This window comes from Desulfovibrio sp. (genome assembly GCF_041907885.1).
In the GTDB taxonomy this organism is placed as follows: domain Bacteria; phylum Desulfobacterota; class Desulfovibrionia; order Desulfovibrionales; family Desulfovibrionaceae; genus Desulfovibrio.
Map to the genome: position 1 here is coordinate 1 of NZ_JAYRGM010000017.1, position 56,802 is coordinate 56,802.

The 56,802-nt window shown below is 58.3% G+C and carries 51 protein-coding genes and 1 rRNA gene (1 of these 52 only partly in view); 37 read left to right on the plus strand and 15 right to left on the minus strand.

The annotated features are described in order from the left end of the window. A 16S ribosomal RNA gene (locus ACE3NW_RS09305) occupies nt 1-113 on the minus strand; the annotation flags it as partial. Nucleotides 114-352: 239 nt separating this feature from the next. Between ACE3NW_RS09305 and ACE3NW_RS09310 the strand changes: the two genes are divergently transcribed. The 3 genes from ACE3NW_RS09310 (at nt 353) to ACE3NW_RS09320 (ending at nt 3,315) form a co-directional block, all read left to right on the plus strand. Next, nucleotides 353-532, plus strand: a complete 180-nt coding sequence (locus tag ACE3NW_RS09310; protein ID WP_374282688.1) for a hypothetical protein — start codon at nt 353-355, stop codon at nt 530-532. Between the two features lie 300 nt (nt 533-832). Then, nucleotides 833-1,261, plus strand: a complete 429-nt coding sequence (locus ACE3NW_RS09315; RefSeq protein WP_374282690.1) for an ArsR/SmtB family transcription factor — start codon at nt 833-835, stop codon at nt 1,259-1,261. 14 nt (nt 1,262-1,275) lie between these two features. Next, entirely contained in the window at nt 1,276-3,315 is a 2,040-nt protein-coding gene (locus tag ACE3NW_RS09320) for a heavy metal translocating P-type ATPase (RefSeq protein WP_374282692.1), read from the plus strand. A gap of 85 nt (nt 3,316-3,400) precedes the next feature. On the opposite strand, the gene ACE3NW_RS09325 is transcribed toward ACE3NW_RS09320, so the two are convergent. The 4 genes from ACE3NW_RS09325 to moaA all read right to left on the minus strand — a co-directional run bounded on the left by ACE3NW_RS09325 (nt 3,401) and on the right by moaA (nt 6,728). Beyond that, a complete protein-coding gene (locus ACE3NW_RS09325; RefSeq protein WP_374282693.1) occupies nt 3,401-3,778 on the minus strand; it encodes an ACT domain-containing protein in 378 nt (125 codons plus the stop codon). 67 nt (nt 3,779-3,845) lie between these two features. Then, nucleotides 3,846-4,847 carry a Holliday junction branch migration DNA helicase RuvB gene (gene ruvB, locus ACE3NW_RS09330; RefSeq protein ID WP_374282695.1) on the minus strand — a complete coding sequence of 334 codons (1,002 nt, stop codon included), beginning with the start codon at nt 4,845-4,847 and terminating at the stop codon, nt 3,846-3,848. Beyond that, nucleotides 4,847-5,458, minus strand: a complete 612-nt coding sequence (ruvA, locus tag ACE3NW_RS09335) for a Holliday junction branch migration protein RuvA (protein ID WP_374282698.1) — start codon at nt 5,456-5,458, stop codon at nt 4,847-4,849. The genes ruvB and ruvA overlap by 1 nt, the downstream gene beginning before the upstream one ends. Before the next feature lie 190 nt (nt 5,459-5,648). After that, the gene (gene moaA / locus ACE3NW_RS09340; protein ID WP_374282700.1) at nt 5,649-6,728 is read right to left on the minus strand and encodes a GTP 3',8-cyclase MoaA; all 1,080 of its coding nucleotides are present in this window, start codon (nt 6,726-6,728) and stop codon (nt 5,649-5,651) included. Here moaA and ACE3NW_RS09345 point away from each other — a divergent pair. Then, nucleotides 6,727-7,005: a DUF5334 family protein gene (locus ACE3NW_RS09345; protein ID WP_374282702.1), complete on the plus strand. Its 279-nt coding sequence runs from the start codon at nt 6,727-6,729 to the stop codon at nt 7,003-7,005. The two genes, moaA and ACE3NW_RS09345, sit on opposite strands and share 2 nt — an antisense overlap. 105 nt (nt 7,006-7,110) lie before the next feature. On the opposite strand, the gene ACE3NW_RS09350 is transcribed toward ACE3NW_RS09345, so the two are convergent. Continuing rightward, nucleotides 7,111-7,647: a hypothetical protein gene (locus ACE3NW_RS09350; protein ID WP_374282784.1), complete on the minus strand. Its 537-nt coding sequence runs from the start codon at nt 7,645-7,647 to the stop codon at nt 7,111-7,113. 424 nt (nt 7,648-8,071) lie between these two features. On the opposite strand from ACE3NW_RS09350, the gene ACE3NW_RS09355 reads away from it, so the two are divergent. From ACE3NW_RS09355 to ACE3NW_RS09375, 5 genes are all read left to right on the plus strand, one after another. After that, nucleotides 8,072-8,446, plus strand: a complete 375-nt coding sequence (locus ACE3NW_RS09355) for a hypothetical protein (protein ID WP_374282704.1) — start codon at nt 8,072-8,074, stop codon at nt 8,444-8,446. Between the two features lie 8 nt (nt 8,447-8,454). Next, the gene (gene miaB, locus ACE3NW_RS09360; RefSeq protein ID WP_374282706.1) at nt 8,455-9,810 is read left to right on the plus strand and encodes a tRNA (N6-isopentenyl adenosine(37)-C2)-methylthiotransferase MiaB; all 1,356 of its coding nucleotides are present in this window, start codon (nt 8,455-8,457) and stop codon (nt 9,808-9,810) included. After that, nucleotides 9,804-10,418 (plus strand): bifunctional nuclease family protein, encoded by a 615-nt coding sequence (locus ACE3NW_RS09365; protein ID WP_374282708.1) that lies wholly within the window; start codon nt 9,804-9,806, stop codon nt 10,416-10,418. The genes miaB and ACE3NW_RS09365 overlap by 7 nt, the downstream gene beginning before the upstream one ends. Before the next feature lie 305 nt (nt 10,419-10,723). Then, on the plus strand, nt 10,724-11,137 hold the full coding sequence (locus tag ACE3NW_RS09370; protein WP_374282709.1) for a hypothetical protein: 414 nt from the start codon (nt 10,724-10,726) through the stop codon (nt 11,135-11,137). Nucleotides 11,138-11,366: 229 nt separating this feature from the next. After that, nucleotides 11,367-13,019 (plus strand): histidine kinase, encoded by a 1,653-nt coding sequence (locus tag ACE3NW_RS09375; RefSeq protein ID WP_374282711.1) that lies wholly within the window; start codon nt 11,367-11,369, stop codon nt 13,017-13,019. A 184-nt stretch (nt 13,020-13,203) separates the two neighbouring features. Here the strand turns inward: ACE3NW_RS09375 and ACE3NW_RS09380 are convergent, their stop codons facing one another. Next, nucleotides 13,204-14,682, minus strand: coding sequence for an MATE family efflux transporter (locus tag ACE3NW_RS09380; RefSeq protein WP_374282713.1), 1,479 nt, complete (start codon nt 14,680-14,682; stop codon nt 13,204-13,206). Nucleotides 14,683-14,759: 77 nt separating this feature from the next. After that, a complete protein-coding gene (locus tag ACE3NW_RS09385; RefSeq protein WP_374282715.1) occupies nt 14,760-15,605 on the minus strand; it encodes a 1,4-dihydroxy-6-naphthoate synthase in 846 nt (281 codons plus the stop codon). An 84-nt stretch (nt 15,606-15,689) separates the two neighbouring features. Between ACE3NW_RS09385 and mqnE the strand changes: the two genes are divergently transcribed. The 7 genes from mqnE to ACE3NW_RS09420 all read left to right on the plus strand — a co-directional run bounded on the left by mqnE (nt 15,690) and on the right by ACE3NW_RS09420 (nt 23,715). After that, nucleotides 15,690-16,829 carry an aminofutalosine synthase MqnE gene (gene mqnE, locus ACE3NW_RS09390; RefSeq protein ID WP_374282717.1) on the plus strand — a complete coding sequence of 380 codons (1,140 nt, stop codon included), beginning with the start codon at nt 15,690-15,692 and terminating at the stop codon, nt 16,827-16,829. Between the two features lie 74 nt (nt 16,830-16,903). Beyond that, the gene (gene mqnC, locus ACE3NW_RS09395) at nt 16,904-17,956 is read left to right on the plus strand and encodes a cyclic dehypoxanthinyl futalosine synthase (RefSeq protein WP_374282786.1); all 1,053 of its coding nucleotides are present in this window, start codon (nt 16,904-16,906) and stop codon (nt 17,954-17,956) included. 151 nt (nt 17,957-18,107) lie between these two features. Beyond that, nucleotides 18,108-18,923: a menaquinone biosynthetic enzyme MqnA/MqnD family protein gene (locus ACE3NW_RS09400; protein ID WP_374282788.1), complete on the plus strand. Its 816-nt coding sequence runs from the start codon at nt 18,108-18,110 to the stop codon at nt 18,921-18,923. A gap of 313 nt (nt 18,924-19,236) precedes the next feature. After that, nucleotides 19,237-20,784, plus strand: a complete 1,548-nt coding sequence (locus ACE3NW_RS09405) for an SLC13 family permease (protein WP_374282720.1) — start codon at nt 19,237-19,239, stop codon at nt 20,782-20,784. Nucleotides 20,785-20,814: 30 nt separating this feature from the next. Beyond that, nucleotides 20,815-22,587 carry an adenylyl-sulfate reductase subunit alpha gene (locus ACE3NW_RS09410; protein WP_374282722.1) on the plus strand — a complete coding sequence of 591 codons (1,773 nt, stop codon included), beginning with the start codon at nt 20,815-20,817 and terminating at the stop codon, nt 22,585-22,587. 15 nt (nt 22,588-22,602) lie between these two features. Further along, nucleotides 22,603-22,932, plus strand: a complete 330-nt coding sequence (locus tag ACE3NW_RS09415; protein ID WP_374282724.1) for a ferredoxin family protein — start codon at nt 22,603-22,605, stop codon at nt 22,930-22,932. A gap of 87 nt (nt 22,933-23,019) precedes the next feature. Further along, complete coding sequence (locus ACE3NW_RS09420) at nt 23,020-23,715, plus strand: Crp/Fnr family transcriptional regulator (protein ID WP_374282726.1); 696 nt, start codon at nt 23,020-23,022, stop codon at nt 23,713-23,715. Between the two features lie 375 nt (nt 23,716-24,090). Here the strand turns inward: ACE3NW_RS09420 and ACE3NW_RS09425 are convergent, their stop codons facing one another. Then, nucleotides 24,091-24,930 (minus strand): hypothetical protein, encoded by an 840-nt coding sequence (locus ACE3NW_RS09425; RefSeq protein ID WP_374282728.1) that lies wholly within the window; start codon nt 24,928-24,930, stop codon nt 24,091-24,093. Between the two features lie 3 nt (nt 24,931-24,933). Continuing rightward, on the minus strand, nt 24,934-25,725 hold the full coding sequence (locus ACE3NW_RS09430) for a sirohydrochlorin cobaltochelatase (protein WP_374282730.1): 792 nt from the start codon (nt 25,723-25,725) through the stop codon (nt 24,934-24,936). A gap of 195 nt (nt 25,726-25,920) precedes the next feature. On the opposite strand from ACE3NW_RS09430, the gene rfbD reads away from it, so the two are divergent. The 6 genes from rfbD to ACE3NW_RS09460 all read left to right on the plus strand — a co-directional run bounded on the left by rfbD (nt 25,921) and on the right by ACE3NW_RS09460 (nt 34,194). Continuing rightward, complete coding sequence (gene rfbD, locus ACE3NW_RS09435) at nt 25,921-26,808, plus strand: dTDP-4-dehydrorhamnose reductase (RefSeq protein WP_374282732.1); 888 nt, start codon at nt 25,921-25,923, stop codon at nt 26,806-26,808. Beyond that, a complete protein-coding gene (locus ACE3NW_RS09440) occupies nt 26,805-27,974 on the plus strand; it encodes a DUF3179 domain-containing protein (RefSeq protein WP_374282734.1) in 1,170 nt (389 codons plus the stop codon). The genes rfbD and ACE3NW_RS09440 overlap by 4 nt, the downstream gene beginning before the upstream one ends. A gap of 48 nt (nt 27,975-28,022) precedes the next feature. Beyond that, nucleotides 28,023-28,835 (plus strand): HD domain-containing protein, encoded by an 813-nt coding sequence (locus ACE3NW_RS09445; protein WP_374282736.1) that lies wholly within the window; start codon nt 28,023-28,025, stop codon nt 28,833-28,835. 3 nt (nt 28,836-28,838) lie between these two features. Continuing rightward, nucleotides 28,839-29,333: a hypothetical protein gene (locus ACE3NW_RS09450; RefSeq protein WP_374282738.1), complete on the plus strand. Its 495-nt coding sequence runs from the start codon at nt 28,839-28,841 to the stop codon at nt 29,331-29,333. Nucleotides 29,334-29,508: 175 nt separating this feature from the next. Then, complete coding sequence (gene dnaE, locus ACE3NW_RS09455) at nt 29,509-32,997, plus strand: DNA polymerase III subunit alpha (protein ID WP_374282740.1); 3,489 nt, start codon at nt 29,509-29,511, stop codon at nt 32,995-32,997. A 6-nt stretch (nt 32,998-33,003) separates the two neighbouring features. Further along, a complete protein-coding gene (locus ACE3NW_RS09460) occupies nt 33,004-34,194 on the plus strand; it encodes a metallophosphoesterase (protein WP_374282742.1) in 1,191 nt (396 codons plus the stop codon). Between the two features lie 151 nt (nt 34,195-34,345). Here ACE3NW_RS09460 and ACE3NW_RS09465 read toward each other — a convergent pair whose 3' ends face one another. Continuing rightward, nucleotides 34,346-35,410: a DUF1848 domain-containing protein gene (locus ACE3NW_RS09465; RefSeq protein ID WP_374282744.1), complete on the minus strand. Its 1,065-nt coding sequence runs from the start codon at nt 35,408-35,410 to the stop codon at nt 34,346-34,348. A 157-nt stretch (nt 35,411-35,567) separates the two neighbouring features. Here ACE3NW_RS09465 and ACE3NW_RS09470 point away from each other — a divergent pair, with 157 nt between their 5' ends. From ACE3NW_RS09470 to ACE3NW_RS09525, 12 genes are all read left to right on the plus strand, one after another. Next, nucleotides 35,568-35,735 carry a hypothetical protein gene (locus tag ACE3NW_RS09470; RefSeq protein ID WP_374282746.1) on the plus strand — a complete coding sequence of 56 codons (168 nt, stop codon included), beginning with the start codon at nt 35,568-35,570 and terminating at the stop codon, nt 35,733-35,735. Further along, nucleotides 35,732-36,145: a 6-carboxytetrahydropterin synthase QueD gene (gene queD, locus ACE3NW_RS09475; protein WP_374282748.1), complete on the plus strand. Its 414-nt coding sequence runs from the start codon at nt 35,732-35,734 to the stop codon at nt 36,143-36,145. Before ACE3NW_RS09470 ends, queD begins: the two co-directional genes overlap by 4 nt. A gap of 107 nt (nt 36,146-36,252) precedes the next feature. Next, on the plus strand, nt 36,253-37,122 hold the full coding sequence (locus tag ACE3NW_RS09480; protein ID WP_374282750.1) for a WcbI family polysaccharide biosynthesis putative acetyltransferase: 870 nt from the start codon (nt 36,253-36,255) through the stop codon (nt 37,120-37,122). Nucleotides 37,123-37,257: 135 nt separating this feature from the next. After that, nucleotides 37,258-37,881, plus strand: coding sequence for a flavodoxin family protein (locus tag ACE3NW_RS09485; RefSeq protein ID WP_374282752.1), 624 nt, complete (start codon nt 37,258-37,260; stop codon nt 37,879-37,881). Between the two features lie 711 nt (nt 37,882-38,592). Continuing rightward, nucleotides 38,593-39,948, plus strand: a complete 1,356-nt coding sequence (locus ACE3NW_RS09490) for an SLC13 family permease (protein WP_374282754.1) — start codon at nt 38,593-38,595, stop codon at nt 39,946-39,948. A gap of 31 nt (nt 39,949-39,979) precedes the next feature. Then, nucleotides 39,980-40,825 carry a fumarate hydratase gene (locus ACE3NW_RS09495; protein ID WP_374282756.1) on the plus strand — a complete coding sequence of 282 codons (846 nt, stop codon included), beginning with the start codon at nt 39,980-39,982 and terminating at the stop codon, nt 40,823-40,825. A gap of 9 nt (nt 40,826-40,834) precedes the next feature. Continuing rightward, on the plus strand, nt 40,835-41,398 hold the full coding sequence (locus ACE3NW_RS09500; RefSeq protein WP_374282758.1) for a Fe-S-containing hydro-lyase: 564 nt from the start codon (nt 40,835-40,837) through the stop codon (nt 41,396-41,398). Between the two features lie 95 nt (nt 41,399-41,493). Next, nucleotides 41,494-42,123: a succinate dehydrogenase/fumarate reductase transmembrane subunit gene (locus tag ACE3NW_RS09505; protein ID WP_374282760.1), complete on the plus strand. Its 630-nt coding sequence runs from the start codon at nt 41,494-41,496 to the stop codon at nt 42,121-42,123. Nucleotides 42,124-42,132: 9 nt separating this feature from the next. Further along, nucleotides 42,133-43,989, plus strand: a complete 1,857-nt coding sequence (locus ACE3NW_RS09510) for a fumarate reductase flavoprotein subunit (protein WP_374282763.1) — start codon at nt 42,133-42,135, stop codon at nt 43,987-43,989. A 10-nt stretch (nt 43,990-43,999) separates the two neighbouring features. Then, a complete protein-coding gene (locus ACE3NW_RS09515) occupies nt 44,000-44,782 on the plus strand; it encodes a fumarate reductase iron-sulfur subunit (RefSeq protein WP_291332790.1) in 783 nt (260 codons plus the stop codon). Nucleotides 44,783-44,878: 96 nt separating this feature from the next. Continuing rightward, entirely contained in the window at nt 44,879-45,565 is a 687-nt protein-coding gene (locus tag ACE3NW_RS09520) for a CBS and ACT domain-containing protein (RefSeq protein WP_374282766.1), read from the plus strand. Nucleotides 45,566-45,876: 311 nt separating this feature from the next. Beyond that, nucleotides 45,877-47,808: a diguanylate cyclase gene (locus tag ACE3NW_RS09525; protein WP_374282768.1), complete on the plus strand. Its 1,932-nt coding sequence runs from the start codon at nt 45,877-45,879 to the stop codon at nt 47,806-47,808. A gap of 44 nt (nt 47,809-47,852) precedes the next feature. Here ACE3NW_RS09525 and ACE3NW_RS09530 read toward each other — a convergent pair whose 3' ends face one another. Continuing rightward, nucleotides 47,853-48,740 (minus strand): LysR family transcriptional regulator, encoded by an 888-nt coding sequence (locus ACE3NW_RS09530; RefSeq protein ID WP_374282770.1) that lies wholly within the window; start codon nt 48,738-48,740, stop codon nt 47,853-47,855. A 167-nt stretch (nt 48,741-48,907) separates the two neighbouring features. Between ACE3NW_RS09530 and ACE3NW_RS09535 the strand changes: the two genes are divergently transcribed. Together ACE3NW_RS09535 and ACE3NW_RS09540 are read left to right on the plus strand one after the other, a co-directional pair. Then, entirely contained in the window at nt 48,908-49,309 is a 402-nt protein-coding gene (locus tag ACE3NW_RS09535; protein ID WP_374282772.1) for a CidA/LrgA family protein, read from the plus strand. Continuing rightward, the gene (locus tag ACE3NW_RS09540; protein WP_374282774.1) at nt 49,297-50,001 is read left to right on the plus strand and encodes an LrgB family protein; all 705 of its coding nucleotides are present in this window, start codon (nt 49,297-49,299) and stop codon (nt 49,999-50,001) included. The genes ACE3NW_RS09535 and ACE3NW_RS09540 overlap by 13 nt, the downstream gene beginning before the upstream one ends. A gap of 67 nt (nt 50,002-50,068) precedes the next feature. Here ACE3NW_RS09540 and ACE3NW_RS09545 read toward each other — a convergent pair whose 3' ends face one another. Beyond that, nucleotides 50,069-54,112: a response regulator gene (locus ACE3NW_RS09545; RefSeq protein WP_374282776.1), complete on the minus strand. Its 4,044-nt coding sequence runs from the start codon at nt 54,110-54,112 to the stop codon at nt 50,069-50,071. 254 nt (nt 54,113-54,366) lie between these two features. Between ACE3NW_RS09545 and rfaD the strand changes: the two genes are divergently transcribed. Next, nucleotides 54,367-55,350, plus strand: a complete 984-nt coding sequence (rfaD, locus tag ACE3NW_RS09550) for an ADP-glyceromanno-heptose 6-epimerase (RefSeq protein ID WP_374282778.1) — start codon at nt 54,367-54,369, stop codon at nt 55,348-55,350. 84 nt (nt 55,351-55,434) lie between these two features. On the opposite strand, the gene rfbC is transcribed toward rfaD, so the two are convergent. Beyond that, nucleotides 55,435-55,983, minus strand: coding sequence for a dTDP-4-dehydrorhamnose 3,5-epimerase (rfbC, locus tag ACE3NW_RS09555; RefSeq protein ID WP_374282780.1), 549 nt, complete (start codon nt 55,981-55,983; stop codon nt 55,435-55,437). Next, a protein-coding gene (gene rfbA, locus ACE3NW_RS09560; RefSeq protein WP_374282782.1) for a glucose-1-phosphate thymidylyltransferase RfbA crosses the window boundary here: on the minus strand, nt 55,974-56,802 show its 3' portion. 65 nt of this gene lie beyond the right edge of the window; 829 of the gene's 894 nt are visible here — the last part of the coding sequence; its start codon lies beyond the right edge, outside the window — the gene reads right to left on this strand; its stop codon occupies nt 55,974-55,976. The genes rfbC and rfbA overlap by 10 nt, the downstream gene beginning before the upstream one ends.

The following is a 56,802-nucleotide window of genomic DNA, read 5'->3' on the forward strand; positions in this document are numbered from 1 at the left end:
TTACTCACCCGTGCGCCACTTTACTCAGGACCGAAGTCCCTTTCGCGTTCGACTTGCATGTGTTAAGCACGCCGCCAGCGTTCAATCTGAGCCAGAATCAAACTCTCCAGTTCAAATCTGTACAAGACTCCTGCTTTCGCAGAAATCGGAATCTCAAAGACTTTCTTCCCACTCGCTATTCACTTGTCAATGAACCACTTTGGCCTCTTGGGCCCGCCGATGCGGCTCGTTGCCGCTCAGCGCGAGGAACGTTTATGTTCCCTTTCGTTTCTCAAGTCAACAACTTTTTTCGTTTCGCGAAAGTTTTTCGCGGCGACCGTCAGTCGTTTTTCTCAAGGCGCGAGGAGCGTTTATGCTCCAGCTTGCTTTCGAAGTCAACAACTTTTTTCCGTTTCGTGAAACTCTTTGTTTCACCGTGGAGCCAGCTGCTTTTCTTCAATCGCGAGGAGCGGTTATGCTCCCCTTCGCTTCAAGTGTCAATCACTTTTTTGCAATCGGCCAAATCGCCGTGCGCAATGTGACAATCCCGTGACGCGAGAAAAGCACTCTAAGCAAACCCACTCGCCGTGTCAACAGAAAAACCAAATTTCGCCAAATCATCTCCCCAATGCCCGCCAGACGCCGTTTTTCCCCCTTCTGCACCCCCCCCCTCCCTCCCTGGTGAAAGGCCACCTATAAATGCAAACTCGCGCCTTCGCCTACGCACCGAACATGAGCACTCCATATATTTCGTTATATGGCGAAATATGCTTGACAGCTGCCCTTTTCACTTCCTATATTTCGCCATACAGCGAATTGGAAAAGACATCCACCTCCAGCGCAGGACAAACGCATGCTAACATATGTTTCAATAATTCGGTCACTTGGCGATGAAAATCGCCTCAGAATCCTCATGGCCCTACGCCATCGCCCCCTGTGTGTGTGCGAGATAACCACTCTTTTGGGCCTTGCAGCGTCCACCACATCCAAGCATCTGTTCATTTTGCGGCAGGCCCGCTTGATTGAAAGCATCAAAAATGGCCGTTGGGTTTATTACCGCCTGCCCGCAGACCCTGCGGCCTGCGTGCGCGACGCGCTTGCACTCACCATGCGTGAGCTGGCCGATTGCCCGCAGATTGTGCAAGACGATGCAACCCTGCCGGGCATTTCGCACAACGCCAATATTCACGATTTTTTCAAGCAAAAGCACATTCCTGTCCCCGCTGACCAGCCAGATGGCAGCGACGAAGACACGGCAGAACTGCCCGGCAACACGCAGTAAAAACAGGAGTTTTTATGGATACCACGAAACCGGTTCTTGCGCAGGGCACAGCGTGTTGTGATTCATGCCAGCCCGCTGCATCCCAAATTGACGATTGCGATCACAACCATGCCTGTGCCTGCTGCTGCGACCACAGCCACGAGCATGGACACGAGCACGAGCCAGCCGAGATGCGCCGCGAAGTGATAAAGATGGGGATTTCTGCCCTGCTTTTTGCCATCGGCATGATCGCCGATGACCGCCTAGCCGCCTACATGCCCGCATGGCTGGTCATAGCCATATTCTACGCACTGCCATATATATTGTGTGGTTACGAAGTATTGAGTGTCGGCTTCAAAAGCATCTTGAAAGGTGATTTTTTCAACGAATTCACCTTAATGGGCGGCGCAACCATAGCGGCCATTGCTCTTGGTCAGTTGCCAGAGGCTGTGGGCGTCATGCTCTTTTATTGTGTGGGCGAATTTGTACAGGAGCGCGCCGCTGGCCGCTCGCGCCGTTCCATCAAGGCACTGCTTGCTGCCCGCCCCAGTATTGCCCACGAGATGCTGCCAGACGGAAGTACCCGCGATGTGGAGCCGGATGTTCTTGGCCCCGGCAGTCATATTCTCGTGCGCCCCGGTGAAAAGATCCCGCTGGACGGATTGGTGCTTGAAGGCGATTCGCAGGTGGACACCTCGCCCCTCACGGGCGAATCAGTGCCGCAACGCATTGCCCCCGGCAGCCGGGTGCTGGCCGGGACAATCAACCTCAACGCCGCCCTGCGAGTAGAAGTTACCGCAGCCTTTGCCGAATCTTCCATTGCGCGCATTCTGGAGATGGTGGAAAACGCCGTGGCCCGCAAGGCCCCCACAGAGCGCTTTATCACCCGCATGGCCCGGTGGTATACACCGGCTGTTACCGGCATTGCCCTGATGGTGGCTGTGCTGCCGCCATTGTTCGGCCTTGGCCCTTTCTCGCAATGGATATACCGCGCTCTGGTGCTGCTGGTCATTTCCTGCCCTTGCGCCCTGCTCATATCCATTCCACTCGGCTATTTTGGCGGTATCGGCGCGGCTTCGCGCCGGGGCATACTCATCAAGGGCGGGGCGGTGCTCGACAATCTGCGCGACATCCGCGTTGCGGCTCTGGATAAAACAGGAACCCTCACCGAGGGGGTTTTTGAAGTAAACGCCGTGTTGCCTGCCCCCGGAATTTCTGAAACACAGCTGCTGGCCGACGCCGCGCTGGCAGAGAGCCGCTCAAACCACCCCATTGCACGGTCTGTGCTGCGCGCTGCGCAAAATCGGGGCATTGCCGCAGAAGGAGCTTCCCTTACCAGCATGGAAGAAGTGCCGGGCATGGGTGTGGTTGCCACCGCCGCCACGGCTGGCCTCGCCAATTCTGCCCCAGCCGAGTTGCTGGCTGGCAATGCCACCCTGCTGCAAAGCCGTGGGCTCACCCCCCTGGCAGTAGATCTGCCCGGCAGCGTGGTACACGTTGCCAGAGGCGGCAAGGTTCTTGGCGCACTGGTGGTGGCCGACCGCCTCAAGCCGCAGTCGCCGCAGGCCATCGAAGCTCTGCGCCACCTTGGCGTGCAGCATATTGCCATGCTTACGGGCGACAGAGAGGAGCAGGCACGGCCCGTGGCCCAGCAGCTCAAGCTTGATTCGCTGCGTGCGGGCCTGCTGCCCGAAGACAAAGCCGGGGCGCTCGAAGCTCTTGGCCCGGTCAAAAACACCATTTTTGTGGGCGATGGCATCAATGATGCCCCTGTGCTGGCCACAGCCGGGGTTGGCGTGGCCATGGGCGGCCTGGGGGCCGAGGCTGCCATTGAAACAGCCGATGTGGTTATTTTGGACGACAACCCGGCACGCCTGCCAGAGCTTTTGCGCATAGCGCGGCGCACCCGAGCCATTGTGTGGCAAAATATTGTTATGGCGCTGGGCATCAAGGGGCTGTTCATGGCCCTTGGCATCGTGGGCCTCTCCGGCCTGTGGGAAGCTGTTTTTGCAGATGTGGGCGTGGCGCTTATGGCCGTGCTTAATGCGGCCCGCGCTGGCAAGGTGGATAACTAGCCAAATCAAACGGGGGAAGAAGCCAGCACTTCTTCCCCCGCAGTATATAATAGATAGGCTGCTGGCAGATACCTGCCAGCCCGGCTCAGCGAAACGGGGTTTCGATACTGTAGCCGCCCGCCTCCAGCGCGGTTTGCGCCAGACCAAGATTTTCGGCCTTTACCAATATATAGTCCGTATCAAAGGTGGACACCGCAAATATGCTGATGCCCGCCCTGGCCAGCACGGTCGATATGCCCGCCATCACGCCGGTAAGGCCAAAGTCCATGCTTTCGGCCACGCGCAGGGCGCGCCAGCCATCCTCGCGGGCAAGGGTTGCGTGGGGCACATCCACAGTCAGACAAACCACCGAAATTTCGGCATCGGTCTTGCCCACAAACAGCCACGGCACGTTAAAATTGACGGCACGCAGGTTTTCGACCTTGCAAACGCTGAACTTACCTTCAATTACCTGTAACCGCATGCTTTCTCCGCCTGTTTATTCTGTCTGTTAACCCCGTGCGGGCAAATGGGCCGTGCAGAACATACACCTAAGAAAGCAGCATTTTCAAGTGCCGATACGCCAAAGCCGTTGCCATGCGCCCCCTGGGCGTGCGCTTTAAAAAACCGCACTGGATGAGGTAGGGCTCATAAATATCTTCGATGGTGCGCACTTCTTCCGAGCAGGCGACCGCCAGGGTTTTGATGCCCACCGGCCCGCCGTCATAATGTTTTATAAGCACTTCCAGCAGCTTGCGGTCCATCTGATCAAGCCCCAGCTCGTCCACGTCCATGCGCTTCAACGCTGCCGAAGCCTGCTCGCCGGTAACCATGCCATCGCCGTGTACCAGCGCAAAATCACGCACACGGCGCAGCAGCCGGTTGGCAATGCGGGGCGTGCCGCGAGAACGGCGGCCGATTTCGGTAGCACCGTCAGATGTCACCTCCACCCCCAGAATGCGCGCCGTGCGCTGCACCACGCGGGCCAGATCGTCGGGGGTGTAGTATTCAAGCCGCGCCACAATGCCAAATCGGTCGCGCAAGGGCGAAGATATCAGCCCCATGCGCGTGGTTGCCCCCACGAGGGTAAAGGGCTCAAGGTCGATCTTTACCGTGCGCGCCGCCGGCCCCTGCCCGATCACAAGATCAAGCTTGAAATCTTCCATGGCCGGGTACAGCACTTCTTCAACGGCAATGGGCATGCGGTGGATTTCATCCACAAAAAGGATGTCGTGCCGGTTGAGATTGGTGAGGATGGCGGCAAGATCACCGCTGCGTTCAAGCACTGGCCCCGATGTACAAACAAGGTTGACGCCCAGCTCGGAGGCCATGATCTGCGCCAGCGTGGTTTTGCCAAGACCAGGGTTGCCGTAAAAAAGCGTGTGGTCCAGGGCCTTTCCACGCTCGCGCGCCGCCCCCAGATACACGCGCAGATTGGCGCGCAGTTCGTCCTGCCCGATAAAATCGTCAAGGCTGCGCGGGCGGACACTTTCGTCAACGCCCGTGCCGCAGTCTGTGGCGCAGGCAAAGTCCTGATTGGTAGGGTCAGACATCAGGCCTTACCCCTGGCAAGCGCCTTGAGGGCGGCCCGCAGTGCGCCGGTAACGTCAAGATCGGGCTCTTCATGCAGCAGTTTTTTGACCAGCGGCGCGCATTCGTCCGGCTCGTAGCCAAGATTGCCAAGACCGTCCAGCACATCGCGGAACACAGAACCGGGCCGCGCGCCAGAGCTCAGCACCGCCGCCTGCGGCACATCCTCGACCTTGAGCTTGTACTTGAGTTCCAGAAAAACATGCTCGGCGGTTTTTTTGCCAATGCCCGAAACACGGGTAAGGGCCAGCACGTCATCCTCCAGCACCACGCGGCGCAGGTCGTCGGGGCGAAATATGGAAAGGATGCCCAGGGCCGTGCGTGCGCCCACCTTGGAGATGGAAACCAGCACCTCAAAGGTCTGGCGTTCTTCAAACGTGGCAAAACCAAAAAGCTCCAGCGCGTCTTCGCGCACGGCTAGGCTTGTGTACAGGGCCAGAGGCTCGCCCCTGCCGGGCAGGGCGGCCAGCGTGTGCGCGGGCAGGGCCACTTCGTACCCCACGCCTCCCTGGGTGACCACAAGACAGGCATTGCCCCATATTTCGGCCAGTCGGCCCTCAAGATAGGCGATCATGGAATCCTTGCAAAAAGTAAAGGTTGCTACCTCAAAAGCACAGACTGCTCAGGAGCATAATCTGAAAGGCGGCGGGTTTCAAATGGCGTTTGCCGGGCGCGGCACAGCGGAATCTCAGCCCACAGAGCACCAGCGCACCGGGGCACGGCGAGAGGCAGCATCCCCACTGCCAACGCCCACAGCGGCGTGGCTAACCGCCAATGCCCACCATGTGTTTGTCTGCCACGGCAGCGCCCTTTTTGCGGGCCTTGAGCAGATCAGCGCCAATGGGCTTGCCCACGCAGGCCAGGCGTACCACGTGGGCAAGCTGGGCATCGTCAAAGCGGGGGCTGCGCAAAATGCCGCGCAGATGATATTCCCTGTCATCAAAAAGACAGGTGCGCAGATTGCCGTCGCTGGTGAGGCGCAGCCGGTTGCACGTACCACAAAAATGACACGAAACAGCGGTGATGAACCCCAGCCGCCCCTTGCCGCCGCGCACGGCAAACATTTTTGCGGGGCCAGCCTCTGCGCTGCTGTCCTGCACAGGGTCTAGCTGCACGCGGCGCTCGGCCTCTGCGCGAATATCGGCCGATGCCCAGAAGGTTTCGGGCCCCCAAAGCGTGCCGCTGCCCATGGGCATAAATTCGATAAAACGCAGATCAACAGGCATGGTGCGCACCGCATGCACAAAATCGTCCATCTGGCCATCGTTGACCCCGCGCATGGCCACGGCGTTGATCTTGACACGGATGCCCGCCCGCAGCAGGCCATCCAGCGAGGCAAGCACCGCTGGCAGCATGTCGCGCCCTGTCACCCTGGCAAAGGTATCGCGGTCAAAACTGTCGAGAGAAAGATTTACAGCGCTGACACCCACCGAACGCAGCAGGGGAATATGCGGCTCAAGCAGGGTTCCGTTGGTAGTGAGGCGCAGATCAAGTGCGGGATAGCGCGAGTGCAGCTGGTGCAAAAGGTCGTCGCAGCCCTTGCGGGCAAAGGGTTCGCCGCCGGTAAGCCGCACCTTTGAAACGCCCAGCGAGGCCATCATGCCCACAAGGCGCACCATTTCTTCATACCGCAGCACCTTGGGGTGGGGTATGAACTTTTGGTTTATTTCGCTGCGGCAGTATGCGCAACGCAGATTGCAACGGTCTGTGACCGAAAGCCGCAAATAGCGCACCACGCGGCCATGCGCATCACACAAGGGGCCAGAGCTTTCAACTGCCCGCAATTCATTGCCCGAAGCCGCACAGTTGCCAAGAGGAGCAAATGGATTTACACATGTTTGCATGAAACACCTGCTATTCGGAGCCGCCCTGCTGGGCAGCCTTTGCATGACCATACCCGCTCTGGCCTGGGACGGTTTTGACGCCGATTCCGCCGACCTTGTAGAAGTCATCCCCGACCGTGTTCCCTCAAAGGGAGATACCGTGGATGTACGCATCTACGACAAGGATGCCACAGAAACCTGCCTGGTGGAATCGGTGGCCCGCAATGCCCGCACTGTGGAGCTTGTGGTGCGCACGCCTGCCGGGGTTACACGCACCCTTGTGATGGAAGGCCGCTAGCGTCTGCCGACCAAGATTTTTATGCGGTCTTTGCCTGCGCCCGCAACCGGCAGCCCGCAAACAAAGACCGCTAGGGCATTCAAAAACAGCCGCCCGCGCAAACTTCTAGTTTTCGCCCGCCTCTGGTTCGTGGCCCGGCAAAAGAATGCTGGGGCTTTCTGTCTGGCCCTGCCCCTTGGGGCACTGTGACTGCAAGTGGCATATTTCGCATCCGCCCTTGAAGGGATAGTGCGTTACCACGGCATAGCGGCGTGTGAGCGTGCCAAAGGCTTCGCGGTATTCAATATCCAGCGAGGCCAGCGCCTCGCGCAGGGTTTGGGTGGGGCGCGGAGAAGGCGCACAGCCCGCGTCTTCCACCTGCGGCAAGGCTTCCTGCACGGCGGCCATGCACATGAACTGGGCAAGGTTGTTGATCATAAAACCGTCAGAGGCCGATTTGCCCCAGGCTTCATCCACCTGGTTTTCCACTTGTTCCGGCAGCCACACGACCAGATACGAAATTTTGCCAGCCACAATCTCTTGCACCTTCAACTGCGGCAGCCATTCGCCCCACAGACCCACAAGGCGTTCAAGAACAGCACCGCCGAGGCGTGTTTCCTTGCTCATGGACATGAAGGCTTCGAGATCAAAATAGGGCTGCATTTCATGCTGCCGGATTTCATACGCTTTGCTGCTTGCCTCGCTCACTTGCTCTCCTTGGGTGCTCATTGCCTGATTTGCCCGTGCGCTGGCGCGCCTGGCCGTGCTTATGAGCCGCAGCAGATATTCTATCCATGCAATGGGCATCGTCAAGAGCATGTTTGCCGCAGCAAGGCTGTTGCATGGCCGCCAGAGCGGGGCGGGCAGTGACTTTTACACCCTGCGGCCCATTTTTTCAGCTTTTTTTGCTGCTGTGCCCACGGGCAAACCAGGCACCGCGCCCGGCCCCTTTGTGCGGTTGCTCACATTGCCTTTACTTGGCAGGGGCTCTTTTTTATCATATGCAATTGCCGCACAACTGATGTCGCTGCAACCGGGGCCTCAGCCTGCGGCCAGGCCCCGATACCACACACCACAAGGATGCCGCATGAACAAGCCCAGTGACCACCCCGCAAAGATCCGCTATAAATATCAGATGGATGCAAGCGCAAGACTGCAAACAGCCCACGGTGTTTGGGGCGGTATAAACCCGCAGGGCGAAATTGAGATGAACTTTTATCACGAAAGTGACGCCCTGCCCGCCTTTTCCGAGCAGCTGGTGGCTCCCGACGGCTCCATCGGCCACGAAATGACACCCGGCGAACTGGACACGCGCGAGGTAAACCGCTGCATCCACAGCCGCATACTGCTCAACTACCACACGGCCCGCGCCGTGCTTGACTGGCTTGAAGACCGCGTGGCCGCCCTTGAAGAAGAAGGCGCGCCCGGCATGTACGATGCAGACCTGGACATAGAGCAATAACAACGATCATGATTGAAAAAACGTACCATATCATCACTTTTGGCTGTCAGATGAACGTGCACGACTCCCACTGGCTGGGGCGTGCCCTTGGCGCGCGCGGTTTTTTGGAAGCGCCGCTTGAAGAAGCGCAGGTGGTGGTGGTCAATACCTGTTCTGTACGCGAAAAGCCCGAACAAAAGGTTATGAGCACACTTGGGCGCATCCGTCAGGTTACGGGCGGCAACGCCGCAGTACTGGTGTGCGTGGCTGGCTGCGTGGCCCAGCAGCTTGGCGAGAGCATTTTTGAAAAAGAAAGCCAGGTACGCCTTGTGGCGGGCAGCGATGGCATCGGCAATGCCCCGCAGGCCATCGAACGCCTGCTCGAAAACCCGGCGCAGCGCCTCTCGCTGCTCGATTTTACCAGCCAGTATGTGGAGCGCGAGGCCACAACCGAACCCGGTGTGGTCAACGGAGCCGTGGCCTACGCCAACATCATGCAGGGATGCGACAATTTTTGCGCGTACTGCATTGTGCCCTTTACCCGTGGCCGCCAAAAATCACGCAGCAGCACGGCCATTATTGACGAATGCAAGGCCCTGCTCGACAACGGCGCGCGCGAAATCACCCTGCTGGGGCAAAACGTCAATGCCTTTGGGCAGGACAAAAGCGGCGACGGCACAAGCTTTGCCGCGCTGCTGCACAAGGTGGCGGCCCTGCCGGGGCTGGAACGCCTGCGCTACGTAACCCCGCATCCCAAGGATATGGGGCCAGAAGACATTGCCGCATTTGCGGAATTGCCCCAGCTGTGCCCCCGGCTGCATCTGCCCATGCAGGCCGGGTCAGATGCTGTGCTTGCCCGCATGAAGCGCCGTTACGACAGTGCGGCCTTTCTTGACCTGGTGGAACGCCTGCGTGCGGCACGGCCAGATCTGGCCCTTTCCACCGATCTTATCGTGGGCTTTCCCGGCGAGACAGAGCAGGATTTTCAGGATACCCTGCACATGATGCGCGCCAGCAACTTCATGTCCAGCTTTTCGTTCTGCTATTCCGACAGGCCGGGAACACGGGCCTCGCTGTTCCCCGACAAAATTCCCGCCGAGGTTGCGCAGGACAGGCTGTTGCGCCTTCAGGCGCTACAGGATGAACTGGGCGCGCGCTGGTTGCAGCAGCGGGTTGGCGACGAAACAACCCTGCTCATTGAAAACCGCAGCCCCAAGGAAGGCCAGGGGCCGGAACCCAGCTGGCAGGGACGCGACCCTCACGGTGCGCCTGTGCATGTTGAGCTGCCCCATCAGGCAGAGCACACGGGCCGTCTGGTGCGGGTGCGCATTACCCAGGCCAAGAAACACAGCCTCATGGCCCAACGACTGGGGGAACCATGGTAGAAATGCGCGTTTTCGGCCTCACCATAGACCCGCAAAGCAAAACCCCCATTGTGGTGCTGCGCGAGGCCAGCGGCGATGCCGTGCTGCCCCTGTGGGTAGGCGCCATGGAGGCCATGGCCATATCGCTGGTGCTCAACAACGAGAGCCTGCCCCGCCCGCTCACGCACGATCTTTTTCTCATGACGCTCAAGGCCTTCAAGGCCGAGCTGCGGCGTGTGGAAATCAACGATCTGCGCGAGGGTACGTACTATGCCGTGCTGGTGCTCTCTGGCCCGGAGGGCAGAACCCGCATAGACTGCCGCCCCTCGGACGCCATAGCCCTTGCCATGCGCGCCGCCGCCCCCATTCTGGTGGAAGAGGAAGTGCTGCGCCTCTCGGCTGAGGAACAAAAAAGAACAGAACAGGGCGCAGAGCTTGAAGTAAGCACCCCAGTACCAGACGCGGCCACTGATATGGTACGCCGCGTTGGCGCCCGCAAGGAGGCCGACATGCTGAGCGGTGCGCTGCTGCGTAACGGCGAATTGCCCACGTCGCTTTCTGCGGATGAAGAAACCCGATATCGTGATCTGCTCCGCTCTCTTGACCCAATTTCGCGGCGCAAAATGTAGCCCCCTGCAACACACTGTTTTTATTGAAGACGGCAATTATTTACCTTTGTCGATTCATTTTTGACTCCACCCGTTTCCCGTGCTTCTGCATTATTGCGGCAGGCCGTTTATCCCCCCCTTTTTTGGCTCAAAAGCCTTGCGCGGCCCCGCTGCGGGCAGAGTCTACAGATAATCTAAAAATTTTTGCCCGCCGCAACAATCCGAAAGCACAGATAATTTTTTCAAAACTGCGCCAGCAGCGGCTTTTCGTCCCCTAAAGATATACTGTCGGGCTCCGATATAGAGCATCAATGGGGAAGTGAACCATGCTGCACTATCGTCTTTTTAAAGAAATCAACGATCTTTTCGCCTCTGGCCGAGACGAACAGGCCCGCCGTCTGCTCATGGAAGTGCAGTCGCGCAGCATAGCCCTGCACGACGAGGTAAACCTGTTGCAGACCCGCCTGAAGACTCTTGAGGAAGCCATGCGGCTTTCGTGCAATCTGTTTCGGCGCAACGGGCTATACTGGCTCAAGGCGCAGGACATAAATCTTGGGCCTTTTTGCCCGCACTGCTACGACCACGAGGGCGGTCTTATCCGTCTTGAACGCAGCAAGGGCTCGCTGCACTGTCCATACTGCCACACGGTTATTGCCCGTCCTTCACACTTTGACGATGCAGACTTTGAGAATACGGGCGAGGCCACGCCGCGCGCCCGCATCATTCCCTTTGCCAACTAGCGTTCGCCCGCACCAGGGAGCGTGCCAGCCCGGCAACCAACTATGAAAATACGCAACATTGTCATGAAAGTATTGTGGGTTACGCCCATCTTGTAACGACGATTTCAAAAATTTGCAGCGCAGTTTTCTTGCGCATGCCACCGCCAGGGGATATAGTCATTTTTACGGAAGGCCCTGCCCGCCCCATTGCACCAGCGGGTTTCAACTGGCCTGCCTGGCAAGGACACGCATGACCCGCCCACGTCAGATACATGTTCTGCTTCTTAGCGAGAGCGAATCTATGGCTGCTCTCGACAGGCGCGCCCTGCGCGAAGTGGGAGCAGACCGCATAGAAGGTCTTACCTCTGGCGTGGCGGCAGCCCGTATTCTGGCCGGTCTCGACGAACCCCCAGCCGCATTTCAGCCCGATGTCGTAGTGTGTTCGCAACGCCTTTCAGACATGGAAGGCGAGCAGTTTTGCGCCATTTTGCGCCTGCATCCCATGCTTCTGGACATGCCGGTTCTGCTCATCTTGCCGCACGACAGCGAGGTGGAGCAGCTCCGCACGCTTGGCTGCGGGGCCAGTGCCCTTTTGGCGCGCCCCTACTCCATAGACCAGCTCAAAGCCCACCTTGATTTTCTGGTTTCCACGCGCCCCACCCTTGACGATCTGGACAAGGCGGGCCAGCTTAACAGCACCAGAGCCTTTGACGACGCCCTTGCTACCTACGGTATTCTGCTCAAGCCCATACGCCAGCCCGAAGATTATTTTCGCGTGGGCATGCAGTGCCTTGAGCAGCGCAAATGGAACAGCGCCATCAATGCCTTTCAGCGGGCCATGCGCGGCGCGCTTATTCAGGGCAAGGCAGAGCTTGGCATGGCCGCCGCCTGGAAGGGCAAGGGCGACATGGTGCGCTACCGGTATTATCTTTCGCAGGCTGCCGCCACCTTTGTGCGCGCACGGCAATGGAACCGCGCGCGGGCAGTCTATGGCCGCATGTTGCAGGAAGACCCCAACGCGCGCAGCCCCTTTTTGTCCGAAGCCTTGCAGCAGATGCGTCAGGGCAACTACGATCATGCCGCTGGCATTCTTGCGCAGGGGTACGAAATTACCCCAAGGCAGCAAATTACCGAACGCATGGCCCAGATTTGCCTGGCAGCCGACACCTCTGCCGAAATGCTTGCGAATATGGAAGCCTGCCTGGAACAGGCCATGGGTGCAGACGCCCAGGCCCTGAGCGCCGAAATACGCACCACGCTGGAGAATCTGGCCCAGGAGGCCGAGGCGAAAAAGATTGAGGACGCGGCAGAACGCCAGTGGCGCACCGGCAGGCAAAACGCCCGCGCGCGTGAAGATTCTGAAACTGGTGTTGCGGATAATGCCGACGATTCATTGGCCCAGATGGGGTCTGCCACCGCAGGCCAGCCCACCGCAGCGGCTGTGGGCCGTGCGCCGAGAGTGGGAATGCGCCAGCGTGGGCAGGTGGGCATTGCCCTGGCCGACGACGAATACGACGACCAGCCCTCACAGCAGGGGGCGGCAGCCCGGTCGGGCACATTGCGTGCCGGTCAGGGGGCCACTGCACCTGTCATATCCCTTTGGGGTGAACAGGAAGGCCCGACCTCTGCACCGCAATCGGGCCAGCTTTCGGGCCAGGCGTCTGGGCAATCATCGGGCCTGGCATCTGGCCAACCATCTGGCCAGGCAGGGCAAACCGCCAAGTCCGGGCGCACTGGCGAAGGCGGTTCGCAAAAAATCACCCCGGTGGGCACGTCCATTCCGCCGCTGCTCGACCCCCTCGCGCGGGGCAAGAGCGCAGGCGGCCCCTTTGGGGGCAAGAGCAGCCTCGGCGACATTTTGTCCATAGTCAAATTCACGTGGAAGCAGGCCTTCCGCAAATAAGACAGAAGGCCAGCCACGCCGCGTTTTTCACATCGCGTCCTGGCTTTGATTTTCGGTCGCAACAGCCGCCCAACGGCAAAATCTGTGAGCCAGGGCCTTTTTTACGCAGCACATGTGCCGTTCAGGTATCAGGCAGCGTAAAAAAGGCCCTTTATCATGCCCTTTGGGCAACAGATTGATATGGCTAGCGCTTCACGCGCAAAAGCATGTCGTCTGGAGCCAACGCGTGCAGTTGCCGCACCCGCAGCAGATAACACCCCGCCCCAAATCCCAGCGCCACAATGTAGGCCACCCAAAAACCCGCCGCCCCCATGGAAGGAACAAGAAGATTCGTGCGCGCCAGCGCAAAGCCCAGGGGCAGGCCAATAATCCAGTAGGCTACAAAGCAGATGACAGAAATAACGCGCGTGTCATTATGCCCACGCAACACGCCGATGCCCGTCACCTGCAAGCCGTCCACAATCTGGTAGGCAGCCTGATACAGCAAAAGCTGCGTAGCCAGCGCAGCAACCGCCACATCTTCCGTATAAATGGCCACAATGCCCTTGCGGCACACCACGGTGAGCAGGGCAATAAACAGGGCAAATACCACGCTCAGGCTCAGGGCGGTGCGGGCCACAATCTTGGCACGCTCGGCCTGCCCTGCGCCCAGGCAGCGGCCCACGCGTATGGTGGCTGTCATGCTGATGGAGAGCGGAATCATGAATACCAGAGCGCCAAAATTGAGGGCGATCTGGTGCCCGGCCACCATCACCGTGCCCAGCGGGGCCAGCAGAATGGCGCTGAGGGCAAAAAGTGACACCTCAAAAAACAGGGCCAGCGCCCCCGGCAGGCCGATACGCAGCACTCGCAGTACCAGAGCGCCGTCAAACCGTGGCCCGCACGGGCAGCCGCCACGGAACAGAGGGGCAAACAGCGGGCCAAGGGCTTTGTACTGCGGGTCGCGGCGCAGATAGTACAGCATGCACAGGCCCATGAACCAGAAGCTGATGGCCGAGGCCACACCGCAACCCACGCCGCCCATCTCCGGCATGCCCAGCTTGCCGTAAATAAATATGTAGTTGCAGGGCACATTTACCAGCAGCCCCAGCAGGCCGATGATCATGGCGGGGCGAGTGCGGGCAAAGCCCTCAAGAAAGCTGCGCTGGTTTACAAAGAACAGAAATCCCGGCAGCCCCCACAACATGGCCCGCAAAAAGCCGCCAGAAATACGCGCCAGCTCCGGCTCAAGGCCAAAGGCATCCATGTGCAGCGAAACCACGTAAAAAAAGGTCATGAGCACGATGCTCATGCCCAGGGTAAGCCACAGGCCCTGACGCAGCAGATGGGCCGCGCGATCTGCCCGGCCAGAACCCACAAGCTGCGCGCTCAGGGGCGAAAGCGCCAGCAGGCAGCCTATGCCCAGCAGGGCCACGGGCATCCACACGCTGCCGCCCACAGCCACGGCGGCCATGTGCTCGGCGCTGTACTGACCGGCAAAGGCCGTATCGGCAAAGGTCATGCCCGTCTGCGACAGCTGGGCAATAAAGATGGGCAGACCCATCGAATAAAAACGGCGGGCCTCGGAAAGGGAAAAGTATTTTTCAAACATAATTCTCTCAAGGTGGTCCATGGTGCGGGCAGGGCCAGCGCCAGAGCAGCCCGAAAATTCGGGGTAAGACATGTTTCGTCCGCGCCGCAACGCGCGAAACCGGGAGGCAAAAGGTTTAAAAAGGTTTGCGGGGGCGCTTGACCTCGCTGTTAGCGCAGAAACAGGCCTTCGGAAGGCAGGGTTTTGCCCATAAGCGCCGCAGCCCGGCCCACAAGGGTTTCAATGGCCGCACGGCCAGCGGGCCCAAGATCAAGGCTGAAGTCGGTCACAAAGGTCTTGATGTGGGCGCTGGTGACGCTTTCGTCCATTTCCTGCGCGTGTGCGCGGATAAATTCACGCGAATCATCGGGGTGTGCATTGGCATAGGCCAGGCTGGCCGTAATGGTGTTCTGCACACGCCGGGCGAGTGCCAGCGGCAGATCGCGCCGCACGGCAATGGCCCCCAGCGGCAGGGGCAGCGAAAATTCGGCCTCCCACCACTGGCCAAGATCGAGCAGTTTTACAAGGCCCTGTCGGGCGTAGGTAAAACGTCCCTCATGGATAATCAGCCCAAGATCGGCCTCGCCGCCGGTTACGGCAGCCATCACATCGCTGAACAGCATCTCCTTGCGCGGGCCCTGAAAGCCCCCGTGCAGGGTCAACAACAGATTGGCCGTGGTCATCAGGCCGGGCACTGCCACAGTGGCGTTGCGCCAGTCTTCGGGCTTGAGGTTTTTGCGGGCCACCACAAGGGGGCCGCAGCCCCAGCCCAGCGCCGCACCAGAGGACATCAGGGCATAATCCTGCATTATCTCGGTGGTTGCGCCAAGCGACATCTTGGTTACGTCGAGCGCCTTTTGCCGCGCAAGGTTGTTCAGTTCTTCCACATCGGCCATGTGCGGCGTAAAGGGCGCGGGAATCGGCACAAGACCGTGCAGCATGGCGTGGAAGATATAGGTATCGTTGGGACAGGGCGAAAGGCCAAAAGACAGGTTTTGCGGCGGCAGGGCAGACATTTTTTCCTCACATTGACAGCGTGCGGCGGCGGGGCTTACTCTGCGAGCGGCATTTTGCCCCCAATCCATGCACAGGATTCAAATATGCTCGACGCAACATACTACGCCGCACTGGGCCTTTCGTCTATCCGCGAAAAGGTGCTCGCCGGGGAGCGGCTTTCGCCCGAAGACGGGCTTACCCTGTTCAATTGCCCCGATATTACCGCAGTGGGCGCGCTGGCCCTGCATGTGCGCTGCCGCCTGCACGGGCACAAGGCCTTTTATGTGGTCAACCGGCAGATCAACTATACCAACGTGTGCGTCAACGGCTGCACCTTTTGCGCTTTTCGCCGCGATACAGAGGACGAGCCCGGCGCGTTTGCCCTGAGCCTCGAAGACGTGCTCTCGCGTCTGCGCGCGGCAGATGCAACCCCCCTGCACCTCGACGAACTGCACATTGTGGGCGGCTGCCACCCCACGCGTCCCCTTGCCTGGTTTGAAGACATGATCCGCGCGGTGCGGGCCTTTAACCCCAATCTGCCGGTCAAGGCCTTTACTGCTGTGGAGATTGAACACTTTGCCCGGCTTGAGGGCATCAGCACCCTTGAGGTGCTCAAGCGCCTGCAAAACGCTGGCCTTGTGATGATGCCCGGCGGCGGCGCAGAAATCTTTGATGAAACCCTGCGCCCGCAAATCTGCCCGCACAAGGCCGACGCTGCTGCCTGGCTGCGCATTCAGGGCGAGGCCCACAGCCTTGGCATTGTCACCAACTGCACCATGCTGTTTGGACATATAGAATCATACGAGCACCGCATAGACCACCTCTGCCGCCTGCGCGAGCAGCAGGACAAAAGCGGCGGCTTTACCTGTTTTATTCCCCTGCCCTTCCTTACGGATCACAGCCGCCTCAAACTGCCGGACGACAAGGTCGGCCCCCAGCGCGGGCTAGACCAGCTGCGCACGGTGGCTGTTTCGCGCCTGATGCTCGACAACATTCCCCACCTCAAGGCCTACTGGATCATGATGGCCCCCAAGCTGGCCCCCGTTGCCCTGTGGTACGGCGCGGACGACCTGGACGGAACCATCATCGAGGAACGCATCGGCCATATGGCGGGCGCGCAGTCTGCCCAGGGCATGACCATTGAGGAGCTGGAGCACCTTATCCGCGAATCGGGCTTTAGCCCGGTGCGGCGCAACGCCACATTCAATACCCTGAACGACGAATCCCCGGAGGCGCGCCAGTGAGTACGTTTTTTCCCGCGCACAGCCCCTTTGACGAGCAGGGCGCTGATTTTGACGACGTGCGCAAGGCCGCAGCCATGGCCGCCAGCGGCCAGCGCCTCGACCGTGCCGCCGCCGAGGCCCTGTACTACAAGGCCAGCCTGCACACCCTGGCCCAGCTGGCCCACGCCATGCGCCTGCGCCTGCACCCCGAGCCCATTGTCACCTACGTGGGCGACCGCAATATCAACTATTCCAACGTATGCGTGTGCGCCTGCCGCTTCTGCGCCTTTTTCCGCGCGCCCGACCAGGAAGGCGGCTATGTGATCAGCCGTGAAGAGATGGCTGAAAAAATCGAGGAAACCCTGGCCCTCGGCGGCACGCAGGTGCTGCTGCAAGGCGGGCATCACCCCGATCTGCCGCTGGAATGGTACGAAGACCTGCTGCGCTGGATGCACGCCACCTGGCCCCAGCTGCATATCCACGCCTTTTCACCGCCCGAAGTATTCTTCTGGTCAGAGAAATTTGGCCTGTCCGTGCCGGAAGTGCTGCGCCGTCTGAAAGAGGCGGGCCTGCAATCGCTGCCCGGCGGCGGGGCAGAAATTCTGCACACGGGTGTACGCGCCCAGGTTTCGCCCAACAAATGCACCGCCGAGCAGTGGCTTGGCGTTATGGAAGAAGCCCACAAACTGGGCCTGCGCACCACCGCCACCATGATGTTTGGGCACGAGGAAACCCCCGCGCACCGGCTTGACCACCTCTTTGCCGTGCGCGAGGTGCAAGACCGCACCCACGGCTTTACGGCCTTTATTCCCTGGACATTCCAGCCCGCGCACACACGTATCGATGTTGACCCGCTGCCCGCGCCCGCCTATCTGCGCATGCTGGCCGTTTCGCGCCTCGTGCTCGACAACATCGCCAACATCCAGGCTTCGTGGGTAACAATGGGGCCGCAGGTGGCCCAGCTGGCCCTGTTCTATGGTGCCAACGACTTTGGCTCACTGATGATCGAAGAAAACGTGGTGGCCGCCGCCGGGGTTTCCTTCCGCATGAACCGCAGCGACATACACAAGGTCATCCGCACGGCGGGCTTTACCCCGGTGCAGCGCACCATGAACTACACCCCCGTGGTTCCCCAGCCCGAAGTGTAACACTTTCGCCCTGCTGTTTATTCCATGTTTCCGGGGGTTCGCCCCCGGAAACACATTTTTGCCGCACATTCAGCCCTGTCCATCGGCTTTGCCCCTGACAAAAGGTGACTGCCCCGTGACCACGCAAGAAAAAAATCCCCCCGTACTGCGTATGGGCCGCATTGGCTACCTCAACGTACTGCCCATCTATCACCCGCTTGAGGCAGGCATTCTGCCGCACGATTACGAGCTGGTTTCCGGCCCGCCCGCACTGCTCAACACCATGATGGCGCGCGGCGAGCTGCACGTTTCTTCGTGCTCGTGCTTTGAGTACGCCACCCGGCCAGAGCGCTACCAGCTGGTAGAAGATCTCTCCATCGGCTCGCGCGGGCCGGTCATGAGCGTGCTGCTGCTCTCGCGCGTGCCCTTTGACCAGCTTGAAGGGCAGGAAATTCTCATCAGTGGCGAAACTCACACCTCGGTTGCCCTGCTGCGGCTTATCATGCGCGACAGGTTCAAGCTCAACGTCAGCTTCTCCACGGGCCAGGTTACCCCCGCCCTGCGCGGCAAAAACCCGCCGGTGGCCTTTCTGGCCATTGGCGATGAAGCCCTGCGCCTGCGCAACCACCCGGACTATCCCTACCGCCTCGACCTGGCCGAGGCCTGGCGCGACTGGACGGGCCTGCCCTTTATTTTTGGCCTGTGGGTGGTCAGCCGCGCCGCCGCAGAGGCAAAGCTGTTTACCACCGACCCCGGCGCACTGCTGCGGCAGGGGCGTGACTGGGGCCTCAAGCACATGGACGTGATTCTCGACCTCACGGCCCACGGCTGCCCGCTTTCGCGCGATGAACTGGCCTTCTACTACAGCAAAGGCCTTGTTTACACTCTGGGCGAGGAAGAACAGCGGGGCTTGAGCCTTTTTTATCAAATGCTGGCCGATGCCGGCATGATCGCCAAGGCCCCGGCGCTGGAATTTTTCAAGCTTTAGCAGCCCGCCTCGATCACTTTTTTCGCCTGAAAAAAAAGATTTTCCTCAACACAAAATTCACATCAGGAGCAGCCCGCCCGCGAAAGGTTGGCTGCTCTTTTTTTGCGCCATTTATACATAGTAATTCAGTAAGTTGTGCCATCGTCAAGGCGAATCGCAGGCTGTAAAATGCGCTGCCAATCGCCCGCAAAGCCTACAGCCAAGCCAAAATATTTTTATCCGAATTATCATCCAGCAGATGGAATGGATGCAAGAATTGCCCTAAGGTCTGCCCCACGCGCGTACTGACACAAATTCATCGTGGGGTAGGTATATGACTCAGACTCCTTCCGCCGCAGGGCGGTCATTTTTTGGCTATCTTTGTGAAAATATTCGTAATAGGGGCAAAAAACCCTTGCGCGCCTTCACCGGGTTTGGCCTTGCGTGGCTTGCGTTCTTTATACTGTGGACAGTGATCCCCCCATTTGAAGGGCTTACGCACAACGGCATGGCCGTTCTGGGCATTGTGGTATGGGCCAGCATCATGTGGGTGAGCGAGGCCATGCCCGCTGGCATGACCGGCATTTCCATTCCCACCATGCTGCTGATCACCCAGGCCCTGCCCTGGAACAACGGCAAGCCGCCCATGGCCATGATCTTTGCGGGCTTTACCGACCACGTTATCTGGCTGTGCCTGTTTGCCTTTATGGTGGCTGCGGTCATGCAGCTTATTGGCCTTGACCGCCGTATTGCGCTGGGCATTCTGGCTCGCTTCAAGGCCTCCTCGGTCTGCCGGGTTATCTGGGGCATGTTTTTTGTAAACATTGTGCTGGGTTTTCTGGTTCCTGCGGCCAACGCACGCGCCGCCACCCTGCTGCCCGTGGTGCAGGGCATCTGCAATCTGCTGGGCGATTCGCCCGAAGAACGCGCTGCCAAAAAGGCCATTGTGATCCAGTCGCTGGTGTACGGCTCCATGATCTGCGGCATGTTCATCATGACAGCCCACCTGCCCAACATGATTCTGGTGGGCATTTTTGAAAAGAACGGTTTCGCCAACGTCAACTTTCTCAACTGGATGCTCTTGCAGTTTCCGTATCTTGGCATGTTTGTGCTCACCAACTGGTGGACGCGCTACTACTTCAAGACCAACTGCGTTTCCATTGCTGGCGGCTCTGCCACCATCGAAAAGGAATACAGGCAACTTGGCCCCATGAGCATGGCCGAAAAAACCCTGCTGGGCATTTTTCTGCTGGTTGGCTTCATGTTTGTGACGGGCAAGGGCAGCTTTATTTATGAAGTACACCGCCAGCCCCTTGGCGTGATCGGCCTTGTGGGCATGATGGTGCTGTTTGCCCCCGGCATGATGCCCTGCTCGTGGAAGGCCGTGCAGCAAAAGACCATCTGGGGCACATTTCTGCTGCTGGGCGGCGCCATGACCATGACCACGGCCATGACTCAGGCTGGCGTGGCCCAGTGGCTTGCCGACCACATCCACAACATGGTTGTGGGCATGAACTGGTGGCAAACCCTGCTGACCATGATGGTTGGCACGCATATCATCCGCCTTGGCATGCTCTCCAACGTGGCTGCGGTTGCCATGCTGGCTCCCGTGGTATTTGCCATGGCTCCCAAGCTTGGTCTGCACCCCGTGGCCTTTACCATGCTGGTATGCGATACCGATACCTTTGCCTACCTGCTGCCCACCCAGATCACCGCAGCTGTTATTGCCCACAGTACCGAAACCTTCTCTACCGCCGACTACGCCAAGGTGGGCTCTGTGGCCGTGCTGATCGCCATTGCCTACGGCGTTTGCGTCATGGCTCCCTGGTACGCGCTGCTTGGCATGCCCGTATGGAACCCCGCCGCAGCCTGGCCTTTTTAACCGCCCCAACCCTTTGCCCGAGAGGACATTATGGCACGCATAAAAACAACCCATGCGGTCGATTTTCGGCCAACCAGCCTGAACGACGTTGAAACCGTTGAGGTTACAGCCGACCTGCTGATCATCGGCGGCGGCAACGCGGGCTGCTTTGTGGCAACAGAGGCAGCAAAGCTCAACCCCGCAGCCAAGATCGTCATTGTCGAAAAGGCCGACATCATGCGCTCTGGCGCGTGTTCTGCCGGCATGGACGCCATCAACACCTACATCCCTGCCGACAAGACCCCAGAAGACCTGGTGCGCTGGAGCCGCTCACAGGTGGGCGGCGGCCCCCTGCGTGAAGACCTTTCCCTTTCCAACGCCCGCGAGCTCAACGAATGTGTTGATGATCTGGAGCGCTGGGGCCTGCCCATTCTCAGGGACGAGCAGGGCAACATCCGCTACCGTGGCAAGTGGGATATTTCCATCCACGGCGAGCAGCTCAAGCCCATCATGGCAGAAAAAGCCCTCGAAACCGGCGCGGATGTGTACAACCGCGTGGCCGCAACGGGCCTGCTGGTACACGATGGCCGCTGCACCGGGGCCACGGGCTTTGGCGTGCGCGATGGCAAGTTCTACGTTTTCCGCGCGCGGGCCACGGTTGTGAGCACCGGCGGCGCTGGTTCGCTGTACAAATCCTATACTGCCGATTCTACAGACAGCGGCTCGCAAATCTGGATGTGCCCCTACTGCGTTGGTTCCGGCTATGCCATGGGCCTGCGCCAGGGCGCGGAGCTGACCAGCCTTGAACAGCGCTGGGTGGCCACGCGCACCAAGGATTTTTGCGGCCCGGTGGATACCATTTCTGTGGGCTACGGCGCGCCCATCATCAACGCGCTGGGCGAGCGCGTCATGAGCCGTTACGCCAGCCTTGGCGGCGATGCGGCCCCCCGCTATATCCGCGCCAACGCCCCCATGGAAGAATGGCTGGCCGGTCGCGGCCCCTGCTTCTGCGACACCACCAACATGACCCCCGAAAAAACCAAGGCCATGATGGAGGACTATCTCAACGAACGTCCTTCCTTTGTGCTCTTTCTTGCCAGCCGTGGCCAGGATCCTTCCAAGGAGCCCATCGAAATCTTCGGCTCCGACCCCTACATCATGGGCGGGCACACCGGCGGCGGTTACTGGGTGGACATGGAACGCATGACAACCCTGCCCGGCCTGTTTGCCGCCGGTGAAACCGCAGGCGGCAATCCCAACAAGTTTGTGGGCGGCTGCTGCGCCGAAGGCAAACTGGCCGCACGCGGCGCACTGGCCTACATGGCTGTGGCCGAAGCCCCGGTGCTTGATGCCGCCCAGATCGCCCAGGAAAAAGAACGTGTGTACGCCCCCCTGCTCTCGCGCGAAGAAGAAGGCGTGAGCCCGCTGGAAATGAAGGAACGCCTGCAAAGGCTCATGGACGAGTACGCTGGCGGTTCCAGCCAGTTTTATCGCGCCAACGAGCATCAGCTTGATTACGCCCTGCGGCACATCAAGATTCTGCAAAGCCAGTTCAGGCATCTGCGCGCCAACGACCTGCACGATCTCATGCAGGCCAACGAAACCATGGACCGCGTGGACGTGGCCGAAGCCGTTGTACACCACCTCAAGGCCCGCAAGGAAACCCGCTGGGCTGGCTGGCAGACCCGCTCTGACTACCCGCAGCGCGACGACGAAAACTTTGACTGCTTTGTGGAATCGCGCCGCGACCCGGTGACAGGAGAAATGACAACCTTTACCCGTCCCTACGAGCAGCTGCTGCCCGGCGACAGGTACAAGCCATAAGTCAGGAGAACGACAATGCCGCCAAAAATCGACACGCACAAATGCAACGGCTGCAACGGGCGCGAAGAAACCCATTGCGAAGAAGTATGCCCCGGCGATCTCATGGCCCTCAACCCTGCCACGGGCAAGGCATATCTGCGGGCCGCCCGCGACTGCTGGGACTGCATGTCCTGCATCAAGGCCTGCCCGGCGGGCGCGCTTGAAATAAAAATGCCCTACCAGCTGGGCTACTACAAGGCAACGCTGCGGCCCATCATGGGTTCCAACTTCATTGTCTGGAAGTGCCGCGACATCAACGGCAAGGAGCAGACCTACCGCTACGTCAACCGGCTGGACAAGGCCTGATCGCACAGAGTAGTATGAAACAAGCCGCCTGCGCCCCACCGTTTCTGCACGGCGGGGCGCAGGCGTTCCACACAGGAAAGGACATTCATGGACACATTCTGGCATCTGGAAAAGGAAGACTTTTTCAAGGGCATTGACGAGGCCAAGAGCGCCTTTTTGAAAAATGCCCAGCGCCTTGAACTGCCCAAGAATGAAATGGTCTTTCTTGAGGGTGACGCCGGTGATTCGTGTTTTTACATAGAATCAGGGCTCATACGAATTTTTTGCATGGACCGCGCGGGCAAGGAAATGACCTTTTCGCTGCGCATGAAGGGCGAAATTTTTGGCATTTCTGAGGTGCTGAACAATTCCCCCCGCAAGGCCTGCGCGCAAACCGCCAGCGCCTCCGTGCTCTACGCCATCAACCGGCAGGATTTTGAAAGCATGCTGCAAGAGCACTACCCCCTTGCACGCAGTGTTATCACCCTGCTTGGCCGCAGGCTGCGCCAGATGGGCGACCTTGTGCGCCGCCAGAACAGCGACGTGGCCAACCGGCTGGCAAGTCTGCTTATTTCGCTGGCTTACGAAACCCTGCGCACCACCGAGGGCTGGAACAAACCCTGCGAAATTCCGCTCAGCATTCCGCAAGAGCAGCTGGCCTCCATGGTTGGCTCCACCCAGCCCACAGTAAGCGCCACCTTGCAGCAGTTTCGCAATGCGGGGCTTATCGTGGCCCAGGGCAGGCGCATAGTGCTGCTCAATCCCATCGAAATGATCTACCGGCTCGACCACAATCTGCTCTAGCCGCCCCGCTGCACTGCCAGAGCTCTGCCTGCGCACTGCCTGCACGGCGCGTGCGCAGCCATCTGCTTTGCCCTGCAAAAAAAATTGCCTTGCTGCTCCAATAATCTTGCAGCTGATAGCCCGCCCCGTCTGTGGATGATAGACAGTGCGCACGGGCTGCCTCAAGCCGCGCACAGCGCCGCAGCCGCGCAACACGCATCTGTCCCGTTCCATCCCAACTCCGGCCTGATTTGACCAGTTTCCATCCCCTGCAACGGATTTTGCCGTCCGTGAAAGGAAACAACAAAGCCCGCTCAGGTGAGCGGGCTTTGTTTACGCTGTTTGCACGTATTCAGAATGCCAAAGGCATCCTGACCGACAAATAAAACCAGAAAACTATTCCATGGCCTTCAGAATACCGCTGGCAGAAACGGACGAAAGCACCTTGCCGTCAACAACCACTGCGGGGAGGGTCTTGATGCCAAAGAACTGGCTGATCTGCTGGGCCTGATACAGGTTTACGTTGCCCGCATTGTAACAATACTTGCCCACGGCCAGCTCCTCGGCAGCGTTCACCGGGGGCCGCAGCTTGCTCATGTAGCTGTAGTGGATGGGAAAATCGGAGGATTCCGCCGTGGCGTCGTATTCGTTGTTAAAGGCCACAACGCGGCCCTTCTTCTTTTGGGCTGCCTTGACCTCGTTCCAGCGCGAGAGCGCGTAGGTCATGTACTGCATGGCCTGACCGGGGCGGGAATGTGAAATCCAGATCCCCATGCCCATGAGGTCGGTTCCGTAATATTCCTTGCTGTTGGCGAATACCGCCACCTTACACTGCTGGGGCGACACAGACCGGCTGGCCTCTGCCACAGCCTGCCACACCTTTTCGCTCTGCGGGGAGGCAAAGTCGAGCAGCACAAGAACTTCGTGCGGGGCCTTGGGGTCACCAAAAAATACAGGGTAGATTTCCTGCTTCCACTGGGGCCGGTAAGCGGCTTCGCCTTCAATGGAGGTCGCCTTGCCGCCCATTTTTTGCAGCATGGCCTGACTTTCGGAGTCATTGGTGCGCAGATTGGGCAAGGAGTTGCGCAGATAGGGGTTGAAGGCATTGGCCTTGTCGTTCTGCACGCCAGCAGCAAGGTTTACCTTTTCCTTGGGGCCGGTATCGCCCGTGCTCATGCCGCCACAACCACCCAGCAACAAACCAGAAACAAGCATAGCCGCCAAAAATCCGCGCATACGTCACCTCTTCTCCCAGCCTGCGGCAAGGGATTGAACGGCATCTTCAAGATGCCGCAGCCATATTTCAGCCACACCGGCGTATTCCGCCGTCCCCATGAGTACGGGCAGGCATTGATGCCCCTTGGCCTCAATGCGACTGCGCCAGCTGTGTCCGTTCTCGCCTGCCATGTCCTCCAGGGCATGACGCCCCACCACCGACAAAAGCGGCATAAGCCATACCCGGCGTGAAGCGAGATTGGGCAAAATACTTTCAAGCGTTACCGCCCCGTTCATGGCACCCACGTGTACCCGGCTGTCGAGCGCGTGTACGGCGTCGGCCAAATCCACATAGCGGGCAACCGCCTCGTGCTCGGCCCCATGCCCCATAAACACCACGTCTTCGTCGGCGGCGCGGTCTGCGGGCAGATGCCGCACCAGCGCCTGCGCGGTGGCACGCACATCGTCTGCCGAGGCCAGCAGGGGCGCGCCCACCCGGCACAGCAGATGCTCGTGCTCGGCGGCTTCTTCAACCGCAGCACGCACCTCGCCGTGTTCCTGACCGGGAATGGTCTGCAAGGGCTGCACGGCCACGGCTTCAAAATGCTCCAGCCCCAGGCGGCACACGGCCTTGAATACCGAATCGCTTTTCTGCCGGGCCTGTGCCATGCGCTCGCGCAGCAGCACGGATGTGTAGGCCCAGCGCACCGTAACCCCCGGATAACGCTGGCGTACAAGCGCGTCAAATCCCTTGAGGGCGTTTTGTCCCTGCGGGCTGCTTGCGCCAAAGGCTACCAGAAGAATTGCGTGTTTCATTGGGGTTTTTGTACGTCACTTGGGCCCATGAGGCAAGAAGGCCGCGCCGGTTGCGCCAAGCCCAAGCTTGTTCCTATGAAATTGATGTTGACCTGCCCATACTGTATTGACCCCGGCCGCTATGCGGGGATATTGTGCCAGAGAATGCCCGACACACCGTCAGCATCTTGCTGAAGGCTAAACCTTGGGGGTCGCATGGCAAAAGCTCTGGTACTTGGGGGGGCAACCGGCCTTCTTGGTCAGGCCCTGACACGAGTGCTCAAAGCCCGCGAATGGCAAGTTTCCACTCTGGGCCGTGAAAACGGCAATCTGCTGGACATGACCTTTCTGCAATCTGCCATTGCAGACGCCCAGGCCGATGTGGTGTTCAATGCCGTGGCCTGGACAGCGGTTGACGATGCAGAAGACCACAAGGATGAAGCCTGCCAGCTCAACCGGGCCCTGCCCGCAGCCATTGCGCGTTGCCTCAAGGCACAGGGCACGGGTTTTATGGTGCAGTACAGCACAGACTATATTTTTTCTGGCGCGGGCGAAAACGCCTTTAAAGAAACAGACCTCCCACAGCCTGCCTCGGTGTACGCCCGAACCAAGCTTGAGGGCGAAAGGGCCGTTATGGAAATTTTGCCAGACCGGTCGTGCATTGTACGCACCGCCTGGCTTTTTGGCCCTGGCCGCAAAAATTTTGTCGATACCATTCTTGCCGCCTGCCAGCGCCGTGATTCCATAACTGTGGTGCATGACCAGACGGGCTCGCCCACCTATTCCATGGATATTGCGCACTGGAGCGCCGCCCTGGCCGAAAAAAGGGCCACTGGCATCTGGCATGCCGTCAACAGCGGCCAGGCCAGCTGGTGTGAGCTGGCCTGCGAATCTGTTTCACTGGCCGGAGCCTCGTGCCGCGTTGTGCCCATTGATTCGTCAGAATGGCCGCAAAAAGCCCACAGGCCTGCTTTTTCTGTGCTCGACAACAGCAAGCTTGCAGAATTTTTGGGCAAGCCCCTGCGCCCGTGGCCACAGGCCCTGCGCGACTATATTTTTAGCGAATATCTGCCAGCCCACAAAGGCAAAGGCGCGGCCCAGTGAACAGCACAGGCCGCATATTCTGCGGGGGCAGCACTCTGCCGCCTGAAGGCAACAGGTGTGGCCTCTTTGCGGTTTTTCTGGCCCTGCTTGCCCTGTGGGCCCTGTGCGCCGGGCACGATGCCGAGGCAAGACCGCACAGCCTGCAACAGCTGGCGGCCATCAACGGCAAGCTGATTGAAACCGGCGTCAAGTACGGTTCCATTCCGTCCCTGTACCGCCCGCGCTACGATGTCATTCAGGACGCAAACCTGAGCCTCAGTGACGACGAAATTGTTTTTGTGGCCATGCTGCCGGGCGGGGCACGCATCTACCCGCAGCGCATCATGGTCTGGCATCAGGTCATCAACGAAATCGTTGACGACAAGGCTTACGCCATCACCTACTGCCCCACCACGGGCACGCTCATGGCCTACGATGCCTCCCTGGGCGGCCTGAACCTTATTTTTGATACAGAGGGCCGCCTGTACGACGGCAACAGCGTTCTGATTGACCGCAATTCCGGCAGCCTCTGGCTACAGGAAACAGGTATGGCCTTTGACGGCCCCCTTCTGGGCCGGGGCCTGCCCATGGTAACCGTGTACTGGACAAGCTGGGGCGCGGCCAAGCGCACGTTTCCGCACGCGGCAGTGCTTGCCAAACCCAACGGCAACAAGCCTTACGGACGCGACCCCTACGGCAACTACCAACGCAAGGGAACCTACTACGACAACGACAGGCTCATCTATCCCGTAGAGCGCACAGACCGCCGCTTTGCCAGCAAAACTCCCATGTACTGCATAGAGTACGAGGGCTATCTGCTGGCTGCCGACATTGGCTACGTCAAAAGAAAGGGCGCGGTGAACTTTTTTGTGGGGCCGCACGCCCTGCTGGCCGTCTACGACCGGGGTCTGGATGTGGTGCGCTTTTTTAACCGGCAGATATGGGCCGAACCTTTTCTGTTTGTGCAGCAAGGCGGCAAACTGCTTGATCTGACCACGCGCAGCACTTGGGACCCGGCCACGGGAGTTGCGCTCGACGGCAACATGAAGGGCGCGTCCATGCCGCAATTTTACGGCGCGTACTCCATGTGGTTTGCCTGGTACAGCATCAACCCAGAAACACTGACCATTCCCGGCCCAGGCGAAGTGCCGGAAAAGCTGCTCTCGCCCGCACCTCCGGGCCAGTAGCGCATCAGCCGTTTGCATTGCCAACAACCAGAGCGTATCTGTTGTTTCATGAACAGCGCAGCCAGCCCCATATTTGTGGATATATCTTCCCATCTGGCATGGTTTACCGCCTACGCCGCCGAAAAAACGGCACAGGAAAAGGGCGATGCCTCTCCCATGGATCTGAAGCTCCAGCACACCATGAACGTGCTGGAAAACGCCCGCCGCATCGTGGAAGGCGAAAACTTCGACACCCACACGGCGCGCCTGTGCCTGCTGGCGGCACTGTACCACGATGTGGGGCGCTTTGAGCAGTATCTGCGCTACCACACCTTCAGGGACAGGGAATCGTGCAACCATGGGCAGATGGGGGTGCGCATCCTGAAGGCCCAGGGCTGCCTGAACGGCGAAAGCCCCAAAACCCGCAAGCTGGTCATGGCTGCCGTGGGCATGCACAACCGCTTTGCCCTGCCAGCGCAAACCCAGCCCCTGATCGCACGAATCACCAACGTGGTGCGCGATGCCGACAAACTGGATATTCTGCGCATCATGAACGAGCACCTGAGCGGCCCGGCCCCGTATAATCCCACCGTGGTACTGCAACAGCCCGACGACCCTACCATCGCCAGCGAGGCGGTGCTGCGCGCGGTGTTCGAGCACCGGATGGCGGCCTATGCCGCGCTACGCTGTGTCAACGATTTTCGCCTGCTGCTGGGAACATGGTTTTTTGATCTGCATTTTGCCACCTGCCGCAGCAAGTTTCTGCAAGACGGCCACGCCCACAATCTGCTGCGCAGCATGCCCGGCACGGTTCCGCAGGCCCCTGCCCGCGACCACTTGCTGGCCCTGCTGGATGCGGCAAAAAACAATTCACGGCAGTAAGGCATGCAGCTGCGCCACCAGTCCTCTGCCCTTTGCCCCTGCCCGGCTTTTTTTCCCCAGGCGGCCCTTGCGCGGCGGGTTGCCTGGCCAGCGCAGTTTGCCCATGCGCCGCTCAACCCCGGCATGGCAGAGCTTGAGCTTGCGGGCAGCGCCCCGCTGCCCTGCGTGCGCCTTGGCTTTGCCCTGTGGTATCTGCCAGCAGATCAGGCCCAAACCCAGCTGCGCCTCGCCCTTGAGGGCGCGCAACTGGTGCTGGTGGCCGATTTCAAACTGGCAGAACGCAATCTTGAACTGCCCGCCGCACTTGCGGCCCGTGGCCTCATGGCTTTGACAAAGGCACGCCGCACTGCAAGAGGCAGCCGCGCAGGCCAGACAGATTTCATGCACAGGGGCGGCATTGAGGGGCTCGTGCGCCAGAGCGGCGCTCTGGTGTGCGAGCGCCGCCCCGTTTTTGCCGGGGCAGCCGCGCTGCTGCACCTGAGCCCCCCCCGGCACTAGACATGCCTGCCGAGGGCGGCTAGCGGCAGCCCTGCTGGCAAGGCCGTTGCCCTCGCCTTGAAGCCCCCAAAGCCCTGTGCTATAAGCTGCGCTGGCGCGACAGCACCACGCGCTGCCCCTGCCTGCCCTGGCACTTGCGCCCTTCAGCCCGCCTTTTCCGTTTTTTGGAGTTTCCATGTCCGATTTTGTCCATCTGCATTGCCATACAGAATACAGCCTGCTCGACGGCGCCATCCGCATCAAGGATCTGTGCGCCCGCGCCAAGGATTTTGGCATGCCCGCCTGCGCCATCACCGACCACGGTAACCTGTTTGGCGCTGCGTATTTTTTTCAGGGCTGCAAAGATTTTGGCGTTAAGCCCATCTTTGGCTGCGAGGTCTATGTCTGCCACGACCACAAGGACAAAAGCACCGATTCGCCCCTGGCCCGCCGCCGCAACCACCTGATTTTGCTTGCCCAGAACATGACCGGCTACCACAATCTGGTAAAGCTGGTAACCCAGGGCTATCTTGAAGGCTTCTACTACAAACCGCGTGTTGATAAACCCCTGTTGCGCAAATATTCCGAGGGGTTGATCTGCCTTTCGGCCTGCATTGCGGGCGAGATTCCGCGTGCCATCCTTGCCGACGACATGGACAAGGCCCTGAACCTCACGCGCGAATATGCCGATATCTACCCCGACCGTTTCTACCTCGAATTGCAGTCCAACGGCCTGCCAGAGCAGACCAAGGCCAACAATGCCCTGCTGGAACTGGCGGAAACCGCACGCGTGCCGCTGGTTGCCACCAACGACTGCCACTACCTTACCGCCGAAGACGCCGAAGCCCACGAGGTTCTGCTCTGCATCCAGACGCAGACAACCATGGACGACCCCAAGCGCATGCGCTTTGGCACGCACGAGCTGTACTACAAATCCATCGAAGAGATGGAAAAGCCCTTTGCCCATGTGCCCGAAGCGCTTGCCAACACCATGCGCATTGCCGAGCAGTGCAATGTGGAACTGGACTTTGGCCACCACTACTTTCCCGTGTACAATCTGCCGGAAGGGGCCAGCCTTGATTCCGAATTCCGGCGGCTGGCAGAAGAAGGCCTTGAAAAACGGCTCGAAAAGCACCCCGACCGGGACACGCTGGACGCCCAGCTCTACCGCGACCGCTTGCAGTACGAGCTGCGCGTTATCCTTGAAATGGGCTTTCCCGGCTACTTTCTCATCGTGCAGGAATTTATCAACTGGGCAAAAAACCATAACGTGCCGGTGGGGCCGGGGCGCGGTTCTGCCGCCGGTTCGCTGGTGGCCTGGGCCCTGCGCATCACCAACCTTGATCCCATTCCGTACAATCTGCTGTTTGAACGCTTTCTGAACAGCGAGCGCGTCTCCCTGCCCGATATCGACGTGGACTTTTGCGAACGCCGCCGTGGCGAAGTCATCAAGCACATGGTGGAAACCTACGGCGAGGGCTCGGTGGCGCAGATCACCACCTTTGGCACCATGAAGGCCAAGGGCGTGGTGCGCGACGTGGGCCGCGCCCTGGGCATGAGCTTTGCCGAGACAGACCGCATCGCCAAGCTGGTTCCCGCCGATCTCAAGATGACCATCAAAAAGGCGCTGGAGGCAGAGCCGGAGCTGGAAAACATTTACCACTCCGATCCCAAGGTCAAACACCTGCTCGACACGGCCCGCCGCCTTGAGGGCCTGGCCCGCCACGCTTCTACCCACGCCGCCGGTCTTGTGGTTTCAGACAAGCCCATGGACGAGTATCTGCCCCTGTATCAGGGCAAACGCGGCGAACTTGTGACCCAGTTTGACGGCCCCATGACCGAAAAAGCCGGACTTGTGAAGTTCGACTTTTTGGGCCTGAAAACCATGACCCTGATTCAGGATACCCTCGACAACATCACCCTTCAGGGCAACGAACCGCCAGATCTCGACAATCTGCCCCTCACAGACAGCGAAACCTACGAGCTCTATGCCCGTGGCGACACAGACGGCGTGTTTCAGGTGGAAAGTTCGGGCATGCGGCAGTATCTGCGCATGCTCAGGCCTTCGTGCTTTGAAGACGTCATCGCCATGCTGGCCCTGTACCGCCCCGGCCCCCTGGGTTCGGGCATGGTGGATGAATTCATCAAGCGCAAGCACGGGCAGGTTCCTGTTGTGTATCCGCACCCGTCGCTTACCGAATGCCTGCGCGATACCTACGGTGTTATCGTCTATCAGGAACAGGTCATGCAGATCGCCCAGATCATCGCCAGCTACACGCTGGGCGGGGCCGACCTGCTGCGCCGCGCCATGGGCAAAAAGAAGGCCGAGGCCATGGCCAAGGAGCGCGTCAACTTTGTTACCGGCGCGGAAAAGAACAGCATAGACAAGGACAATGCCAACGAAATTTTCGACTTGATGGAAAAATTCGCCGAATACGGCTTCAACAAGTCGCACTCTGCCGCCTACGCCCTTATTTCGTACTACACGGCCTATCTCAAGGTACACTACAAGGTCGAATTCATGGCCGCCCTGCTCACTTCTGAAATGGGCAACCAGGACAAGCTGCTCAAATATGTTTCGTGCTGCAAAGACATGGACATCAACGTGGTGCAGGCCTCGGTAAACCAGAGCCAGCGCGAATTTACGGCCCACGGCGGACAGGTGGTCTTTGGCCTTGGCGGTATCAAGAACGTGGGCGACGAAGCCATACGCGAAATTGTGGATGCCCGTGCCGAGGGCGGCGAATTTGCCTCGCTGTTTGACATGTGCTGCCGGGTCAATCTGCGCAAGGTCACCAAGCGAGTGCTCGAATCCCTCATCAAGGGCGGCGCGTGCGACTGCTTTGGCGTGCCCCGTGCCGCCATGCTGGCAGCCATCGAAATTGTGGTTGCCCGCGCGCAAAAAAAGGCCAAGGACAAATCCTCCAATCAGGTATCGCTGCTCTCCATGGCCCCGGCTTTGGAAAGCGCGCCCCAACCCGGCATCGGAATCGACTGCCCCGAAGCGTCGCTGCCAGAAATGGCAGACGACGACAAACTGCGGGCAGAAAAGGAAGCCCTGGGCTTCTTTTTGACCAGCCACCCGCTCCAGCCCTTTGTGCGCGAGATACGCCGCCTGGGCCTCACCACGCTGGAAGACGCCCGCGAAATGTTTCCGGGTGCGGAACTCCGCTGCGCGGCACTTGTGGTCAGCGTCAAAGAGGTGCTCACCAAGTCCAAGGGCGAGCGCATGGCCTTTGTGGGCATCGAAGACCTCACCGGCCATGCCGAAGTAACCTTCTTTCCCCGCCCATACGCAGAATGCCGTGATCTTTTGCGTTCTGAACAGCCCATCTGCCTTGTGGCGCGCCTCGACAGCCAGACAGACGCCAACGACAATGCAGATATGGACGAAGAAGCAGAGGAAGGCCCGCGCGAGATCAAACTGCTGGGGCAAAATGTCCGTTCGCTGGCCGATGCCTGCGGGCAGAGCGATACGCCCATATGCGTGCAGATACCCGCCCACCGGCTTGGGCGCGAGGACATGCTGGCCCTGCGCAATCTTCTGGAGCAGTTTCCCGGCCCGGTAGAGGCCCATGCCCAGGTTTTTCTGGACGGGCACGTATGCCTGCTGCACCTCGACAACACCCTGAAAGTTCGCCCCGGGCCAGACCTCGACAAAGCTCTTGCCGCCTGGGCTTCATAAAAGCATATGTTCCGATTTTTTCTGGTAACCGGCATTGGCCTGGCCATCATCAATGGCTGGATATCCTGGTGGCTCTGGCGTGCGCTTTCGGGCACGGGCTGGCTGCGTTTTGTGCTCTGCGCCCTGGTGCTTGTGCTGGGCGCGGCTTTTCCGCTGCTCTACAAGGGGCACGGCGATACACTTGCCCACATGTGGCTGCTGCGCGCCGGGGCATTCTGGATGGGCGTGGCTTTTTATGTGTTTGTGCTGGTCGTGTTTGCAGACCTGTGGGGCCTTGGCGCGCGCATACTTGGCTCTGCTCCGCCTGCGGCTCCGCGCTGGGGGGCCGTGCTGCTTGTGCTGGGCCTGCCCCTGCTGCTGGGCGTGGGCAGCTGGTTTAATGCGGCCTTTCCCGAACTGCGGCACTACAACATCACCATCCACATGCAAGGGCCGATACCCAGCGCCCATGTGGACAAGCCCCTGAAACTGGGCGTTATTACCGACATGCATCTGGGCCGTCTGATCACAGCGGGACGGCTGGCCCGATCCATGGAACTGCTGGCCCCCGAAAAGCCCGACGCCATCTTTTATGTAGGCGATATCATTGACGACCACATCAAGCTCGATGCTGATGCCACCGCCGCTGCCCTGGCACTGACCCAACCGCCTCTGGGCCACTGGGCCGTACCCGGCAACCACGAATATATTTCGGGCTCCATCGACAAAAGCATGGATTTTTTGCGCCGCGTGGGCATGCAGGTGCTGCGCGACCAGTGGGCCGTGGTGGACGACAGCTTTGTGCTGGCGGGCAGGGACGACCTGGGCAAGCCCGGCTTTACGGGTACGCAAAGGGCCAGCCTGACCGACATTCTGGCCGACCTGCCCGCGCAGTACCGCCATCTGCCCCTCGTGGTTCTGGATCACCAGCCCGCAGCCCTTGATGAGGCCCGCGAGGCCGGGACTGCGCTTATGCTCTCAGGCCACACGCACTACGGGCAGCTTTGGCCCTTCAATTTCGTGACAGAGCTGAAATACGAAAACCCCATGGGCTTGCTGACAAAAGGCAACTTCCACTCTATCGTCAGCGCAGGCACAGGCACGTGGGGGCCACCCCTGCGCACCACCAGCCGCGCCCAGGTGCTGCTGGTGACCGTGCATTTTGTGGCAGAAGACAAAGCCCCAGCAGACAATACGCCAGAAGAGAAAGCCCCGTAACCGCAAGCCCGCTTGCCCGATGCCCGATGCCCAATGCCTGATGCCTGATGCAAGACGCGCCGGATGCCGCGTTGCGAATGGATGCGGCGCGACGCAAGCTTTTTTCCTGACAGGTGTCAGGCGCAGAATCGGGGGCAATGGTCAAACAGGTCTACGACTCTGCAACAATACTCTCCCCCGCTGGGTCGTGCAGACGAAAATTGCGGGCCGCCGTGGCTGGCGAAGTATTGGCATAGCAGTACACGCAGCCGTGGGGGCAGGTGTCGTACTGCCCCACATCCTTGCAGGGCACGCACAGGCACACTGCCCGCTGGCCGCTGTCGCGCGGATAGCCGGTTTGCGGGGCGGGCATTTGTTTTCCGGCTGGCCCGGTCTCTACCGCCTGCGCGGTAAGGGGCAGACCCAGCTGGCGAGGCTGCGCAAGACCAAAAAGCCGCAGAATATCAGGATGTCGGTGTGTCATGCCGAGGATAAGCTCCGGGTCGGTGCAACGGTTGTGGCTGATACCAAAGGCCGACAGATCGCCCTTTTCGCCGCACGTGCAGGGCTCAACAGCCATTTCCGCAGCCAGACGGGCCACGCCTGCGGCGATGGCGTGCATTTCTGCCTGGGTAAAATCGCGCCAGCCAAGCCCGGCCCTGCGCAGATTTTCGCGCACCTTGCGGTAATCGGCAATGTCGGCAAAGCTGAACACCAGCTTGCGGGTACAGCCTCGCAGGGCGCGCCCTATCCGTGCCATGCGCTCAAGCAGCACATCGCAGGCATGGGGATTGCGGGCCAGAGCACCGGCCAGCATCAGCGGGTCAAAACGCCACACCACCCGCTCCGGCCCCGCCACATCCGCAAAACGGCGAAACGTGTCGATACGTCTGGCCAGCGGCGGCAGATTCGGCTCCCAGCCTTCGGCCTCGTAATCGTTGAGCGTGAATTCCAGATACCAGGCCAGCCCCCGCGCTTCCATCTGCGGCAGCAACGGCAGCAGCGGCAGGGGATTTTTACTCCAAAAAACGACCACGCGCGCGTGCTCAAAGGCAACATACTGGGGCCGCCCGTTAAAGGGGTTGATCCATCGGGCATAGCCCGCCCGCAGGCGGTTCATGAACCACTGGGCGTAAAATGCCGGAACATCCGTTGCACGGCTGGCCGCAATAATTTCTGGCGCAACAGCCCGCACGGTTCCTTCGGCGGCGTTGATCTGCACGGTTCTCCACTTCATGCAGCGAGTGTTTCAGGGCCGCCGCGCTTCGTCAACTGCCGCAAGGCCGCAGCAACCCGTGCGCACAGGCCGCCCGCCCGGCATTTTGACTTATCCTGCGCAATTGTTATTCTTGCACTGCAAAAACGTTCAAACACCCTGCAACGAGTGGTAATGCATGTCTTTTTTTTCATGGATGCAAAGTCTTTTCACGCCACCTTCCACAGGTGATCCTGACCTGGATGATCCGCGCCCGAGCTTTGAGTGGAACCAGAACGCCCGCATCATGCTGGCCATCATTGTTGTCATTCTTTCGGCCTTTGTGGTCTTTTGGATACTGTCATGACAAAAGGTGCTTTTTGGCGGCTGACCGTGCGCGACGACTTTTCTGCCGGCCACGCCCTGCGGCATTACGAAGGCAAGTGCGAACGTATGCACGGCCACAATTTTGGGGTGGAGCTCACCGTGCAGGGCCAGCGCCTGACCCGCGATACGGAAATGCTGCTCGATTTCAAGACGCTGAAGACCGGCCTCAAAACCGTGCTCGACGCCCTTGATCACAGGCTGCTCAACGAAACGCCGCCCTTTGATGTCATCAACCCCTCGTCAGAAAATCTGGCGCGGCACATCTGGCGCGGCATGGCCGAATTGCTGGCTACACACGGCGACCCGCAGGCACGCGAGGTGCGGCTGTACAGCGTAACCGTATCAGAAAAAGGCGCGCAAAGCGCCACCTATATGGAAGTGGACGACTGACCGGCAAAGCCCCCTAACAGCGCCAAGGCATGCTCTCTCCCGCGCCGCGTCAAACACACGGTACAGGCGGGGCTGAGCAAGCCAGCCACACACGACGGAACACACGCATGGCCCAGGCTCTGTGTCTTTTGCACGCCAACTGTCAGGGCGACGCCTTGCGCCCCCTGCTGGAAAACTCCCCGGCCTTTGCCAGCCGCTTTCGCATCTGCCAGTATGTGAACTACACGCGGCAGAGCATCGCCGCGCAGGATATAGAGCACTGCGACCTTTTTCTGTACCAGCGGCTTGCGCCCAAGTGGGGCGACCTCTCCACAGAGCAAATGCTGCCGCGCCTGCCACAACACTGCCAGGCCATTGAAATTCCCAATCTTTTTTTTAAAGGCTACTGGCCCCACTGGTCGCGCGACGAGCACATAAATTTTGCAGACAGCCTGCTAGAAACACTGCTTGAAAAAGTCAGCCCCCACGAGGCCTTGACCCTGTATCTGCGGGGCTCTGCCGCACTGCTGGGCGATGCGGCGGCGCTGAACCGTCAGGCCGAGGAATCGCTGTGCCGCGAGGAGGCAAAGGAGGCTGGCGCGCCCATACAGTGCGCGCCTCTGCTGCGCGAGCGCTGGCGTGAAGAGCAGATGTTCATAACCGTCAACCACCCGGGGCGAGAGCTGGTGTGCCACATGGCCGAAAGCCTGCTGCGCCTGCTGGGCCTTGGCGGCCTGCCCCCGTCTGTACGCGGCGGATTTGTGCATCCGCTGGAGGATTTCTGGCTGCCCGTTCACCCTGTTGTGGGCCACAGCCTGGGCCTGCCCTTTGTAAGTGCCGAAAAACGCTGGCCTGTCTACCATTTGCAGCTGACGCACCGCGAATACATTATGTGCTACATGGCCTGCCGCGCAAACAATGTGCCGGATTTTTTGACATTTCTCAAAAATCTTTCGCCCGATGCCCTGCACGCCGCCACGGCGGCCATAGGCGGCTAGCGGCCTGCATCAGGTACGCAGCAGCCTTGCATTGGGCAAATCCTGCAAAACCACACCCGGCGGCAGCAGCGGCAAACAGGTTGCCACCGCTCACGCAGCGGGCTGCGGCCACACCGCACCCGAAAGGAGAGATTCATGAAAGTTCTGATGATCAACGGCAGCCCGCATCCCAAGGGCTGCACCTTTACCGCACTTTCCACCGTGGCCGCGCAGCTTGAAAAAAACGGCGTTGAAACCCGGATACTCCAGCTGGGCACAAAACCCATCCAGTGCTGTATTGCCTGCGGCAAGTGCAAGGAAACCGGCCACTGTGTGTTCAACGCCGACCACGTCAACGAGGCCATTGATCTGCTGCGCGCCGCAGACGGCCTTGTTGTGGGCTCTCCGGTCTATTATGCCGGCCCCAACGGCGGTATCACGTCCTTTCTTGACCGCATGTTCTTTTTCAAATCCATCCACTATGCCTTCAAACCCGCCGCTGCTGTGGTGAGCTGCCGCCGTGGCGGAGCCAGCGCGTCTTTTGACAGGCTGAACAAATACTTTACCATCGCCCGCATGCCTGTGGTTTCTTCGCAGTACTGGAACGCCGTTCACGGCAATACCCCCGAAGAAGTTTTGCAGGACAAGGAAGGCTTGCAGATCATGCGCACTCTGGGCGACAACATGGCCTGGCTGCTCAAGTGCATTGCCGCTGGCAAGGCCGCCGGTGTGGCAACGCCCGCGCCCGAAGCCTGGGAACCCACCAATTTTATCCGCTAAAATTTGCAAGCAGCGTCAAAGACGGTTTTTTCATACCCGAACAAATCGCCCTTGCCCTGCCGTTCAGGCCCATTCAAGGTAATGTCTTGAAGTAACAAGGCTGTCCGAACATACGGTTCGGGCAGCCTTGTTGGTTTTTTCGCCCGTCTGGAAGTTCCCGGTGATATTCGACAACAATATTTCAGCAACAAAAAGCAACCAACTACCCAGCAACCTGTTATACCAGCCGCAACCCCCATGAATGCATGCAATTAGTTGTTTCAGGCAGCAATCTGAAAACAGCATCAATACACAACCAAATATTCATACCCCTTTTAAGGCTGAATATGCATACCCCAAAATCTAATGAGCAGACAGACACACATCAGCACAGCAATTTTACACATCAAGTGCAATAAATCACCTATTGATTTTAATAATTAGAAGTAATTTACTACAATATTTTTTATTGATAAATATTTTTAAAGCAGCATATTTGTATTTGTGATTTTTATTGCATACGTTCTCAAATAAAAAAATATTTTTCCTTTCATACTGCATCCCTTGAAGAAATTATAGAGATTGATCAATCATTCAATATAATATTGTTGCCACAATTTTCCATATCTGGCATTTTTATCGGTATCTATTTGTTTTCCCTGCCATTGCATACCGTGAAACGCAAAGGCCGAGCAGGGATGCCGTAAATTTCATGCTGTGGGAGGTTAGCGGATGAAAAGACCATCTCTATGGGCGTTGGTGCTGCTTGCAATTGTTCTTTTTGCCGGGCACGAGGCCTTTGCCGCTTCTACCCTAGGAATCAAACTGCCAGAAGATCCCACCAAGGCATACATCACACTAGGCATTCTGTTCGTTGCCGCTGTGATGTTTTTTACGGAAGTTGTGCCCCTGCCCATTACGGCCCTGCTTGTGCCAGTGGCCCTTTCACTCACCAATGTGGTTTCGTCCAAGGTGGCTTTTGGTTACTTTGGCGACCCCACCGTTGTGCTTTTCATGGCCATGTTCATTGTAGGCGAGGCCACGTTCATAACAGGCTTTGCCGACAAGGTGGGCGGACTTGCCGTAAAGCTTTCAAAGGGCAACCCGGTTAAGCTCATCGTATACACCATGGCGGCTATCGGCCTGCTCTCAACGGTGCTTTCAAACACAGGCACTACCGTTGTGGCCGTGCCCATGGTGCTTGGCATGTGCATGAAGGCCAAGCTTGCTCCCGGCAAGGTGCTTATGCCTGTGGCCTTTGCTTCGTCCCTTGGCGGCACGGTAACGCTTGTGGGCACGCCTCCCAACGGCATCATCAACTCCATGCTGGCCCAAACAGGGCAAAGCCCCTTTGGCTTTTTTGAATTCGGCCTTATCGGCATGCCCTTGCTGGTCGTGGGATTGCTTTACTACGCCATTGCGGGCCACAAGCTGTTGCCGGAAAGGATGCAGCTCGACGGTGAAGACGACATTGAAGTAGACGCCAAGGTACGCCGCGAGCACAAAATGTGGCACTCTGTGCTGATCTTTGCCTTTGTAGTTGCCATGATGGCAAGCGAAGTCATGCCCCTGACCACCGCCGCAGTGCTGGGCGCCTGCCTGATGGTCATTAGCGGTTGTATGACCATGCGCGAGGCCTTCCGCAGTGTTGACTGGACAACGATCTTTCTGTTTGCGGGCATGCTTTCCATGTCTGCCGCCATGGACAAATCTGGCGCTGCCGCCATTGTAGCCAACGCCGTGGTCAGCACCGTCAACGACCCGTGGATGCTCATGTTTGTTTGCTGCGCCCTCACCGCCGCCATCACCAACTTTATGTCAAATACGGCCACAGCTGCCCTTATGGCCCCGCTGGCCCTGCCCATAGCCTTTGCCAGCGGCATTTCGCCCCTGCCCATCGCCATGGGCATAGCCATGTCGGCCTCGTGCTGCTTCCTTACGCCCATTGCCACCCCGCCCAACACCATCGTGCTTGGCCCTGGAAGATATAGCTTTATGGATTACGTCAAGGCTGGCTGGCCTTTACAGCTGATTTCGCTCATTATGTGCTGGCTGCTTATCCCGCTGATCTGGCCTTTCCATCCCTAGCCAGCAGCCGTTGTACAGAAAAGAGGAAGACATGAAGGAAATTACTGTTGAAGACATAGCGCGTGCAGTTGCCGATCTGGCCGTGCGTGCCTGCTGTCGTCTGCCCCAGGACATGGTGGACGGCATGCGCAGCGCGCTCGAGGCCGAACCCTCGCCCGTTGGCAAAAACATTCTTGAGCAATTGCTGGAAAATGCGGCCATTGCCGCCAGCGACAGCATTCCCATCTGTCAGGATACCGGCCTTGCCGTGGTATTTGCCGATGTGGGTCAGGACGTGCGCATTGTGGGCGGCGCTTTTGAAGACGCCGTTAACGAGGGCATTCGCCGTGGCTATGTAGATGGTTATCTGCGCAAATCGTGCGTGGCCGAACCGCTTTTTGAGCGCAAAAACACGCGCGACAACACCCCAGCCGTCATTCATACCCGCCTTGTGCCGGGCGAATCGCTGCGGTTGCGGCTGGCCCCCAAAGGCGCAGGCTCTGAAAACAAGAGCGTGGTCAAGATGCTTGTGCCCGCCGACGGTATCGAGGGCGTGCGCAAGGTGGTGCTGGATGCCGTGCTTGCCGCTGGCCCCAATTCGTGCCCGCCCATGGTGGTGGGCGTTGGCCTTGGCGGAACCATGGAAATGGCCGCCATATGCGCCAAGCGCGCTGCCGCGCGCGACCTCGAAAGCCGCAACCACGACCCGCGCTACGCCGCCTTTGAAGAAGAACTGCTTGAGCTGATCAACAAGACCGGCATCGGCCCCCAGGGCCTTGGCGGGCTGACTACGGCGCTCAAGGTGCATGTGGAATGGGCCCCTACCCACATTGCCTCGCTGCCTGTGGCCGTGAACATCAACTGCCACGCGGCGCGCCACGCCGAAGTTACGCTGTAGGAGGCCGCCATGTCTGAAACCCAGATGAAAAAAATCCGCGCCCCATTTGACGAAGCCACCGCGCGTTCACTGCGCGCGGGCGACCGGGTGCTTATTTCGGGCACCATTCTTGCCGCGCGCGATGCGGCCCACAAGCGCCTGGTGGAAACCCTGGACAAGGGCGAGCCTCTGCCCGTGGATTTGCATGGCGCGGTTGTGTACTATGTTGGCCCCAGCCCCGCCAAACCCGGCGAAGTGATCGGCGCAGCTGGCCCCACCACATCAGGCCGCATGGATGCCTACACCCCCCGCCTGCTCGACCAGGGCCTGAAAGGCATGATCGGCAAGGGCTACCGCAAGCCAGAGGTGGTCGAAGCCATGAAAAAGCATGGCGTACCCTACCTTGCCGCCGTGGGTGGAGCGGGCGCACTCATAGCCCGCAGCATCAAAAAATACACGGTGCTGGCTTATGAAGACCTGGGGCCGGAAGCCGTTGCCGCCATGGAAGTGGAAGATTTTCCCGCCATTGTGGTTATCGACAGCACTGGCGACAACTACTACGAAACCGGGCAGGCGCCGTACAGGCGTTCCTGACCTTCACTGCCCCTTTGCGCATGCACATGCTGAAAAGTGGCGCGGATTTGTCGCGCCGTTTTATAATGCCTGACATCTTTATGTAAGGAGTTGGTATGGCCTTAAGCAGATCCCCTGTCGATGACCGAACCCGCCTTGATTTCTGGCAAGCGGCTTCTGGCGCGGTGCTGGCGCTTTTTGTGTGCGTCCACCTGGTGCTGGAAGGAACGGTTGTTCTCAGCCCCGCGCTGACCAACGGCATAGCCTGGCTACTGGAAGTGACCATGCTGGCACAGGTGGCGGCCCCCGCCATTGTGCTGCTGATTCTGTTCCACTTCTATATTGCCGCCCGCAAAATGCCCTTCCGCGCCAATGAACTGGGCGTTTTTGTACAGCACAGCAAGGGCCTCAAGGAGCTGGACACGTGGCTGTGGCTGGTACAGGTTTTTACGGCCATTATCATTCTTGCCGGTGCGTTCTACCATGTGTACAGCGTCATGACCGACCTGCCCATCAATGTGGCGGGCAGCGCAAAACGCCTGCACTCTGGCTGGCTGGCCTTCTATGTTTTCTTTTTGCCTTGCGTCATTCTGCACACGGGCATTGGCGTATACCGCCTGGCCGTCAAATTCGGCCTGTGCGTCAAGGCCACCCGCCCCGCGTGGCGCAAGTGGACCTGGATTGTCATGGGCTGTTATCTTCTGCTCGGCGCGGCGGCTCTGACCCGCGTGTGGTTTCTGGGATAGGGGGTGCGTATGCGAGTTTTTGAAAGTGATGTTCTTTGCATAGGCGCCGGCCTGGCCGGGGAACGCGTGGCAGTGGAAGCGGCTCAGGCGGGTTTTCGCGTTATCTGTCTTTCGCTGGTGCCGCCCAAGCGTTCGCATTCGTCTGCCGCCATGGGCGGCATGCAGGCGGCCCTTGGCAACTCCATCATGGGCGAGGGCGACTGCCCCGAAGTTCACTTTAACGATACCGTCAAGGGCTCAGACTGGGGCTGCGACCAGGAAGTAGCTCGTCTGTTTGCCGAAACAGGCCCCATCGCCATGCGCGAAATGGCCTGGATGGGTGTGCCGTGGAGCCGCGTTGTGCCCGGCGAGCACACCTACTACAAGGGCGGCAAGCCCTTTCAGGCAACGGAAAAATCCGAAAACGAGGGGTTGATCCACTCGCGTGCCTTTGGTGGCACTGCCAAGTGGCGCACCTGTTACACCTCGGACGGCACAGGCCACGCCGTTCTGTTCACCCTCGACAACCGCCTGCTGCAACTGGGCGTGGACGTACACGACCGCATGCAGGCCGAGGCTCTCATTCACGACGGCCAGCGCTGCATGGGCTGTGTGGCGCGCGACCTGCGCACCGGCGAGCTGGTGGGCTATTTTGCCAAGGCCACGCTTATCGCCACAGGCGGCTATGGCCGCATTTACCGCGCCACCACCAACGCCATCATCTGCGACGGCGGCGGCCAGATCACCGCGCTTGAAACGGGTGTTGTGCCTCTTGGCAACATGGAGGCAGTGCAGTTTCACCCCACGGGCACAGTGCCCACCGATATTCTGGTTACAGAGGGCTGCCGTGGCGACGGCGGAACCCTGCTGGACGTGAACGAATACCGCTTTATGCCCGATTATGAGCCCGAAAAGGCCGAGCTTGCCTCGCGCGACGTTGTTTCGCGCCGCATGACAGAACACATGCGCAAGGGCCTTGGCGTGCAGAGCCCCTACGGTGAGCACCTGTGGCTCGACATCCGCCATCTCGGCGAAAAACACATCACCACAAATCTGCGTGAAGTGTACGACATTTCTACGCATTTTCTGGGCGTCAACCCCATCCACCAGCTTATTCCCGTGCGGCCCACCCACCACTACAGCATGGGCGGCGTGCGCATCAACAAGGACGGCCACGCCTACGGGCTTCAGGGGCTCTTTTCTGCTGGCGAGGCGGCCTGCTGGGATATGCACGGCTTCAACCGCCTGGGCGGCAACTCGCTGGCCGAAACCATTGTTTCTGGCCGCATAGTGGGTGCAAAACTGGTAGAATTCCTGCAAGGGTACGAAACCGTGTTCTCCACCCAGGCCATGAAGGACGCCGCCACCAAGGTCAAGGAACGCATTGCCGCACTTATGCGCGGCACGGGCGACGACTGCTACACCCTGCGCAATGCCATGCAGGATATCATGATGGAGCATGTGGGTATCTTCCGTAACGGCAAGGATCTGGAAGCGGGCGTGGCCAAGCTTCAGGAACTGCTGGAACGCACCAAGAACATGCGCATCGCCAGCGGCAACATACCCGGCCCCAACGCCGAGCTTTCCATGGCGCTGCGCGTGCCCGGCATGCTCAAGCTGGCCCTGTGTACGGCCTACGGCGCACTGATGCGCACCGAAAGCCGTGGCGCGCATGCCCGCGAAGACTACCCAGAACGCAACGACAAGGAATGGCTCAACCGCACCCTGGCATACTGGAAGGAGGGCGACACCCTGCCCACGCTCAAGTATGAACCGGCAACGCCCTTCTACATTCTGCCCCCCGGCGACCGTGGATATGGCGGCGGCAAGATCATCACCGCCGATATCAGCTCTGAAAAAATAGTGCCGTACGCGCAACAGGGGTAAGGAGAGCCACATGGGACGCAATCTGACATTCGAGATATTCCGATACAATCCGCTGGATCCGCTCTCGCAGCCCCATATGCAGACCTTCCAGCTTGAAGAACACAACAGCATGACGCTGTTTATCGCCCTGAACATGATACGCGAAACCCAGGACGCCTCGTTGCAGTTTGATTTTTGCTGCCGCGCCGGTATCTGCGGGTCGTGCGGCATGGTCATCAACGGGCGGCCCGGCCTTGCCTGTCATACGCAGACAAGCGATCTGCCAAGCCACATCACCCTGCATCCGCTGCCGGTGTTCAAGCTTTTGGGCGACCTTTCGGTAGATACGGGTACGTGGTTTCGCAATGTGGGAACCAAGATTGAATCGTGGATACACACCACCAAGGAATTCGATCCCACCGCGCAGGAAGACCGCATGAGCAACGATCTGGCTACCCAGATATTCGAGCTCGACCGCTGCATAGAATGCGGCTGCTGCGTGGCGGCCTGCGGCACGGCCCGCATGCGCGAGGACTTTATTGGCGCAACCGCCATCAACCGCATGGCACGCTTCTATATTGACCCGCGCGATAACCGCACGCCTGCCGACTATTATGAACTTATCGGCGATGACAACGGCGTGTTTGGCTGCATGGGCCTGCTTGCCTGCGACAACGTGTGCCCCAAACAGTTGCCCCTTCAGGATCAGCTGGGTATCATGCGCCGCATGGTGACCATGGAATCCGTGCGCGGCATTTTGCCTGAATTTATCAGAAACAAAATGCAGGGTTGCGGCTGCGGCTGTTCTAAATAACAACGCTTTGCTCATGGAACGGGCTGGCGCAAACAGCCCGTTCCAGTTCCACCAGACGGGAGGGGCAACCCTCGCACTACCCCAAGGGAGGATGCCATGCTTATACTCGACTGGATGCAATCCAAGGTAATCTCCGTTCCACCCACAGCAACCCTACTCCAGTGCCGTAAATTATTTAAGGAACACAAGATCAACCGCCTTCCGGTGGTTGATGCCAACAACATCGTTGTCGGGCTCATTTCTTCCTCCGACGTTCGCAGCTTTGCCCCGAGCAAATCCACCGGGCTTGAAATTATTGAGCTTCTGGAGATCATGAGCGAAACAAAGGTCAGGGATGTAATGGTGGTTGACCCCGTAACCATCTCATTTAAGAGCACCATTGAGCAGGCCGCCCAAAAAATGATCAACAGGCATGTTGCCTGCCTGCCCGTAGTAAATGATGAAGATAAACTGGTTGGCATTATAACCGGATGGGACGTATTCAAAGCCCTGCTTGACATAAGCGGCGCAGAACAGCCTGGTGTGGAAGTGGGCTTTGTGGTTCCCTATCAGCCCGGCACAGTGCGCGAGCTGCTTGACACGCTCAAATCCCATGGAATGAGCATTATTTCAGTGCTGTCGTCTGCCTCTGGCAACAACATGCGTCAGGTAAAAATTCGCTTCAAGGGACCCGACGATCTGTCGCAAAATGTGGCGCTTGAGCAGTTTCGCGATCACCCAGGGTTGCGCTACTGGGCGCGCGAAGGCGAATTTTATCTCAAATCATCCGCAAAAATGGGCTGAGTCACCGCCGGTTCAAACTCTGCCCCACATCCACCATATTCAATTCTGCCAGCTGTTTGCAAAAGCCGCCTCACTGCTCGATGTGGCGGCTTTTCACATATTGTGCGGCATGTTTCCAACCTGTCTTCTTGGCTTTCGTACATTTATACGATATTAATAGCGCCATTCCCTTTTATCGAAAGGGCACGCGGGCTACAAAGAATGCTGACAAAAGTTTTGCGCGTCACACACCTGGCATTTGGTCACGATCGCATACAAACCCATCATTACCCCGTGCTATAAAATACTGCCTTTACGCTTCAGGACAGTCCATGCACAAGAACTACGCCTTCAGAACAAATTTCCTTATCTGCCTGATTATTATCATCGGTTTTTCCGTCACTTCGGTGATCAGCTACCGTTCCAACATGGATACGCTGAAAAAAGAGGCCGAGAGCGTAACCCGCCTTGCCTCCGAAGGTATGATGTATCAGATTGACGCCATTTTTGCCCAATCCATACATATTTCGCAAACAATGGCGCACGACAGTTTTTTGATCAACTTTTTGTCGCAAGAAAAAGAAAACCTCAAAAACCCTGCCTATACCCAAAACATCAAAGAATATCTGCTGGCTTACAAAAAAAAGTACAACTATGACTCTGTCTTTCTTGTTTCCATGCAGACAGACCGGTACTATAATTTTGCGGGTGTAGCCAGAATAATGGACTATACAGTTACAGAAAACAAATGGGTGCGAGAGTTTATTACAGCAAACAATGAATTTTCACTTAATATAGATAATGACAAGGCCGCGCATGACACCATAACAGTTTTTGTAAACTGTAGTGTTCGCAATAAGAACAATGATCTTGTCGGTATTGTCGGCGTTGGATTCAAGGTAAACACCGTTCAGGCCATGCTGGCAAAGTATGAACAGCAGTTTGCGGTAAAAACCTACCTCATGGATGAAAGCGGCGATGTGCAGATTTCATCATCTGGCCACAATGGCGCCACGTCTGACGCTTTTGCGCAACAAACATTTGCCGCTGTAAAAAACACGCTGAAGAAGAACAATTCGGACAGCTCAGACATCTGGTATTCTGCAAACGGCGTGAACGGCTATGCCGTAACACGTTATCTGCCTGCGCCCAATATGTATCTGGTAACAGACAAAAACACGTCAGAAATCATCAAGCAGATCAGAACAAAATACTACACTGGCGCTGTAATTGTTTTATTTACCACGCTCATTGTCATACTTATTGTTACAACAATCATACGCAGATACAAAAACAAGATTGTATCCATCACCATATCTGAAGAACTGAAATACCACACCATCCTTCAGAATGCCACATCGCAGATATACGACAGCATTATTGAATTTGATATTACAAACGACACTGCCTGTGGCGAAGGAACAAAAAAGTTTTTGCAGCAGCTCGATCTCAAGTCCTCCACTTCGTACAGCGCAATGCTTCGAACCATTGTTTCCAGGCATATTCATCCAGACCATGCGGCTTTGTTCATGGACACTTTCAGCCCCAATGCAGTGCGCAAGGCTTTGGAAGAAGACCGCAACAAGCTGAGCTGCGATTTTCTGTACGCCACGCAAAAAGACAAGTATGTATGGTATCGTGAAACCGGCTATGTGTTGCGCTGGGCAGAAAACGATTCCATTCACATCGTTGTTTGCCGCCAGAATATCGACAAGGATAAAAAGCTTGAGCTCAGCTTGCAGGAAATGGCGCAAAAGGACGGCCTGACTGGTCTGTACAACAAGATGACCACCCACGACCTGATTGAAAAACGGCTTGCCAAACACGAATGCGACCGTGGCCTGCTTGCCATGCTCATGCTCGACATTGACAACTTCAAGGAACTCAACGATTCGTTGGGACATGTGGCCGGCGACAGGATTATTCAGGAATTTGCGCAGAACATACGCGCGGGCTTTGCCGCAGATGACATTGTGGGCCGTGTTGGCGGTGATGAATTTGTTGTGCTGACCCTGCAACAGGACGAGGAAACCCTGCGTCAGAAGGCCGATGCCCTCTGCCACGCCATCAACAGCACTTCGTACGGCGTAGACGCCCACCACCTGGCCGCAAGCATTGGGGTGGCCATTTTTCCCCGCCACGGCAAAACCTTTGGCGAGCTTTACGCCAGTGCGGATACAGCCCTGTACCGCGCCAAGCAAAACGGCAAAAACACCTATGTTGTTTTTGACAAAACCGACAGGCCGGCCTCCGCTCGCGTTTGATGCGAGCGGTCCAGATATTGGGCGCGAAAATTCCGCGTTGCCACTCAGGCTGCGGGCAGTGACACCGTTTTTTGCTCGCAGCATTTCAGGCAGCGGCAAACCGCCGCCACATTGGCCGAGGCCATACCCTTGCGCCACACAAGCTCGGTAACGGCGCTGCTCAACGGGTGCTCAAGGGCATGAACCGACAGCATGCCGTTGGTACGGCACAGCTCCAGCACCGATGCTGGCACAACCCCCACCCCCATGCCAGCGATAACGCCCCCCACAATGGCATGGTACGAAGCCAGCTCTACAATGTGCTGCGGCTCCCAGCCATAGGCCCTAAACCAGTTTACCAGCCTGTTTCTGTAGGCGCAGCCGCCCTGAAAGGCCAGCACGGCCTTGCGGCCTATATCGTCGGGCGTGTGTATGGGCGCATGCCCGCTGGTGGCAATGAGCACCAGCCGTTCATCAAAAGCCGCCACCCGTTCAAGCCTGTCATCGTGCGGCGCGTCTACCACAAACACGGCGTCCAGCCTGTTTTCCAGCACATCCACATACAATGAGCTGCTCGTACCGATCACAAGCTCCAGATCAATGTTGGGGTATTCTGCGTGCAGTCTGGCCAGTATTTCTGGCAAGCGCGCGGCAGCGGCGCTTTCCAGCGCCCCGATGCGCAGCCGCCCCCCCGGCTCCATACCTTTGACGCACAGCTCGGCTTCGTCCATCAATGCGCATATCTTGCGGGCATACGTGTAGAGCGTCTGGCCCCTTGCCGTGGGCAGCAGGCGTTTTTTTTCGCGCAAAAAAAGCTGCACGCCCAGATCTTCCTCCATTTGCATGATGCGCGCGGTAATGCCCGACGGCACGCGGTGCAGGGCCTTGGCGGCATGGCTGATACTGCCCGAATCCATTACGGCCAAGAAGGTACGCAGATCTGATACTTCCACTTGTTCACCTTTTATGACTGATTATTTCATTTTTATTCATTTGCCATGACATCTAACATCTCCTAACGTATGCCGCAAGCCACCCACCGCTGGCGGGAAAAACCCTCACTCAACAAATTTCTGCCAGCGGTGTGCGGCAACAGGCCAACCCGAACCTCAGGACATTTATGCGTACCACCTGGAAACTGCTTTGGCAGACAGCGCTTTTGACCGCCATATTTTGGGGCTGCGACCAGATCACCCGCCTGACGGGCATCCCCATTCCCGGCAACGTGCTGGGCATTATTGTGCTGTTCTTTTTGCTACTTACCGGCATCATTAAAGAAAGCCACATCAGCCTTGCGGCAGAATTTCTGCTGCGCCATCTGGTATTCTTTTTTGTGCCCATTGCGGTGGGGCTGATGCAGTGGGGCAGCGTTTTTTATGACTACGGCTGGGTGCTGGCAGCGGCCATTGTGGGCAGCACCGCCCTGCCGCTGGTGATAGTGGGCTTTATGGCCAAGGTGCTGCGCCGAGCCCCCCGCAAACAGGAAAACATGGACAAGGAGGAAGCGCCATGCAGATCGTAAGCACAGTTCTTTGCGTGGCGGGCACGGTATTGGCCTACGCGCTGGTGCGCGGCCTGTACCTGCGCTACAAGCACCCGCTGATCAACATTGTGGCTGGCAGCGCCGCCATTATCATAGCGGTGCTTTTGCTCTGTGACATTCCGTATTCAACCTACGAGCCCGCACGGCAGGCCATGACCCTGCTTATCGGCCCGGCCACAGTGGCCCTTGCCCTGCCGCTGTACCGCTACCGCCACCTGCTGCTGCGCAACGCCCTGCCCATACTTGCCAGCGTATGTACTGGCGCATTTGCGGCCATGCTTTCGGCTGGTGCGCTGGCCAGATGGGGCGGCCTGCCGGAAGATGTGGTAATCTCCATCATGCCCAAGGGCGTATCCATACCCTTTGCCGTAGAGGTGGCCTCCATGTACGGTGGCATTCCCTCGCTTACGGCGGCATTTGTGGTGGCCACCGGCACGCTGGGTTCGCTTTTGGGCCTGTGGGGGCTCAATGTTATACGCATCAAGGCCCCCTTTGCACGGGGCCTGACCATGGGAACCATCTCGCACGCGCAGGGAACCGCCGTGGCCTTGCAGGAAGGTGAGGAACAGGGGGCCATGGGCGGCCTTGCCATGATTCTGGCAGGAATTTTAACTGCGGCCCTGGCCCCGGTGGCCGTATGGATTGTGCTGCGGCTGCCGCTGCTGCCATAAACAGGCCTTGCCGCGCTGGTTGGGGGATGGCAAAAGCCGCCCCCAACCGGTTTACGTCTGCTTCAGGCTAGGCTTGCGTGCCAGGCACACCCGTGGCGGGCTGGCTTACCCGCTCCTCGCGCCACATCAGCCACTGCGTGGCTACCTCTACCAGCCGGTAGGGGTCAATGGGCTTAGGCAGATGATCATTCATGCCTGCGGCCAGACTTTTTTCCTTGTCACCCACCATGCTGTCTGCGGTGAGAGCGATGATGGGGGTGAGATCATACCGGCCATTGGCGCGCAAACGCGTGGCAGCCTCAATGCCGTCCATTTCGGGCATGTGGATGTCCATAAACACCATCACATACTCCGCCTGCTCGGCCATGCTCAGGGCCACCAGACCAGAATCGGCAATATCCACGCTAAAGCCTGATGACTCAAGCAGTTCCTTGGCCACAAGCTGGTTCACTTCGTTGTCTTCGGCAAGCAGCACCCTGCTGCCCTTGAACCGTGATGGGATGCGCAGTTCCTGGGGCAAACCCGAAGAATCCTCATCCGCAGCCCGCTGACCAAACACGTCCATAATGGCGTTTTGCAGCAGTGAGGGGCTCACAGGTTTGATAAGAAAATGGTTAATGCCCTCGGCCTGGGCTTCTTCCATAATTTCTTCACGGCCGTAGGCAGTAACCATGATCACGGTGGGAATATACGGCAGCTCGCGGCAGCCCCGCAGCAGGCGCACCACCTGAATGCCGTTGTTGCCCGGCATTTTCCAGTCCATCAACACCAGATCATAGGGATCGCCGCTCTCGGCAGCGCGCACCAGCTCTTCCAGAGCCGCATCGCCACAGTCGGCCGTGCCAGCCCGCAGATCCATATCCTCCAGCTCCTGACGCAAAATTTCGCGGCTGGAGAAGGAATCGTCAACCACCAGCACCCGGCGTTCGTGCAGATTTTTGAGGGTCAGGGGCGTTTTGCGCACCTGATTTGCCTGCATGTCCAGATTGACCGTAAACGTAAATGTGCTGCCCTTGCCAAGCTCGCTCTCGGCGCCGATCTCGCCGCCCATCAGCTCCACAATACGTTTGCTGATGGAAAGGCCAAGACCGGTTCCACCAAAACGGCGCGTGGTGGAGGAATCCCCTTGCGTGAATTCCTGGAACAGCTTGTCGAGCTGTTCCTGCCCCATGCCTATGCCCGTATCGGTTACGGTAAAGCGCAGGCAGGCTTTTTGATCCTTCTGCTCTTGCAGGGCAACCCGCACCACCACCTCGCCCATGGGCGTAAACTTGATGGCATTGCCCACAAGGTTGATCAACACCTGTCCCAGGCGCAGGGGGTCGCCAATGAAGAAAAGGGGAACCTCCCTGTCAATGCGCAATAAAAGCTCGATGTTTCTGCCGCCGCTCTTGGTGGTGTCCAGGCTGGACAAACCCAGAAGGACTTCCTCCAGATTAAAATCCATGCGTTCCATGTCCATACGGCCAGCTTCAATCTTGGAGAAATCGAGAATATCATCAATGATGCGCAGCAGCGACTTTGCGGAGCTGTCGATATTCTTTAGATAATTCCGCTGTGTAGCGGTAAGCTTGGTGCGCAGGGTAAGGTGGGTGAGCCCCACAACAGCGTTCATGGGCGTGCGTATTTCGTGGCTCATGTTGGCCAGAAATTCGCTTTTGGCCTTGCTGGCCTGCTCTGCGGCCTGCTGGCTTTCTACAAGATCGGTAATATCACGACAATCCTCAATTATGCCAAGCAACTCGCCATCTGGCGAAAGAAAGGGCGTGGCCACCATATCACAATACACCACACTGCCGTCTTTTCTCAGGCGCTTTTGCCTGCTGGTTGCCCGTGGTTCGCCGTCAAGAATACGCTTGCCCACGCAATCGCTGTCGCACATATCACTTGCGGCATGCTCGCCGCACCAGTGCCCTATCATTTCGTCACGCGTGTAGCCAAAGCAGCTTTCAAACGTCTTGTTAACCTCTTTTACCACCAGATTGCAGTCAATAACCCGCATGGCGCTGCCAGCTGCGTTGAATATCTGGTACATTTCCATCTGGGCGCGCCGCAGGGCCTGCTCTGCTGCAAGGCGCTCGGTAATATCTGTGCCCATGTACACGAGGCCGCACACCGAGCCATCGGGCAGAAACAGGGGCACACGCACCACTTCAAGCGTATGCTTTTCGCCCGCAGCATCATAGCGAATTTCTTGGATTCTTTGCACCTTACCAGTTTTGAGCACCAGCTCATCCTGCTGCACGCCCGATTCTGCGATCTCTGCTGGCAACAGATCTGTTATACGTTTGCCAACAACATCTTCTTCAAGGTTGCCCGTAAATGTCTCAAAATACTTGTTGGCCATTATGTAGCGGGCATCTGCGTCCTTGAGCATCATAAGGCTTGGCAGATTATCCACAATGCTGCGCAACTGCTGCTTGCGCTGCCACAGGGCCTCTGCATTGGCTCTTGCTTCTTCAAGGGCCTTTTGCCGTTCTGCCGATTCGTGGGCCAGCTTGCGGTTCCACACCAAAATAACACCAAGCAGGCTGCCCAGAAAAAGCGCAACCACGCCCCCTATGCGGGCAACAAGCGTCCAGTCTGTCGAGCGCTCGATACGCAGATTGGCCCACCGGTTCATGACGGCGGCAAGCTGATCGTGAGGAATGTTGTCGAAGGCCTTGTTAAGAATATCCACAAAGATGGGCCAGTCAGAGCGCACGGCTATGCGCACGGGGTACTGCAACTGGGGCAGCAGCCCCACCCGCAGATCCCGCAGATTTTTGTTGACCACCGAGTATTCAACAGAAAGGGCCAGCCCAACCATGGCATCAATCTGGCCGTTCTGCACGGCGCTGATCCCTATATCCTGACTGGGAACATTTACAATTTTTGAATGCGGCAACTGCGCGCGCAGATAATCTGCCAGGCCCGCATGGTCGTGTACGCCAACACTTTTGCCCACAAGATCACCCGATGTGGTCACCATGCGTTCCGTATCAAGTGTAACCACAGCCAGGGGCAGTTGCATGAATGGCCGGGTAAACAGCCAGGGGCCGCCATCGGGCGGCGTGCCTTCAATAAACGGCTCAAGATCGGCCTGATGTGAATCGGCGGTATCCTTGAGCACCGAGGCTGCAACCGGCTGCATGGAAATATTGAGATACCGCCCCGCAAGCTGCAACAAATTTAGCCCAAGGCCATTGAATGCGCCCTCGTTATCAATGAACTCAATGGGCTCCCAATGGTTCTCAATGGCCACACGCACTGTCTGGTGGCTTGCCAGCCAGCTGCGTTCGTCCGGGGTAAGCAGCAGTGGGCGGGGCACATTGCCCCATACCCGGTGCGCGGGATTTCTGATCCAGCGTTCTTCAAGCGCCACCATTTCTGCGCGGCTGATACGGCCAAGGCCATCATCCAGCAGCGGCACCAGATCATCCCGCGAACGCAATACGGCAGGGTGCAGATTGCGCACAAAAAGCGGCATGGCCTGGGGCATAAAAGAACTGTTGAGGCCCATTTTGTCTATCACGCCATAGGCAGAGGGAAAATTGCTCGCCAAGCCCACCGCCTGCCCGCGAACAACAGACAAAAACATTTCGTAACCATTTTTTACTACCAGCAGGCGCACATTGGGGTAGTGCTCGCGCAGATATTCTTCCTGCAACGAACCTTCAAGCACGGCAATAACCGCGTCACCCAGCTGGCTGGCATCAACAATTTTTTTGTCAGCATTTGCAGAGAGCAGCACGCCTCCCATACCGGGTGAAACCGCAGGGCCAAACTTTGCCCAGCGAGCCCGTTCGGGCGTGATATACATGCTGAAGTGGATATCGGCCCGGCCAGAGCGCAGTTCTTCCAGCGATTCCTGCCAGTCGGCCATTATGATTTTAACAGGACGGCCAACCTTTTCGCCCCACAGATGCCACAGATCAACCATGAGGCCTGCGGGCTCGCCAGCTTTTGAAGTAAACGAAAGAGGCTCGTTGTCGTTCATGCAGACAATGGTAATGGGGCTTGCCGTATCGGCAGAAGGACCGGATATGGGAGCAGCACAGACCCCCTGACGCACGAAAGCGAAGGCCAAACCAAGCAGACAGAAGGACATGATGCGGAACAATCTGAGCATGGAAGCCTCGTGCGGTCTTTTACAAGAATGATAGTTAAATTATTATAGCAGTAGTGCCAGCAATGCAATCACACATCTCCGTGGGGTGGGCCGGTGCGAGGCAAATTTCCACAAAAAACCGCCCCACCGGGCCAGCGCGAGAGTGCTTTGACGTGGACGGCCCTGTGGAGCTATGCTGTGGTAAAGGCTATGGAGACAGACCACTTGTTGCCCATGCCCCGCAGGGGGCGCACACGCTGCATGGCGAGGTTTATATGTACATTGTTACCGGGGGCGCGGGCTTTATTGGCAGCGCCATGCTCTGGCGGCTGAACCAGGCGGGCATTACCGACATTATGGTTGTCGACAATCTTGGTTCTTCAGAAAAATGGAAAAATCTCGTCAACCGGCGCTACACAAGTTACGTTCACCGTGACCAGTTTTTGGGCATGCTGCGCGCAAACTCTCTGGGCTGCCCGGTAGAGGCAGTGCTGCATTTTGGGGCCTGCTCTGCCACCACGCAGACTGATGCAGATTTTTTGATGGCAAACAACACGGCCTTTACCATTGAGCTTTGCCGTTACGCCCTTGAGCACGGAGCCCGCTTTATCAATGCCAGCTCTGCCGCCACCTACGGCAACGGTTCGCAGGGCTTTTCAGACAGTGTGGCAAACACGCGCCTGCTCAAGCCGTTGAACATGTACGGCTATTCCAAACACCTGTTTGATCTGTGGCTGCTGGACAACAAGCTGCACAACAGTGTGTCCAGCCTTAAATTTTTCAATGTTTATGGCCCCAACGAATACCACAAGGGCGACATGCGCAGCGTGGCCTGCAAGGCCTACGAGGAAATAACGGCCACCGGAAGGCTGCGGCTTTTTAAATCCAGCAGCCCAGACTATGCAGATGGCGGGCAGATGCGCGATTTTGTCTATGTAAAAGACTGCGTGGAACTTATGCAGTGGCTGCTGCAAAACCCGCAGATCAACGGCATTCTCAACGTGGGAACGGGCAAGGCCCAAAGCTGGAACAGCCTGGCCCACGCGCTCTTTGCCGCCATGGGCAAAACGCCGCAGATCGACTATGTGGACATGCCGGAAAAGCTCAGAGGAAAATACCAAAATTTCACGGAGGCCGACATGAGCTGGATGCAGGAAAAAGGCTGCCCGCTGGCCTTTGCCTCTATTGAGCAGGGAATTGCAGACTATGTAAACAGCTACCTGAGTCAGGGCGATCCCTACCTTGAGATGCTCTCCTGACGGCAACGGTTTTGGCCTCTTGCCTGGGCGGATATAAAGCAGCTGTCTGGCGGGCGCGGCATGGCCCGCCAGCAATAAAATCGCTTATTCAGGCAGGTGGAGGCCCATGGCCTCGGCCCACGAAGGAGCCGCGCTGTCCTTGGCCGAAAGCCTGGGTTCGGCAACGGGCCAGTCAATGCCTATGGCAGGATCATTCCAACGAATGGCCGCCTCGTTTTCCGGGCAATAATAATCTGTACACTTGTAGTGAAAATGGGCAATTTCGCTTGTAACCACAAAACCGTGGGCCAGACCGGGCGTTACCCACATCTGCCACTGGTTTTGCTGCGAAAGCTCAACGCCAAACCATTTTCCAAAGGTGGGAGAACCGGGCCGTATATCAACAGCCACGTCAAAAACACTGCCCAGCGAAACACACACAAGTTTGCCCTGGGGGCGTTTTTTCTGGTAGTGCAAGCCGCGCAGAATACCGTGTGCAGACATGGAATGATTGTCCTGCACAAAGGGCAGGCTTATGCCCGCAGCCGCATAGCGCTCCTGCTGCCAGGTTTCAACAAAATACCCGCGCGCATCACCCCACACCTTGGGTTTGATCAGCAGCACACCTTCAATGGGCGTTTGTACTACTTCCACTGTCCCAGCCCCACATCCACAAGTTCAATTAAATATTGCCCATAACCAGTCTTGGACATGGGTTTTGCCAGCGCGCGCACGTCATCAGCCGAAATATAGCCATTGCGCCAGGCAATCTCCTCCAGACAGGCAATTTTGAGGCCCTGACGCTTTTCCACAGCCTGCACAAAGGCCCCGGCATCCATAAGCGAATCGTGTGTGCCCGTATCAAGCCATGCTATGCCTCGGCCCATGAGCTCCACATGCATATCGCCCCGTTGCAGATAGGCGTTATTCACATCGGTGATTTCCAGTTCGCCGCGTGCAGAGGGGCGCACAGAGCGGGCAATGTCCAGCACCGTGCTGTCGTAAAAATACAGGCCGGTCACCGCAAAATTTGATTTGGGGTGGATGGGCTTTTCTTCAATGCTTACCACCCGCCGCTGTTCGTCAAACTCCACAACGCCGTAACGCTCTGGATCACGCACATGGTAGCCAAAAATCGTGGCCCCGCTGGGCCTGTCCATGGCCTCGCGCATGAGGTCGGGCAGCCCGTGCCCAAAAAACACGTTATCACCCAGCACCAGGCAGGTATTGTGTCCGGCAATGTGCTGGTCTGCCAGCAAAAAAGCCTGAGCCAGCCCTTCGGGCTTCGGCTGCTCAAGATAGCTGAACCGGCAGCCAAGCTGGGAACCGTCGTGCAACAGGGCCTTGTAGAGGGGCAAATGCTCTGGCGTGGAAATGAGGCAGATATCGCGAATGCCCGCCATCATCAGAACAGACAGCGGATAATAGATCATGGGCTTGTCATAGATGGGCATGAGCTGCTTGCTCACGCTG

Bases quoted from the DNA above. Each gene is read 5' to 3' on its own strand.
- queD (WP_374282748.1), top strand. From the start codon at position 35,732: ATGACAAAAGGTGCTTTTTGGCGGCTGACCGTGCGCGACGACTTTTCT.
- rfaD (WP_374282778.1), top strand. From the start codon at position 54,367: ATGTACATTGTTACCGGGGGCGCGGGCTTTATTGGCAGCGCCATGCTC.
- ACE3NW_RS09500 (WP_374282758.1), top strand. From the start codon at position 40,835: ATGTCTGAAACCCAGATGAAAAAAATCCGCGCCCCATTTGACGAAGCC.
- ACE3NW_RS09380 (WP_374282713.1), bottom strand. From the start codon at position 14,682: ATGTCTTACCCCGAATTTTCGGGCTGCTCTGGCGCTGGCCCTGCCCGC.
- moaA (WP_374282700.1), bottom strand. From the start codon at position 6,728: ATGCAAACATGTGTAAATCCATTTGCTCCTCTTGGCAACTGTGCGGCT.
- ACE3NW_RS09470 (WP_374282746.1), top strand. From the start codon at position 35,568: ATGTCTTTTTTTTCATGGATGCAAAGTCTTTTCACGCCACCTTCCACA.
- ACE3NW_RS09425 (WP_374282728.1), bottom strand. From the start codon at position 24,930: ATGCGCGGATTTTTGGCGGCTATGCTTGTTTCTGGTTTGTTGCTGGGT.
- ACE3NW_RS09535 (WP_374282772.1), top strand. From the start codon at position 48,908: ATGCGTACCACCTGGAAACTGCTTTGGCAGACAGCGCTTTTGACCGCC.
- ACE3NW_RS09525 (WP_374282768.1), top strand. From the start codon at position 45,877: ATGCACAAGAACTACGCCTTCAGAACAAATTTCCTTATCTGCCTGATT.
- ACE3NW_RS09430 (WP_374282730.1), bottom strand. From the start codon at position 25,725: ATGAAACACGCAATTCTTCTGGTAGCCTTTGGCGCAAGCAGCCCGCAG.
- rfbD (WP_374282732.1), top strand. From the start codon at position 25,921: ATGGCAAAAGCTCTGGTACTTGGGGGGGCAACCGGCCTTCTTGGTCAG.
- ACE3NW_RS09355 (WP_374282704.1), top strand. From the start codon at position 8,072: ATGAACAAGCCCAGTGACCACCCCGCAAAGATCCGCTATAAATATCAG.
- miaB (WP_374282706.1), top strand. From the start codon at position 8,455: ATGATTGAAAAAACGTACCATATCATCACTTTTGGCTGTCAGATGAAC.
- ACE3NW_RS09375 (WP_374282711.1), top strand. From the start codon at position 11,367: ATGACCCGCCCACGTCAGATACATGTTCTGCTTCTTAGCGAGAGCGAA.
- ACE3NW_RS09365 (WP_374282708.1), top strand. From the start codon at position 9,804: ATGGTAGAAATGCGCGTTTTCGGCCTCACCATAGACCCGCAAAGCAAA.
- ACE3NW_RS09405 (WP_374282720.1), top strand. From the start codon at position 19,237: ATGACTCAGACTCCTTCCGCCGCAGGGCGGTCATTTTTTGGCTATCTT.
- ACE3NW_RS09540 (WP_374282774.1), top strand. From the start codon at position 49,297: ATGCAGATCGTAAGCACAGTTCTTTGCGTGGCGGGCACGGTATTGGCC.
- mqnE (WP_374282717.1), top strand. From the start codon at position 15,690: ATGCTCGACGCAACATACTACGCCGCACTGGGCCTTTCGTCTATCCGC.
- ACE3NW_RS09495 (WP_374282756.1), top strand. From the start codon at position 39,980: ATGAAGGAAATTACTGTTGAAGACATAGCGCGTGCAGTTGCCGATCTG.
- ACE3NW_RS09460 (WP_374282742.1), top strand. From the start codon at position 33,004: ATGTTCCGATTTTTTCTGGTAACCGGCATTGGCCTGGCCATCATCAAT.
- ACE3NW_RS09450 (WP_374282738.1), top strand. From the start codon at position 28,839: ATGCAGCTGCGCCACCAGTCCTCTGCCCTTTGCCCCTGCCCGGCTTTT.
- ACE3NW_RS09415 (WP_374282724.1), top strand. From the start codon at position 22,603: ATGCCGCCAAAAATCGACACGCACAAATGCAACGGCTGCAACGGGCGC.
- ACE3NW_RS09510 (WP_374282763.1), top strand. From the start codon at position 42,133: ATGCGAGTTTTTGAAAGTGATGTTCTTTGCATAGGCGCCGGCCTGGCC.
- ACE3NW_RS09445 (WP_374282736.1), top strand. From the start codon at position 28,023: ATGAACAGCGCAGCCAGCCCCATATTTGTGGATATATCTTCCCATCTG.
- ruvB (WP_374282695.1), bottom strand. From the start codon at position 4,847: ATGTCTGACCCTACCAATCAGGACTTTGCCTGCGCCACAGACTGCGGC.
- ACE3NW_RS09400 (WP_374282788.1), top strand. From the start codon at position 18,108: ATGGGCCGCATTGGCTACCTCAACGTACTGCCCATCTATCACCCGCTT.
- ACE3NW_RS09320 (WP_374282692.1), top strand. From the start codon at position 1,276: ATGGATACCACGAAACCGGTTCTTGCGCAGGGCACAGCGTGTTGTGAT.
- ACE3NW_RS09310 (WP_374282688.1), top strand. From the start codon at position 353: ATGCTCCAGCTTGCTTTCGAAGTCAACAACTTTTTTCCGTTTCGTGAA.
- ACE3NW_RS09520 (WP_374282766.1), top strand. From the start codon at position 44,879: ATGCTTATACTCGACTGGATGCAATCCAAGGTAATCTCCGTTCCACCC.
- ACE3NW_RS09385 (WP_374282715.1), bottom strand. From the start codon at position 15,605: ATGTCTGCCCTGCCGCCGCAAAACCTGTCTTTTGGCCTTTCGCCCTGT.
- ACE3NW_RS09350 (WP_374282784.1), bottom strand. From the start codon at position 7,647: ATGCAGCCCTATTTTGATCTCGAAGCCTTCATGTCCATGAGCAAGGAA.
- ACE3NW_RS09515 (WP_291332790.1), top strand. From the start codon at position 44,000: ATGGGACGCAATCTGACATTCGAGATATTCCGATACAATCCGCTGGAT.
- ruvA (WP_374282698.1), bottom strand. From the start codon at position 5,458: ATGATCGCCTATCTTGAGGGCCGACTGGCCGAAATATGGGGCAATGCC.
- ACE3NW_RS09485 (WP_374282752.1), top strand. From the start codon at position 37,258: ATGAAAGTTCTGATGATCAACGGCAGCCCGCATCCCAAGGGCTGCACC.
- ACE3NW_RS09490 (WP_374282754.1), top strand. From the start codon at position 38,593: ATGAAAAGACCATCTCTATGGGCGTTGGTGCTGCTTGCAATTGTTCTT.
- ACE3NW_RS09345 (WP_374282702.1), top strand. From the start codon at position 6,727: ATGAAACACCTGCTATTCGGAGCCGCCCTGCTGGGCAGCCTTTGCATG.
- ACE3NW_RS09545 (WP_374282776.1), bottom strand. From the start codon at position 54,112: ATGCTCAGATTGTTCCGCATCATGTCCTTCTGTCTGCTTGGTTTGGCC.
- ACE3NW_RS09465 (WP_374282744.1), bottom strand. From the start codon at position 35,410: ATGAAGTGGAGAACCGTGCAGATCAACGCCGCCGAAGGAACCGTGCGG.
- ACE3NW_RS09480 (WP_374282750.1), top strand. From the start codon at position 36,253: ATGGCCCAGGCTCTGTGTCTTTTGCACGCCAACTGTCAGGGCGACGCC.
- ACE3NW_RS09410 (WP_374282722.1), top strand. From the start codon at position 20,815: ATGGCACGCATAAAAACAACCCATGCGGTCGATTTTCGGCCAACCAGC.
- ACE3NW_RS09370 (WP_374282709.1), top strand. From the start codon at position 10,724: ATGCTGCACTATCGTCTTTTTAAAGAAATCAACGATCTTTTCGCCTCT.
- ACE3NW_RS09315 (WP_374282690.1), top strand. From the start codon at position 833: ATGCTAACATATGTTTCAATAATTCGGTCACTTGGCGATGAAAATCGC.
- ACE3NW_RS09505 (WP_374282760.1), top strand. From the start codon at position 41,494: ATGGCCTTAAGCAGATCCCCTGTCGATGACCGAACCCGCCTTGATTTC.
- ACE3NW_RS09420 (WP_374282726.1), top strand. From the start codon at position 23,020: ATGGACACATTCTGGCATCTGGAAAAGGAAGACTTTTTCAAGGGCATT.
- mqnC (WP_374282786.1), top strand. From the start codon at position 16,904: ATGGCCGCCAGCGGCCAGCGCCTCGACCGTGCCGCCGCCGAGGCCCTG.
- ACE3NW_RS09325 (WP_374282693.1), bottom strand. From the start codon at position 3,778: ATGCGGTTACAGGTAATTGAAGGTAAGTTCAGCGTTTGCAAGGTCGAA.
- dnaE (WP_374282740.1), top strand. From the start codon at position 29,509: ATGTCCGATTTTGTCCATCTGCATTGCCATACAGAATACAGCCTGCTC.